Here is a 57,671-nt window from a genome sequence, read left to right as displayed (position 1 = left end):
GGTGCTCCTTGGGCGTGACGTAGCAGAGCATCGCCGTGCCCCACCAGGCGATCATCGCCGCGCCGATGCCGGAGGTGATGTGGTCGTACGCGGGGGCGATGTCGGTGGTCAGCGGCCCGAGTGTGTAGAAGGGGGCTTCCTCGCAGATCTCCTGCTGGAGGTCGATGTTCTCCTTGATCTTGTGCATCGGGACATGGCCCGGGCCCTCGATCATCGTCTGGACGTTGTGGCGCTTGGCGATGGTGTTCAGCTCGCCGAGAGTGCGCAGCTCCGCGAACTGCGCCTCGTCGTTGGCGTCGGCGATCGAGCCGGGGCGCAGGCCGTCGCCGAGGGAGTACGTGACGTCGTAGGCGGCGAGGATCTCGCAGAGCTCCTCGAAGTTCTCGTAGAGGAAGCTCTCCCGGTGGTGGGCGAGGCACCAGGCCGCCATGATCGAGCCGCCGCGGGAGACAATGCCGGTCTTGCGGGCGGCGGTGAGCGGGACGTAGCGCAGCAGGACGCCGGCGTGGACGGTCATGTAGTCGACGCCCTGCTCGGCCTGCTCGATGACGGTGTCCTTGTAGATGTCCCAGGTGAGCTCCTCGGCCTTGCCGTCGACCTTCTCCAGCGCCTGGTAGAGGGGGACGGTGCCGATGGGGACGGGGGAGTTGCGCAGCACCCACTCGCGGGTGGTGTGGATGTTGCGGCCGGTGGAGAGGTCCATGACGGTGTCGGCGCCCCAGCGGGTGGCCCAGGTCATCTTGTCGACCTCCTCCTCGATGGAGGAGGTGACGGCGGAGTTGCCGATGTTGGCGTTGACCTTCACCAGGAACCGCTTGCCGATGATCATCGGCTCGATCTCGGGGTGGTTGACGTTGGCCGGGAGGACGGCCCGGCCGGCCGCGATCTCCTCGCGTACGACCTGCGGCTGGACGTTCTCGCGGATCGCGACGTACTCCATCTCCGGGGTGATCTCACCGCGGCGGGCGTACGCGAGCTGGGTGACGGCCTGTCCGTCCCGGCCGCGCCGGGGGAGCCGGGGGCGGCCGGGGAAGACCGCGTCGAGGTTGCGCAGGCCGCCCCGGGGGGAGGTGTGCTTGAGGCCGTCGTCCTCGGGGCGGACGGGGCGGCCCGGGTACTCCTCGGTGTCGCCGCGGGCGACGATCCAGTTCTCGCGGAGCGGCGGCAGGCCCCGGCGGACGTCGGTGGTGATGCTGGGGTCGGTGTACGGGCCGGAGGTGTCGTACAGCGTCACATCGCGGCCGTTGGTGAGGTGCACCTGTCGCACGGGGACAGCGATGTCCGGGCGTGACCCGGTCACGTACCCCTTGTGCCAGCCGATTTCGCGCGTGCGTGCATCCTGCATGGTCATGAGACCTACTCCCTACGCCGGCATTACCCGGTAACAGGTTCAGCGGTCGGCGCAGCTGTCGTCAGCGCCCTCTCAGCCCGGTGCTCCGAGCTCCCGCGTTTGCAAAGGTGTCATCACGCTAGCGGGTCCCCCGGGACGTACACCAGTGGGTGTTGCGATGATCGGTTCGTGGACACTGGCACCGATCACTCGCATTCGCATTCGCACGCCCATGCGCATGGGCCGGTGCATCCGGTCTCCCGGCATCTGCGCAATGTCATCGCCGCGGTGCTGGTGCCCTTCGCCGTCGCGGTCGTCGCCGGGCTGATCGTGCTGTGGCCGGGCGGGGTGCCGGCGCACCAGCGGACGGGGGTCGGCTTCGACCAGCAGACCCAGTCCGGACAGGTCGTCAAGATCGTGAGCCTGAAGTGCTCGGAGGCCAACGCGGGCAGTGGTGCGAGCGGCGATGCGTCCATCTGCAAGCGGGCGACCATCGAGGTCACCTCGGGCAAGGACAAGGGCCGCACCTTCACCGAGATCGTCCAGCCGACCCAGTCCCGGCAGTACTCGCTCAACCAGAAGGTCGTGCTCGCGTACGCCCCCAAGGCCCCCAAGGAGCTGCAGTACTCGGTGACGGACGTCGACCGGTCCTTCCCGATGTATCTGCTCGCCGGGCTCTTCGCGGTCGCGGTGATCGCCATCGGCCGCATGCGCGGGCTGCTCGCGCTGATCGCGCTGGTCATCAGCTTCGCGATCCTGTCGCTGTTCATCCTCCCGGCGATCCTGCGCGGCGATCCTCCGCTGCTGGTGGCGGTGATCGGCAGCAGCGCCATCATGCTGATCGCGCTCTACATGTGCCACGGCCTCAACGCCCGCACCTCGGTGGCGGTGATCGGCACCCTCTGCTCGCTCTTCCTGATCGGTGTCCTCGGCTCGGTCTTCATCGCCTGGAGCCATCTGACCGGCAACACCTCGGACGAGACCGGCACCATCCACGCCCTCTACCCCAACATCGAGATCCGGGGCCTGCTGCTCGCGGGCGTCATCATCGGCTCGCTCGGTGTGCTCGACGATGTGACGGTGACCCAGACCTCGGCCGTGTGGGAGCTCAAGGAGGCCGATCCCACGGCCGACTGGCGCAAGCTGTACATCGCCGCGATGCGGATCGGCCGGGACCACATCGCCTCGGTGGTCAACACCCTGGTCCTGGCGTACGCGGGCGCCGCGCTGCCGCTGCTGCTGCTCTTCTCGATCGCCAGCCGCAGCGTGCTGGGCGTCGCGGGCAGCGAGCTCGTCGCGGAGGAGATCGTACGGACCCTGGTCGGCAGCATCGGCCTGGTGGCCTCGGTGCCGCTGACGACGGTGATGGCAGCGTTGGTGGTGTCGGCGGACCGCGGCCACAACAATGGCGTCAGCAGCGGGGGACGCCGGCGCCGCGCGAAGTGAGGGGGATCCCCGTGATCGGGCTACAGGGCAGGGTGACGGGGACGGTCGGACCGGGCCTGGTCGGCGAGGTGATCGTCAAGGTGCGGGGTGGCGCGGAGGCCTTTCTGGCGTATCCCGTGACACCGGGGGAGCGGCTGGAGCCGGGCACGCTGATCGTGGTCGTCGAATACCAGGCGCCGCGCACGGTGTACGTCGCCGCCGCATACGGCTGAACCCGCGCTGACCTGCCGGGATCCGACTGCGCGTCAAAATTGTGACAAGGAATCGTAAGCGTCTTCCAGCGCGGCTCGCGCAGGCGCACACTCCCGTACGCGGCCCCAATCCGGGGCCATCGTAAGGGGGCGTATGCCGATGTTCATCGGCGCCGTGGCGGGAGTGGTTCTCGCCGCAATCATCATCTCGGTCGGGATTTTCAAGCTCATGTGGCGGGTCGCCGAACCGAACGAAGCTCTGGTCATCTCAGGCTCCAAGCACCGCACGGAGGGGCTTGAGGAGGGGATGGGCTTCCGTATCGTCACCGGGCGCGGGACGCTGGTCGTTCCGGGCGTGCAGGCGGTGCGCAAGCTGTCGCTGGACCTCAACGAGGCCGAGCTGTCCGTGGACTGCGTGACCAAGCAGGGGATCCCGCTGAAGGTGCGGGGTGTGGTGATCTTCAAGGTGGGCGACGACTTCGTGTCGATCGCGAACGCGGCCCGCCGTTTCCTGGACCAGCAGAAGTTCATGGGGGCCCGGGTGCACAACGTGTTCTCCGGTCATCTGCGGTCCATCGTGGGCGGGCTGACGGTCGAGGAGATGATCCGGGACCGCGACAAGCTCACCGCGCAGACCCGGGCCGCGTCCGGCTCGGAGATGGAGAAGCTCGGCCTGATCATCGACTCGCTGCAGATCCACGAGATCGAGGACCCGACCGGCTACATCCGCAACCTGGCCGCCCCGCACGCCGCCGCCGTCCACCGCGACGCGCGCATCGCGCAGGCCGAGGCCGACCGGCTGGCCACCGAGGCCGAGCAGAAGGCCGCCGCGCGGATGTCGGAGGCCACCCGCGACAGCGAGATCCAGCAGGCGGGCTACCAGGCCGAGCGCGACAAGGCGGCCGCCAAGGCGACGCAGGCAGGCCCTCTCGCGGAGGCCGCGGCCAAGCAGGAAGTCGTGATCCAGGAGACCCGGGTCTGGGAGCTGGAGGCCCAGCGCCGCGAGCAGCAGCTCCAGGTGGACGTACGCAAGCCCGCGGACGCGGCCGCGTACGAGAAGCGGACCTGGGCCGAGGCCGAGCGTGACGCACGGATCTCGGCGGCGGAGGCGAAGGCCAAGGAGACCGAGCTGGCCGCGATCGCCGAGGCGAACCAGGTGAAGATCGCCGCCGCCGCGAAGGCCGAGATGACCAAGGTGAGCGGTCTGGCGGCCGCTGCCGCCACCCGTGCCACCGGTGAGGCCGAAGCCGCGGCCACTCAGGCTCGCGGGCTCGCGGAGGCCGAGGCGGCGAAGGCCAAGGGCCTCGCCGAGGCCGAGTCGATCAAGGCACGGGCCGCCGCGCTCGCCGAGAACCAGGAGGCGGTTGTCGCCCAGCAGCTGGCCGAGCACTGGCCCGAGATCGTCCGCGCCGGGGCCGAGGCCTTCGGCAACGTCGACCACATGGTGCTGCTCAACGGCGCCGACGGGATGTCGGAGATGTTCGCCAAGGCGCTGACCATGGGCGGCACAGGCCTCGGCCTGGCCCGTCAGCTGCTCGCGGCGATGGGCGAGAAGGAGGGCACCCAGCCCCCGGTCAACGGCACCCGGCCCGAGCGGGTCCCGCTGAAGGACTAGCGACCAGCGGCACGGGCGGGGCTGTTTCACGTGAAACAGCCCCGCCCGTGCGTTCCGGTGTCCCGGTCCGGCCGGTCCGGCGCGTCACCACGAGTCGCGGGAGTCCGATGAGGACGAGGTGAACTTCTTCACCACGAACACCAGGCCGCCGACGAGCGCGACGAAGATCACCAGCTTGAAGACAAAAGCGAACAGCGCGCCCAGGAGGCTTCCGAAGACGACAATCGCGATCACCGGGACCGCGACCCACTTGACCCACCAGGGCAGGCCACCGAATAGTTCCTTCACCGTTTCCTCCGTAGTTTTCGAAGCTGCCCCCAGGCTAGGCCCGCCGGACCCCCAAGTGGGGGCCCTCAGCACCCCATCCGTCCCTGACCGACCCCCTAGGGGCCCGCCGGGACCAGGAGCCGCCCGGACCAGGGTCATCCCTCAGGCGGCGAGAAGACCACCAGCACCTTCAGGTCCTCGGTGATGTGGTGGAAGCGGTGCGGGACCCCGGCCGGGACGTAGACCACGCTGCCGTTCGCGACATACGTCGTCTCCTCCCCCACGGTGATCGCGGCCCGGCCGCTCACCACGAGGTAGATCTCGTCCTGCGCATGCGGCTTCTGAGGATCGAGCTCGCCCGCGCGCAGGGCGTACAACCCCGCGGACATATTGCGCTCGCGCAGGAAGCTCAGGTACGCCCCCTCGTTGGCGGCACGCTCCGCCTCCAGGTCGTCCAGTCGGAACACCTTCAACTTTGGCCCCATCCCTTGCCTGTGCGATCACGTCTGGGACGATCTCAGCCATGAAGAACTTCGTCGTCAAGACGCTCGCGAACGCCGTCGCCCTGGGCGTGGCCATCTGGCTGGTGCAGAACATCACACTCACCGGTGACGACACCGGACACAAGGCTCTCACCCTCGTCCTCGTCGCCCTGGTCTTCGGCGTCGTGAACTGGCTCGTCAAGCCGGTCGTGAAGCTGCTGGCCTTCCCGCTGTTCATTCTGACCCTCGGGCTGATCACCCTGGTCGTGAACGCCCTGATGCTGCTGCTCACCTCCTGGCTGTCCGGCAAGCTCAGCCTGGACTTCCATGTGGAGGGCTTTTGGGCTGCCCTGCTCGGCGGTCTGATTATCAGCATCGTCTCCTGGGCGCTGAACATGGTGCTGCCGGACGAGGACTAGGGCCTGTCCGGTGGATCTCAGTGGGAGAAGGAGCGGGGTCTGGTGCCTGTGATCGCAAGGCGCCGGAGCGCCCACAGGGTGGTTTCCTGTGGGCGTTTCGGCAACGCCGCGAGCGCTGGTGCCAGGGCACGCGACGCCACGGAGATCCACCGGAGAGGCCCTGGGCCCTGTGAGCTGCATCATGGAGCCCGACAGCCCCTGTCCGACCCCGTGGAGGCAGCCATGACCGAGTACGACAGCTCGCCCGGCGACAGCACGCGCAGCGTGCACGCCGGGCGGCCTCCGGCGGCCCCGTACGAGCCCTCGCTGCCCGGGCCGGTGTTCGCGGCCCACTACCACCTGCCGGGCGAGCCGGACGGCCCGTACACGTACGGGCGCGACGAGAACCCGACCTGGACGCTGCTGGAGCAGGCGCTGTCCGAGCTGGAGTCCCCGGACACGCCCGCCGAGACGGTGGTCTTCTCGTCCGGCATGGGGGCGGTGTCCTCCGTACTGCTGTCGCAGGTCGGCGCGGGCGACACCGTGGTGCTGCCGGCGGACTGCTACCAGGCGACCCGCTCCCTGCGCTCGCGTCTGGAGTCCTACGGCGTGACCGTACGGCTCGCGCCCACCGCCGGGGACGCGCAGCTGGACGTGCTCGACGGGGCCAAGCTGCTGTGGATCGAGACACCGTCCAACCCCGGCCTCGACGTGTGCGACATCCGCCGCCTCGCGCAGGCCGCGCACGAGGCGGGCGCGCTGGTCGCCGTGGACAACACTCTGGCCACCCCGCTCGGTCAGCGGCCCCTGGAGCTGGGCGCCGACTTCTCCCTCGCCAGCGGCACCAAGGCCCTGTCCGGCCACGGCGACCTGCTGCTGGGCTATGTGACCGCCCGGCGCCCCGAACTGGCCGCGTCGGTGCGCCTGTGGCGCAAGACGGTGGGCGCGATCCCCGGGCCGATGGAGGCCTGGCTCGCGCACCGCTCGCTGTCCACGCTCGCGCTGCGCGTGGACCGCCAGGCGGCCAACGCCCTCGCACTGGCCACGGTGCTGCGCGACCGCACCGAGGTCACCGACCTGCGCCACCCCGGCCTGCTGGACGACCCCGCGCACACGGTGGCGGCGGCGCAGATGAGCCGCTACGGCAGCGTGGTGTCCTTCACCCTCCCGGACAAGGAGTACGCCGACCGGTTCCTCGGCGCGCTGCTGCTCACCACCGAGGCGACCAGCTTCGGAAGCGTGACGAGCACGGCCGAGCGCCGCGCCCGCTGGGGCGGCGACGCGGTCCCCGAGGGCTTCATCCGCTTCTCGGTGGGCGTGGAGGACGCGGCAGACATCGTGCGGGACGTGACGCAGGCGCTGGACACGGCCGCGGCGAAGTAGCCGGTGCGGCAGACCAACACGGAAGGGGTGGCCCGAGCCTCCCCCCTCGTGGCTCGGACCACCCTGGTCACCGGGGCGGATTCCGAGATCCGCTGATCCGCTCGAACAAGGCTAGTTGACTCTGCGTCAGTGTCCAATCACACAACCGATGAAGACTCATCGATATATTGATACCTAAGGACACGACAGGGACGCGACAAGAAGGAGCAGCTCCATGGATCTGGCTCTGCTGCGCACCTTCGTCACCGTGCACCGAGCCGGCTCCTTCACCCGGGCCGCCCAGCTCCTCGGCCTGTCCCAGCCCGCCGTCACCGGCCAGATACGGACCCTGGAACGCCAGGTCGGCCGCCCGCTCTTCCTGCGCCTGCCGCGCGGGGTCGCGCCCACGACCATCGGCGACGAGCTCGCCCACAAGGTGGCCCCGCACCTCGACGCCCTCCTGCAGATCGCCGAACACGAGCTCGACGTCGAATCGGCCAGCCGCACCCTGCACCTCGCCGGTCCCCCCACCTTCACCGCCCTGCGCGCGCTGCCCGCCCTCGCGCCGCTCGCCACCGACGGACTGGACCTGCGCATCAGCATCACCCGGGACGAGGAGGGCCTCAGCGGACTCGCCGCCGGCCACCACGACCTCGCCATCGGCACCGTACGGCCGCGCGACCGGCTGCTGACCGCCACCCCCCTGTGGGACGAGGAGCAGATGCTGGTCGCCTCCCCCGCCTGGCAGGACCACATCGGCGGCCCACAGGCCGTCCCGGCCCAGGGACCCTCCGTCCTCGACGACGTACCGGTCGTCGCCTACGACGAGTCGCTGCCGCTGCTGACCCACTACTGGTCGGCCGTCTTCGACACCCGCACCTCGCATGTGCCCGCCATCGTCGTGCCCGACCTGCGCGCGGTGCTGGAATGCGTCATCGCCGGGGTCGGCATGGCCGTCCTGCCGCGCTACCTGTGCTGCGACGCCCTCGCCGACGGCCAGGTCGTGGCCCTCCTCGACCCGCCCCTGCCACCGCTGCGCACCTACTTCCTGTCGGTGCGCGCCGGTACGCTCGCGCTGCCCAACGTCGCGCGGGCGCACGACCATCTGCTCCAGGCCGCAGCCGCCTGGTAGCCGTCTGGTCACCGCCGGCCGAACCGCGGGTTCCGGATTCGCCGCCCCGGAGGTGTTTGCCGCCACCCGTGCCGCGGCAGATCTCAGGCATGCCCCCGGACATCGAAGCACCGGCCACACCCACCGGGGCCAACACCCGGCCCGTGGTCAAACGCACCGCCCGCGCGATCCTGCTCGACGGCGATTCCCTGGTCCTGATCAAGCGCACCAAGCCCGGCCTCTCCCCGTACTGGATCACGCCCGGCGGCGGCGTCGACCCCGAGGACGCCACCATCGTCGACGCCCTCCACCGCGAGCTGGACGAGGAACTGGGCGCCAAGGCCACCGACGTCGTCCCCGCGTTCGTCGACACCATCGAGCACATCGCGGAGGACGGCTCGCACGGCGTCAAAGTGCAGCACTTCTTCGTCTGCCGGCTGGCGTCCATGGACCCGGGCCGCCGGCACGGCCCCGAGGTGGACGAGCCGAGCGGCGAATACGACGTCGTGCGCGTGCCGTTCAGCCGGGTCGGGCTCGCCTCGGTGGAGATCGTTCCGCTGACCCTGCGGCACTACCTGGACGCGAACATCGAGGGCGTACTGGGCCTGCTCTCCCCCGACCTGGGCTAGGCCCGCAGGAAGGTCCCTAGTCGCCGGCCGCCACGAGTTCCTCGACCAGATCGTGCCGGATCCGCTGCGAGGGGATGCCGCCGCGCACCAGCGTGTCGACACCGCTGCGGATCATCCCCGGCGGGCCGCTCAGATACCCGTCGTAGCCGTGCCACGGCCCGTACTGCCGTACGGCGTCGGTGATCGGTCCGTCCGCCACCGGCCGCACCGACAGCCAGGAGGAGTGCTGCTCCTGCAGCCGCAGCATCGTGTCCAGGTCGTACAGGTCACGGTCGCTGCGCGCGCCGTAGAAGACCTCCACGGTCCGCTTGCGACCGTGCTCGACGACATCCTCGACCAGCGCCTTGATGGGCGCTATGCCGGTGCCGCCGCCCAGGCACAGAAGGCCGTTGTCAGTGCTGTGGTCCACAATCATGGAACCGGCGGGCGGACCGAGCCGGATGACATCACCCGGCCGGGCCCGGCGCACCAGCGCGGTGCTGACCCAGCCGGCCGGGACGGCTCTGATGTGGAAGGACAGCAGGCCGTCGGGACGGGGGGACGACGAGAAGGAGTAGTGCCGCCACACGCGCGGCCACCAGGGGGTCTCCAGGGTCGTGTACTGCCCAGCGAGATAGGGATACGGCTGGTCGGGTCGGACCGTCAGCACCGCTATGTCGGATGTGCGGCACTCATGCGACACGATCTCCGCCTGCCACCAGGGCGGGGAGCGCCGCTCGTCGGCGGCCGCCGCATCGATCATGGTCTGCGAGATCACGGTGTACGCGCGCACCCACGCGGCCTCCGTCTCAGGGCTCCACACCGCCGACGCGTAACGGGTCAGCGCGCCGATCAGACACTCACCGACGGCCGGATAGTGCTCGGGCCGCGTGCCGTACTTGCGGTGTCCCCTGCCCAGGTTGGCCAGATACTCGGTCAGGACAGGGGCGTTGTCGATGTGCTCGGCGGCGGTGAGCAGCGCCTTCACCAACCGGTCCCGCTGGGCGTCCATCGCGGCCGGGAACAGCTCGCGCAGCTCCGGGTGCCGGATGAACAGCAGCGCGTAGAAGTACGACGTCGTCCGGTCCGCGACCGGGGCGACCTCGGCCATCGTGCGGCGGATCAGTACGGCGTCCGGAGAGGGCTGCGGCGGCTGCTGAGGCGGCGGCAACGGCGGCTGCGGGCTGGCCGTCGGCTGTGCGGGTATTCGGGCCGGCGCGGGCACCTCGGCGTGCGGCAGGCCCTCCTCCGCGCCCACGTCCGGCCGTTCATGCCGCTCCTCCTCGTTCACATCCCTGCCGGGAGTGAACCAGCCCGAGCTCTCTCCGGCCGAACCGGCCGAATTCGTGGTCAGAGCGTCCATGGTGAGCGTCGCCTCGCGCTTCTCCTGGTCCTGCCGGGAAAGCCTGCCACGGAGAATTCGCCGCACCGGACAAATAGCCGGAAGCGGGGAAAGAGGGATACCACCGGCGCTAGGCTGTCCCGTCGCCTGTGCGCCGGGTCTCCGCGCAGAACGCAGTCGACCCTACCCGGAACGGGATGCTCCACAAGAGTTCACAGGCTCACGTGACCCTCGCCACGCGCCAATCCGTACGCTTCACGCAAATCATCACCGGTGTACGCAAATGTGGCCATCCCGGTCACATGATGATCGCCGTTGACCGCCACCGAGACCGGCACCGCCTCGAACAGCGCCGTGTCCGACAGCGAATCCCCGTACGCCACGCAGTCCGCCCGCCCCACCCCGTACCGCGCGCACAGCTCGTCAGCCACGGTCACCTTCGTCTCCGGCAGCATGATCCCCGCCAGGTCCAGGACCGCCTCCGCCGAGAACGGCACCTCCGGGAAGCGCGACGCCCGCGCCTCGTGCACACCCCAGCCGCGCAGCCTGCGCACGAAGAAGTCCGGCGACAACGACACCACCGCGCAGTACTCCCCCCGCGCCCTGATGTCCGCCCACACCTCCCGTATCCCCCGCAGCCACGGCGAGCCCTCGAACGCCGCCCTCAACTGCGCCTCGGTCAGCGCCGTCCACCACTCGTAGGCCCGCTCCGCATACCCTGGCGGATCGATGGCCCCCTGCCCAAGCGCCGCCTCCAACTGCCGGAACTCCTCCACGACACCGAGCTCCCGGGCGATCTCCATGCTCGCCGACGACCCCCGCATCAGCGTCCCGTCCATGTCGAATATGTGCAGCCGAGTCACGCCGTACCCTCCCGATAGCCGGATGCCCGCGCATCCCCCACCAGGGCATTCTGCCGGTATGACCATGCCGCCCGTCCCCCGCCTGACCGGTGCAGGTTCACGTTTCAGCCCAAGGCGTCCATCAGGCCGATGACGTAGGCGTCCAGTCGCTGCTCCACCGCCCGCGTCGTCAGCTCCGCTCTTCCCGCCTCCCGCCACGGCCGTGCCACCCACTGTGCCGCCGCCGCGAACGCCAACGCGTCCAGCAACCGCCAGTACAGCCGCTCCTCCGGAGTCGCGGCCAGAACCCCACCGGCCTTCTCGTACTCCTCCGCGAACCGCAGGCCCCACGGGGATCCGTGGAGCAGCGCGAGGTTGCTCGAGCAGTGCGCCACGTCGAGGTCCGCCGGGCCCCAGGACGTCTGCACCCAGTCGACGACCCCGGTGATCCGGAGATCCGCCGGGCTCTCGGGCGACACATCGAACAGAACGTTGCCGGGGTGGAAGTCCCGGTGCAGGAACCGCCCCTCATATCTCGGCGCAGGCTTTCGGATCACGTCGACCGCCGCGGCCCATGCCACCGCGTCGGCCCCGTCCGGCGGAACGACGGCGTCGGCAGTCGTCCACGCCTCGTACTCATGAGGCCGTTCGGCGAACCGCAGCGCGTGGATCGCCACGAGTTCACGGGCCAGCAGAGGGAGGCGCGCCTCCAGTCCCTCGTCATCGAGGACGGTCCGGCCCGGCAGATGCGTCATGAGCAGCGACGGATACTCACAATGCGCGGCGGCCGCGTCCACCGCGACCGGCCCGGGAGCCCGGACACCGGTCCCCGCGAGCAGGGCGAGGGTGGTGGCCTCGCGGTACAGCAGGCCCTCGGCATGCTCGGCGAAGAACGGATCGGCGAAGGTCCGCAGCACCAGATGGCGGGTTCCACGGTTCGGCGCGGCGACGGTCAGCCGCCGCATCTCGGCGGTGATGCCGCCGTGCAGCGCCTCGGTTTCGATGATCCGTTCGCCCGCGTTCAGCTGCCGGCCCGCCCAGGCCAGGGCGCGCGGCCGGACGGACCCGTCCTCGTGGTGATCGGTCACCGCGCCAGCCCACCATCCGGGCGCCCACCCCCGCAATGGACTTTGTCCTACGTCTGGGCCATGTCCACAAAGCGTGAGTAGTGGCCCTGGAAGGCGACCGTGATCGTCGCCGTAGGACCGTTACGGTGCTTGGCCACGATCAGGTCCGCCTCGCCCGCGCGCGGGGACTCCTTCTCGTACGCGTCCTCACGGTGCAGCAGGATGACCATGTCCGCGTCCTGCTCGATCGAGCCCGATTCACGGAGGTCGGAGACCATCGGCTTCTTGTCGGTGCGCTGCTCGGGGCCACGGTTCAGCTGCGACAGCGCGATCACCGGGACTTCGAGCTCCTTGGCCAGCAGCTTGAGGTTTCGGGACATGTCCGAGACCTCCTGCTGACGGCTCTCAGGACGCCGGGAGCCGCCGGACTGCATGAGCTGGAGGTAGTCGATGACGACCAGCCGCAAATCGTTTCGCTGCTTCAGGCGGCGGCACTTGGCGCGGATCTCCATCATCGACAGGTTGGGCGAATCGTCGATGAAGAGCGGCGCCGCCGAGACGTCGGGCATGCGGCGGGCCAGCCGCGTCCAGTCGTCGTCGGTCATCGAGCCGGAGCGCATGTGGTGCAGGGCGACCCGCGCCTCTGCGGACAGCAGTCGCATCGCGATCTCGTTGCGGCCCATTTCGAGGGAGAAGATGACGCTGGGCATGCCGTTGGTGATCGAGCAGGCACGGGCAAAATCCAGTGCCAGCGTCGATTTGCCCATGGCCGGGCGGGCGGCGATGACGATCATCTGGCCGGGGTGGAGGCCGTTCGTCAGCGAGTCGAGGTCGGTGAAGCCGGTGGGGACGCCGGACATCTGGCCGCTGCGGGAGCCGATGGCCTCGATCTCGTCGAGGGCGCCTTCCATGATGTCGCCGAGGGGGAGGTAGTCCTCGCTGGTGCGCTGCTCGGTGACGGCGTAGATCTCGGCCTGGGCGGAGTTGACGATCTCGTCGACGTCGCCGTCGGCGGCGTATCCCATCTGGGTGATCCGGGTGCCGGCCTCGACGAGCCTTCGCAGGACGGCTCGTTCGTGGACGATCTCGGCGTAGTACTCGGCGTTGGCGGCGGTGGGGACCGCGTTGACCAGGGTGTGGAGGTAGGGGGGGCCGCCGACCTTGGTGAGCTCGCCGCGTTTGGTGAGTTCGGCGGCGATGGTGATGGGGTCGGCGGGCTCGCCGCGGGCGTAGAGGTCGAGGATCGCGGAGTAGATGGTCTCGTGGGCGGGGCGGTAGAAGTCGGCGCCTTTGAGGACTTCGACGACGTCGGCGATGGCGTCCTTGGACAGGAGCATGCCGCCGAGGACGGACTGCTCGGCGTCGAGGTCCTGCGGGGGTACGCGTTCGAAGCCGCCGGGGAAACCGTCGTCGCGGGAGCGGTCGTTGTCACGGCCACCGTCACGACCGCCGTCACGGCTGCCGCGGGAGTCGTCCTTCTTGCGGAAGCGGGTGACGGGGAGATGGTCGCTCGGGCCGTTGTCGGGGAGGCCTCCGTCGGGCGGGAAGGGAGGCTCCTCGCCCCAGTGGTCGTCCGCGGGTTCGGGCTGGCTCACCCCCGTCACCTCCCTCCCGTGCGGCGGACCGCTGTGTTGCTTTGCTTGCTCAGGCTTTCTTACGCCACAGCTCTGACATCGAGCCGCCGTACGCCCCATCCGGCGCGTCGGCGACGGTCCACCGTAGGGGTCCCGGGCGCCCTCAGCCAAGATGGTTATCCACAGGCCCGGCGGCAGCCTGGGGATGAAAGCGCCCCCTCCTGTGGGAAACCCCCTCCAGCCTGTGCACAGGGCGGGGGACAGCCACGTGGACAACCACACAATCACCCAATGATCAGCGCCCTGACCTGCACTTTCTCCATCCACCCACTGTGGACAAGAAAAACTTTCACAGTCGGCTCAAGATCGCGACAAACGGCAGGGAGGAGATCACTCTACGCAGTCAGAGGTAATGGACTGATGGCAGTTGCAGTCATTACATGTGGATGATTACCCTGAGCGAATGCCACAGGCTCTCGACACCCGCCACCGCGACGCTCGCCGCGACTCCCGCCGCGATGCCCGCCGTGCCGGAAGACGCCACGACCGGGAGATCATCGGGCTCGCCCTGCCCGCCTTCGCCGCGCTGGTCGCCGAGCCGCTCTTCCTCCTGGCCGACAGCGCCATCGTGGGCCACCTCGGCACCGCGCAGCTCGCCGGACTCGGGATCGCCGGAACCTTCATCGCCACCGCCGTCGGGGTCTTCGTCTTCCTCGCCTACGCCACCACCGCCGCCGTCGCCCGCCGGGTCGGAGCCGGCGACCTGCCCGCCGCGATCCGCCAGGGCATGGACGGAATCTGGCTCGCGCTGATCCTCAGCGCCGTCGTCGTCGCCGCGGTCGTCCCCGCCGCCCCCGCCCTCGTCGGCCTCTCCGGCGCCTCCGGCACCGCCGCGCCCTACGCGGTCACGTATCTACGCATCAGCGCCCTCGGCATCCCCGCGATGCTCGTCGTCTTCGCCGCCACCGGCGTCCTGCGCGGCCTGCAGGACACCCGGACCCCGCTCTACGTCGCCGTGGGCGGCTTCGCCGCGAACGCCGGGCTGAACACCGGGCTCGTCTACGGCGCCGGGCTCGGCATCGCGGGCTCGGCGTGGGGCACCGTCATCGCGCAGAACGCCATGGCGGCGGTCTACGTCGCCGTGGTCGTCCGGGGCGCCCGCCGCCATGGGGCCTCGCTGCGGCCGGACACCGCCGGGATCCGGGCCTGCGCGCGGGCCGGGGGGCCGCTGCTGATCCGGACGGTGTGCCTGCGCGCGATCCTGATGGTGGCGACGGCGGTGGCGGCCCGGCTGGGCGATGTCTCGACAGCCGCCCACCAGATCGCCTTCACGCTGTGGCTGCTGCTGGGCTTCGGCCTCGACGCGATAGCCATAGCGGGGCAGGCCATCATCGGCCGCTACCTGGGCGCCGGGGATCCGGACGGCGCCAGGGCGGCCTGCCGTCGCATGGTGCAGTGGGGGATCGCCTCGGGCGTCGTGCTGGGCCTGCTGCTGGCCGCCGCCCGGCCGCTGGTCGTACCGCTGTTCACCAGCGATCCGGCGGTGCACGACGCACTGATGCCCGTGTTGCTGATCGTCGCGCTGTCCCAGCCCCTCATGGGGGTGGTCGCGGTGCTCGACGGGGTCCTGATGGGCGCCGGCGAGGGCTCGTATCTGGCCTGGTCGATGCTGCTCACCCTCGCCGTCTTCACCCCGGCGGCCGTGGCCGTACCGGCCCTGGGCGGCGGCCTCACCGCGCTGTGGTGGGCGCTGACGCTGATGATGCTGACCCGCACGGCCACCCTGCGATGGCGGGCGCGGTCGGGAAAGTGGCTGGTGACGGGCGCCGTACGGAGCTGAGCCCGACGCACAACGCACGGAGGGCCGGAACCTTGCGGTTCCGGCCCTCCAACGCGTTGACCGCGCAGCGTTACGCCGCGACGACCTCGACGTCCAGGCTGGCCGCGACCTCGGGGTGCAGACGCACCGAGATCTTGTGCGAGCCCAGGGTCTTGATCGGCGAGCCGATCTCGACACGGCGCTTGTCCACGTCCGGACCACCGGCGGCCTTGATGGCCACAGCGATGTCGGACGGGGTCACCGAGCCGAACAGACGGCCGGCGTCACCCGCGCGGGTGGCCAGCTTGACCTTGACGCCTTCGAGCTGGCCCTTGATGGACGTGGCCTGCTCGATGGTCTGGATGTCGCGGATCCGGCGCGCGCGGCGGATCGCCTCGACGTCCTTCTCGCCACCCTTGGTCCACGCGATCGCGAAACCGCGGGGGACCAGGTAGTTGCGGGCGTACCCGCTCTTGACCTCGACGACATCGCCGGCGGCACCGAGGCCACTGACCTCATTGGTGAGGATGATCTTTGCCATGCTGATTCACCCTCCCTTAGCGAGCGGTCGAGGTGTAGGGCAGCAGCGCCATCTCACGGCTGTTCTTCACGGCCGTGGCGACGTCACGCTGGTGCTGGGTGCAGTTGCCGGTGACACGACGGGCACGGATCTTGCCGCGGTCGGAAATGAACTTCCGCAGCAGGTTCGTGTCCTTGTAGTCCACGTAGTTGATCTTGTCCTTGCAGAACACGCAAACCTTCTTCTTAGGCTTGCGAGCAGGCGGCTTCGCCATTGTCTCTCTCCAGTGTGATCAAGAAGTTTGAACGGTGCCGCCCTTAGAAGGGAGGCTCGTCCGAGTAGCCGCCGCCGGAACCGCCGGAGTTGCCGGAGCCGCCGCCCCAGCCACCACCGCCGCCACCGCCGCTGCCCTGGCCGCCACCGGCCGGAGCGCTGGTCGCCCACGGGTCGTCGGCAGGAGCGCCGCCCTGGCCGCCGCCGGAGCCTCCGCCCCAGCTGCCGCCCTGGCCGCCACCGCCGCCGCCGTTGTAACCACCCTGGCCGCCGCGCGCACCGCCGCCGCCGCTGGTCTTGGTGACCTTGGCGGTGGCACTGCGCAGGCTGGCGCCGACCTCGTCGACATCCAGCTCGTAGACCGTCCGCTTCTCACCGGTGTTCGTCTCGTAGGTCCGCTGCTTGAGCCGGCCCTGAACGATGACGCGCATGCCGCGCTGGAGCGACTCGGCCACGTTCTCCGCCGCCTGACGCCAGACCGAGCAGGTCAGGAACAGGCTCTCGCCGTCCTTCCACTCGTTGGTCTGCCGGTCGAAGGTGCGGGGTGTGGACGCGACACGGAACTTCGCGACCGCCGCACCCGACGGGGTGAAGCGCAGCTCGGGATCGTCGACAAGATTGCCGACGACCGTGATGACGGTCTCGCCTGCCATGGTGGGTGACCTCTCGGCGTTCTTTGGCTACTCGGTTTCCCGAATGCCTTGAGCCGTCAGGCTCAGTGGGTTTCGGGGCGGAGGACCTTGGTCCGGAGGACCGACTCGTTCAGGTTGAGCTGACGGTCGAGCTCCTTGACAACCTCAGGAGTGGCGTTGAGGTCGATGACCGAGTAAATGCCCTCGGGCTTCTTCTTGATCTCGTACGAGAGACGACGACGGCCCCAGGTGTCGACCTTCTCGACCTTGCCGCCGCCATTGCGGACGACGCCGAGGAAGTTCTCGATCAGCGGGGAGACAGCGCGCTCCTCAAGATCGGGGTCGAGAATGAGCATCAGCTCGTAGTGACGCATGTGGAACCCACCTCCTTTGGACTCAGCGGCCACGGAACTTCCGTAGCAGGAGGGTTTGCATCGCGTCGCAACGGTATCGCGGGCCACTGACAATCGAGCTTGGCGCTCGTTCGGGCAGCACAGACACCGGTGCAGAGGGTAAAGACTACCCGCACCGTCCCTTCCGGTTGAAATCCGCTGCTCAATGCCCGCAATCTGTACACATCGGCTCCGCTTCGCCCTGCTCCTTACGGAGGTGCCACATGGCACAGGCAGTACGCCAGCAGCAGCACAGGTTCCGGTTCACCCTCAACAGCGACGGACAGCCCCATCCCCTGGAGAACACCCTGGTCGCGGTGACTCTGGCGCTGGGGCTCGTCGCCTTCGTCACGGCGTTCTTCTACAACCTGCACCTGCTGAGCTCCTGGACGGGTCTGGTGGGGATCCTCACCGGGGCGTACGGCCAGTACCGCTCGGCGACCACGGCGGAGCGCTACGGGCTGATCATCGGGCTCGGGCTGGCGGCCGTCGGCTTCTACCTGGGGATGGCCCACGGCGGCCTCTTCGGAGGGGTCTTCTGAGGGGTCCCTCAGGGCAGTCATCCACAGCCCTCGGCTGGGGCGTTGCCCATCCGCAGTAGGCTACGGCGCAGTAATGCCGTAGCCGCAGTAGCGATGGGGAGCGCCCCGCATGAGCTTGACCCTGAGGAACATCAGTCGGGAACAGCACCTGGCGTACATCCAGAGCCTGCCGTCGGCGAGCCACTGCCAGGTCCCGGCGTGGGCGGACGTCAAGAACGAGTGGCGGTCCGAGAATCTGGGCTGGTTCGACGACAAGACCGGTGAGCTGGTCGGCGCCGGGCTGGTGCTGTACCGGCAGCTGCCCAAGGTCAAGCGGTATCTCGCGTACCTGCCCGAGGGCCCGGTGATCAACTGGTACGCCCCGAATCTGGACGAGTGGCTGCGGCCGATGCTGGCCCACCTCAAGGCCCAGGGCGCCTTCACCGTCAAGATGGGCCCCCCGGTCGTCATCCGCCGCTGGGACGCCACCGCGATCAAGGCCGGCATCGCCGACGCCGACGTCAAGCGGCTGCGCGACGTCGAGGCCACGCAGATCGAGCCGCGCGCCTTCGAGGTCGCCGACCGGCTGCGCCGTATGGGCTGGCAGCAGGGCGAGGACGGCGGCGCCGGCTTCGGCGACGTACAGCCCCGCTTCGTCTTCCAGGTGCCGCTGGAGGACCGCAGCCTGGACGACGTCCAGAAGGGCTTCAACCAGCTCTGGCGGCGCAACATCAAGAAGGCCGAGAAGCTCGGCGTCGAGGTCGTTCAGGGCGGCTACGACGACCTTCCGGTCTGGCAGGACCTCTACGAGATCACCGCCGTCCGTGACCACTTCCGGCCGCGCCCCCTGTCGTACTTCCAGCGCATGTGGACCGCGCTGAACGCCGAGGACCCCAACCGCATGCGGCTCTACCTCGCCAAGCACGAGGGCGAGGTGGTCGCCGCCGCGACCATGCTGATCGTCGGCGGCCACGTCTGGTACTCCTACGGCGCCTCCGCCAACCACAAGCGCGAGGTCCGGCCCAGCAACGCCATGCAGTGGCGCATGCTGCGGGACGCGTACGCGCTGGGCGCGAGCGTCTACGACCTGCGCGGCATCTCCGACTCCCTCGACGAGACCGACCATCTGTTCGGACTCATCCAGTTCAAGGTGGGCACTGGCGGCCAGGCTGCCGAATACTTGGGCGAGTGGGATTTCCCGCTCAACAAGCTGCTTCACAAGGCTCTCGACATCTACATGTCCCGCCGCTGAGAAAGGTCCCCGCCTTAGCCATGGCGCTCACCCTGTACGTCGACACCGCGCGCTGGCGTGCACACCAGCAGTCCGTGGCGGAGCAATTCCCCGGCCTCGTCCCCGTCTGCAAGGGCAACGGCTACGGCTTCGGCAACGAACGCCTCGCCGACGAGTCCACCCGCCTCGGCGCCGACACCCTCGCCGTCGGCACGACGTACGAAGCCGCCAGGATCAAGGACTGGTTCAGCGGCGACCTGCTCGTCCTCACCCCCTACCGGCTCGGCGAGGAGCCCGTTCCGCTCCCCGACCGCGCCATACGGTCCGTCTCGTCGGTGGAGGGCGTACGCGGCCTGGTCGGCGCCCGGGTCGTCATCGAGGTCATGAGCAGCATGAAGCGGCACGGCGTCAGCGAGGACGACCTGGTCAAGCTGCATTCCGCCATCGACGACGTCCGCCTCGAGGGCTTCGCCATCCACCTGCCCCTGGACCGCACCGACGGCTCCGACGCCGTCGAGGAGGTCTTCGGCTGGATGGAGCGGCTGCGGGTGGCCGGCCTGCCGCTCGGCACCATGTTCGTCAGCCACCTCAAGGCCACCGAGCTCGCCCAGCTCCAGCAGCAGTTCCCCCGCACCCGCTTCCGGGCCCGCATCGGCACCCGGCTCTGGCTCGGCGACCACGAAGCCACCGAGTACCGCGGCGCGGTCCTGGACGTCACCCGTATCGCCAAGGGCGAGCGCTACGGCTACCGCCAGCAGAAGGCCGCCGACGACGGCCACCTGGTGGTCGTGGCGGGCGGCACGTCCCACGGGGTGGGCCTGGAGGCCCCGAAGGCCATGCACGGCCTGATGCCGCGCGCCAAGGGCGTGGCCCGGGCGGGGCTGGCCACGGTCAACCGGAACCTGTCGCCCTTCGTGTGGGCGGGCAAGCAGCGCTGGTTCGCCGAGCCGCCGCACATGCAGGTGTCCATCCTGTTCCTGCCCAACGATGTGGCTCCGCCGGCGGTGGGCGATGAGCTGGTGGCACATCTGCGGCACACGACGACGACGTTCGACCGGGTCGTCGACCGGTAACCGGAAGCCGCCCACAGACCGGAGGGGACGGCCGCAACTTTGCCTTGCGGCCGCCCCCTCCCCATGGCCGGCCCCTCTTACGAAGGCGGCAGCAGTTCCATCAGCCTCGTCCCGGCCTTCCACTGAGCGAGCAAGGGCCTCGGCATCATGAAGATGCCACTCTGCGCGGCGAGAAAGGCTGCAGGCTGGCTGATCCTGCAGGTGGCGACGAACAGCGCTACGTCGGCCCGGTGCAGGGGCTTCGCCGTACTTGCGAATGCCTGCATCTCAGCCCGCGGAATGGTGCGGTTCGGGGCGTGCCGCTTGCACTGCACGGCCAGTCGCCGCCCATCCGGCAGGACAGCCATGACATCTACGCCGTGGTCGTCCGGACCTCCGGTGACCAGCACATCGGTGCAACCATCTCGGAGACACAGCTCAGCCACATGATGCTCGAACTCCTTCCAGCTCATGGCATCCATGCGCTCCATGAGAGCCAGCAGTTCCGTCTGGCGCTTGACCGCCGACGCGCCGTACATGGTGGTCTTCATCCGGTCCACGTCTTCACGCAACTGTCGAAGCTCTCGGGCATGCTCGCCGACCGTCTCCGTCTGAGCGTTCTGGGTCCTCACCACCGTCCATTGCAGGAGTGAGTAGTACCTGCGCTCGCTGATGCGCACCATGTGGGAGTCCAGGTCCTCCAAATCCCGTCCAAACGGCTGTTTCGCGCAGCGGCAGGCCCGCAGGCTTTCCTCGGAGTCGAGCAGGTACGTGCGCACTCGTACCGCGATGTGGCTGTCGCGGAGCAACATCGCGACGTTGAGAACCGTGCGCCTGGCAAAGAGCGCGAGCGACCGGGTACGCGACTGGATTCCACTGACTCGCTTGAAGCGAGTCAGTGCCTCGCCTGTCACGACCCGGTATCCGTTCCTCTCCAGTTCCTCCCGGTGATCCGAGACCATGTTGTAGATCACCGTCTCGCCGACCTCGAAATACTGAGCGACCATCGCGGTCGTCACATGCAGATCGTCCGGCAGCAGGGTCAGAGTCTTGACCCGATCCAGCACTTCGGTTCGCTCAGACACCCTGTCTCGCAGGGTCCGAGACTCCAGCAGAACCGCTTCCATACTCATCACTCGGCCCGCCCCACGGCGATGCCTTCGTCAGCCGCCACGATGAGCGACTTGATGTGTCCGTCCATACGAACCACCTCCCAGGTGGAACATATGGCAAAGAAAATCGAACATCGTATCGTGGACCAGACGTTCATCACACCGAGTGACTCGTTTCGAACCCCCGATCGACGCCCCTAGCCACTCCGGTCCTGGCAGAACCCCTGTGGAAAACGCATCTCACTGAGTGCCTCAAAGCAACTCAGTCGAGGGCACGGTCCACCTGCACCCCGCCCTCGTAATGCGCAGTCGCATCCCGCCCCTCATGCGCCGCCCGCCCCAGCACGAAAACGTCCTCCGCGCCGTCGAGCACGCCCCCTGAGGGGTCGTCCGACCCGTCCGCGCGCGCCGGGTCGTGCTCCGGGAACCAGATGTCGCGCACGACGACCGCGCACAGGTACAGCGTCCCCAGCAGGTGCACCAGGATGGCGAGGTCATAGCCGTCCTGCGGCAGGCCCTTGTTGTTGCCGCCGGTCGTGTAGGCGAGGTACAGCCAGATGCCGAGGAAGTACATGACCTCGCAGGCCTGCCAGATCAGGAAGTCACGCCAGCGCGGGCGTGCGAGGGCCGCGAGCGGGATGAGCCACAGCACGTACTGCGGCGAGTAGACCTTGTTGGTCAGGATGAAGACCGCAATGACGAGGAACGCGAGCTGCGCGAAGCGGGGCCGCTGCGGCGCGTAGAACGTGAGCGCGGCGATGCCGGCGCAGAGCAGCAGCATCAGGGCGGTCCCGTAGGCGTTCGCCTGTGGGCCGGTGATGGTGAACCCGAAGGTCTGAGTGAGCATGAGCCAGACGGAGCCGTAGTCGACGCCGCGCTCCTGGCTGAAGGTGTAGAACTTCGCCCAGCCGTCCGTCGCGAAGGCCATCACGGGCAGGTTGACCACGAGCCAGGCCCCGACGGCTCCGCCGAAGGCCACGCCCCATGCGCGCATGCGGCCCGCGCGCAGGCAGAGGATGAGCAGGGGGCCGAGCAGCAGCACCGGGTACAGCTTGGCGGCCGTGGCGAGGCCGATGAGGATGCCGGCGGCGAGCGGGCGGCTGCGGGACCAGAGCATCATGCCGGCGGCGGTGAGGGCGACGGCGAACAGGTCCCAGTTGATGGTGGAGGTGAGGGCGAAGGCGGGCGCGAAGGCGACGAGCAGCGCGTCCCAGGGGCGGCGGCGGTTGGTGCGGGCGACGCAGACGGCGATCACGACGGTGCAGACGAGCAGCATGCCCGCGTTGACCATCCAGTAGATCTGCTCGCGGTGCTGGATGGTGCCGCTGTGCGGGGTGAACCAGGACGCGACCTCCATGAAGAGGCCGGTCAGGACCGGGTACTCCAGGTATCCCATGCCGCCGCTGACGGCGTCCGGGATGTGGTTGAAGTACGGCACCAGGTCGTCGGCGAAGCCGCGCCCGTAGTAGAGGTGCGGGATGTCGGAGTAGCAGGCGTGCGCGTACTGCGCGTTCGCGCCGTAGAACCAGCCGCTGTCGTAGCAGGGGATCTTCTGCACCATGCCGAGCGCGAACATCCCGATCGCCACGATCACGATCACTCGCAGCGGGTTCCACCACGGATGGCTCCCGATCGCCGCCCACCGTCCCAGCGGGCCGCCGATCGCCTCGCTGCCGGCCCGCGCGACCGGGTCCTGCGCGGTCGGCGGAACGGTTTCTTCGCGCACACTCGTCATGACCGACATCCTGCCTTACGGACCTGAGCGAGTGCTGTCGTAGTCATGGAACGGCCCTGGAACGGCCGAACGGCCACGGAGAGCTGCTGCTCTCCGCGGCCGCGGAGCCACATGGTCTTCTCTCAGGCGACGCTAAATTTGTCAAGAAATATGGCGTTCTCCGAGTTACTGCGCCGGTATCGGCAGTCCATGGATAATTGCGACCATCGCCCAATCGACGGGAATTACATCATCAGAGTTGTAATCGCGCGCAGCAGCTTTTCTCACTGCATGTCAGTCGATGGTGGGAGATCCGGTAAGATTCCAATCCGGAAGATCGCCCTGACCATCTTCGTCGATGTCATAGACAATTTTCCCATCGGCGGACCAACCACCGTCAAGGCTCGATGTTGCGTAGATACCAGCCCATTGATACTCATTGTGCGAGTCCCCATCCGCATCAAACGAGCCCGTTTCGTGCAGATTGATCGAATTCATCAAGGGGCGGGTCCCGCTACCCTTGACGACGTCATCCCGCTCAACACGCACCACGATGTTGAACTTGTCAAACTTCCTTGTGGTCGCCCCACCATCCCCCCAGGAACCCTTTGCGTATGCCTGGTATGAATTGGTGCCCACCTTTTTGATGCAGAGTTTTATCTTAAAGTCGACATTGTACCCCGTAGTGGGGAATTCCTTTGTCTGGTAGCTAGTGTTGCACGCTTCCGCCGCAGCCGCCGGAGAGGCACTGATAACGGTACCTGTCAGCACGGCCGTGGTTGCGAGCACTGCAATGCTGATCCGCTTTATCGCACGGGTCATATGATCCCCCAAGTAGGACTAAATCATGGTCATATTTTTACGAGCTTATACATGCACCCGTCGACTGGTCAACAGATTTCCTTGACTTGCTACGCGCGTCCGGCAGCGGAGGAAACAGACCACACCACGCTTAAATGAAAATGGAGATGATGTCCCAACGGACGGTGCCACTACTTGGTATGAGGATGTGGCTCGTGAGGTAGCAACGGCAGTCGAAAGCGGCTTGCCGACGAAGTCTTTGGCCGACGATCGGCGACCCGGCGCACGCCGGGTCGCCGAGGGCTGTCCGGACGTGGAACGGCGGCGGAGAGCTGCTGCTCTCCGCCGCCGCCGGGTGTGCGTGTGAGGTGGTGCGGGCGGGCCGGCTAACCGGTGGTGCCTCCGTTGAACAGCCCGCTGTTACTGCCGTTACTGCTCCCGGTACTGGTATCGCTGGTATTGCTCTCGCTCGGGCTGGCCGAGGACGTGGAACCACCGTCGCTGCCGCAGCTGACGTCCCACTTGCTGCAGGTGCTGGTCGCCGTGGCGGTGGGGGTGGCGGACTGCGTCGCCGTCTTCGTCGGCGTCGCACTCGGGGAAGCGGACTGCGTGACCGAGGCCGACGGGCTCGGGGACGGGGCCCCGGACTCGTTCTGGACCTTGCCGATCTTGGTGGCCTCGGGGAAGGACTCCTCGTCCCCGCTGTTGAACACGCTCTGCATGTACTCGGTCCAGATCGCGGTGGGAATGTCACCACCGTGAATGGACTCGACACCTGCCGTGCCGTTCATGGAGAGGAGCTTCGCGTCCTTGGGGTTCTCCCGGAACATCGCAATCGAGGTCGCCAGCTTCGGGGTGTATCCCACGAACCAGGCCGACTTGTTGCTGTCGGTCGTACCGGTCTTGCCCGCGGCCGTGAGACCGAGTGACTTCGCCTTCGTGGCCGTACCGTTCTGGATCACGTTCTCCAGGACGTCGGTGACGTTGTTGGCCACATTTTCGTCGATCTTCTGCGTGGCCTGGCCCTTGGGCTTTTCGAAGCTCGGTACGTCGACGCCGTCGTGCTGGACGGTCTTCACCGAGTACGGATCGGCCTGCTTGCCCGAGGCCGCGAAGGTCGCGTAGGCGTCGGCCATGCGGATCGCGCTCGGGGTGGAGGTGCCGATGGAGAACGAGGCGTTGAGGGACGCGAAGCCGTTGTTGAGGCCGGCGTTCTCGGCCATCTCCTTCACCTTCGCCAGCCCGACGTCCTCGCCGAGCTGGACGAACGGGGTGTTGATGGACTGCTCCATCGCCTTGCGCAGGGTGATGTAGCCCCAGCGGTAGTTGCTCTCGTTCTCCTGGTAGAAGGGTGTGCCGTCCTTGTTCAGGACCCAGTTGCCGTCGGTGCCCTTGATCTTGATGTGGTCGTTGCCGTTGTACTTGCTCAGCGGGTTGACGCCGACGCCGGCATTGTTGGCCGTGCCGTACTGCATGGCGGCCGCGAGGACGATCGGCTTCATGGTCGAGCCGATCGGGACACCCTGGGTGTTGGCGTTGTTGGTGAAGTGGTTGTTCTCGAAGCCCGCGCCGCCGTAGATCGCGACGATCGCTCCGTCGCCCGGCACCACCGAGGCCCCGCCGAACTGGACGTACTTGTCCTCGTCCCGCTTCTTGGCGTTGATGCGGTCCTTCTGGACCTTCTCGACAGCCTTCTTCAGGGCGGCGACCTTCTTCTTGTTGAAGGTCGTGTAGATCTTGTAGCCGCCCTTGTCGAGCTGCGCCTGCGTGAGCTTGGAGTGGGCCAGCACGTACTTCTTGGCGGTGTCGACGAGGTAGCTGGTCTGGCCGGTCATGCCTGCGGTGGCCTTGAGACCGTCGGGCATCGGGTACGTCTTGATGGCCGCGGCGTACTCGGCGGGGGTCAGGTAGTCGTCGTCCCGCATCTGACCGAGTATCCAGCTCCAGCGTTCCTTGGAGCGTGCCAGGTTTGCCTTGGCGGTCGCCGCGGTGTCGAACTCGGGATGGCCTATCGGGTCGTAGTACGTCGGGCCCTTGAGCAAGGCCGCCAGGAAGGCGCACTCGCTGGCGCTGAGGTCCTTGCAGTCCTTGCCGTAGTACGTCTGGGCAGCGGCCTGACAGCCGTAGGAGTCGCGACCGTAGTACGAGGTGTTCAGGTAGCCCGCGAGGATCTCATCCGGCGTCGCCTGCGCACGGAGCTTTATGGCGATGAACAGTTCCTTGAACTTCCGGGTGACCGTCTGCGACTGGTCGCCCAGGAGGGCGTTCTTCACGTACTGCTGGGTGATCGTGGAACCACCCTGCGTCTCGCCGCCCTTGGCCATATTGATCAGTGCACGCGCGATGCCCATGGCGTCGACGCCGGAGTCGGTCCTGAACGTCTTGTTCTCGGCCGAGATCACCGCGTTCTGCATGGCCTTGGGGATCTGGGCGATCGGCACGATCTGCCGGTTGTCACCGGTGCCGGAGGTCACCATCTGGGTGTTGTCGTCCCAGTAGTACACATTCTTCTGCGACTTCGCCGCGTCCTGCTCGCTGGGAACGCTCACGGTCGCGTACCCGTAGGCCGCGATAGCGAGGATGCCGCCGAAGAACGTCAGGAACAGCCCGGTGACGAGCTTCCAGGACGGCATCCAGCGGCGCCAGCCGCCCTTGCCCCAGCGGGGGTAGTCGACGATCCGCCACTTCGGGGGCTTCTTGCCGCCCCCGCGGCCGCCGCTACGGCCACCGCCGGGTCCGACGGTCACCGGGTCGGAGCTGTTGGCCGCGCGGCGTCTGCCGCCCTGCTGCGCGCGGCGGGCGGCGGCGCGGCCACCGTAGGCCGGTCCGGGATCGGAGGAACCGGGGCCGGGGCCGGAACCGGCCGGGCTGGGGCCGGAACCGTAGCCCTCCGATGGGGAACCGTAGGACTGCGATCGGGGCGCGGGCCGCCGCCCGCCTTGCGGCGGGGGCTGCTGCTGCGCGCCGCGCCGGGCGGCTGCGCGGCCGCCGTCGGGCGACTGCGGCTGCTTGCGACGGTGCTCGCTCATGAACAGCTAACTCCTAGGACAGGCGGCAGCGCCTGAAAGCGGCAAGGATTCAAGGATTCCCGGTCCCCCCGGAGTGCGACGGTATCTCCCGAAGGCCGCACTCCACCAAGGAACAGGACGGCATCTTGCGTCACTCGGTTCCCTGTGATCTGCATGGCGAACAGAGTACGCACGGTCAAAAGGCGCGCTAGGCCAACGTTCATCACATAACGGGGCGGTTGACGTCCCACAGGTTTCCCGATGTGACGCCGCTCACCGTGGGTCGTCTTGCCGGACCCCGAAGCTCGTTCTATCGTCGTGATGTATCGAGTCGATACATCAAGGCGAGATAAGTGGCTGAGTAGGGACTGAGTAGCGACGAGGACCCGTGGACGGGGAGGATGCAGACCATGAGCAAGCGCTCCGGCATCCTTGAGTTCGCCATTCTCGGCCTGCTGCGCGAATCCCCGATGCATGGTTACGAGCTGCGCAAGCGGCTCAACACCTCGCTCGGCGTCTTCCGCGCGTTCAGTTACGGCAGCCTCTATCCCTGCCTGAAAACACTGGTCTCCCAGGGCTACCTGGTCGAGGAGACCGGTGGGCCGGAGGTCGATCCCCTCGCCGCGCCGCTGGCCGGCCGGCGGGCGAAGATCGTCTACCGGCTGACAGTCGCGGGCAAGGAGCACTTCGAAGAGCTGCTCGCCCACTCCGGACCCGATGCGTGGGAGGACGAGCACTTCGCCGCTCGGTTCGCCTTCTTCGGCCAGACGTCACGTGACGTACGGATGCGTGTGCTCGAAGGGCGGCGCAGCCGCCTGGAGGAGCGCCTGGAGAAGATGCGCGCGTCCCTCGCGCGTACCCGTGAGCGGCTCGACGACTACACGCTCGAGCTGCAGCGGCACGGCATGGAGTCGGTGGAGCGCGAGGTCCGCTGGCTGAACGAGCTGATCGAGACCGAACGGGCCGGGAGGACCAAGCCGCCGTTCGGTGATCAGGACTGAGCAGGACTGCTCAGTCCTGAGCAGGACAACTAATGACGATTGAACTTAGACGAGGAGCAACCGTGGGTTCGGTTCGCGTAGCCATCGTTGGCGTGGGCAACTGCGCCGCGTCGCTGGTGCAGGGTGTCGAGTACTACAAGGACGCCGACCCGAACGGCCGTGTGCCCGGCCTCATGCACGTGCAGTTCGGTGATTACCACGTACGTGACGTCGAGTTCGTGGCCGCCTTCGATGTCGACGCGAAGAAGGTCGGCCTCGACCTCGCGGACGCCATCGGCGCCAGCGAGAACAACACCATCAAGATCTGCGACGTCCCGCAGAGCGGCGTGACCGTGCAGCGCGGTCACACCTACGACGGCCTGGGCAAGTACTACCGCGAGACCATCGAGGAGTCCGGCGAGGAGCCGGCCGACATCGTGAAGGTCCTCAAGGACAAGCAGGTCGACGTCCTGGTCTGCTACCTGCCGGTGGGTTCCGAGGACGCCGCGAAGTTCTACGCCCAGTGCGCCATCGACGCCAAGGTCGCCTTCGTCAACGCGCTGCCGGTCTTCATCGCCGGCACCAAGGAGTGGGCGGACAAGTTCACCGAGGCAGGTGTGCCGATCGTCGGCGACGACATCAAGTCGCAGGTCGGCGCCACGATCACGCACCGCGTGCTCACCAAGCTCTTCGAGGACCGCGGTGTCCTGGTCGAGCGCACCATGCAGCTGAACGTCGGCGGCAACATGGACTTCAAGAACATGCTGGAGCGCGAGCGCCTGGAGTCCAAGAAGATCTCCAAGACGCAGGCCGTCACCTCGCAGATCCCCGACCGCGAGCTGGGCTCCAAGAACGTCCACATCGGCCCGTCCGACTACGTGCAGTGGCTCGACGACCGCAAGTGGGCGTACGTCCGCCTCGAGGGCCGCGCCTTCGGCGACGTCCCGCTGAACCTGGAGTACAAGCTCGAGGTCTGGGACTCCCCGAACTCCGCCGGTGTCATCATCGACGCGGTGCGCGCCGCGAAGATCGCCAAGGACCGCGGCATCGGCGGCCCGATCCTGTCGGCGTCCTCGTACTTCATGAAGTCCCCGCCGGTGCAGTACTTCGACGACGAGGCCCGCGACAACGTCGAGAAGTTCATCCGTGGCGAGGTCGAGCGCTGAGCCGCTGAGCCGACCCTTGGTACGACGCGTTTCATGAAGGCCCCCGGGTGGAGCACCCGGGGGCCTTCGCGTCATGTGAGGCTGTGCCCCATGGGTTCGGTGCGGGATCTGAGGGTGCTGCTGCGGCTGCGCGACTTCCGACGGCTGCTGCTGGTGCGGTTGCTGTCCCAGCTGTCCGACGGGGTCTACCAGGTGGCGCTGGCCACGTACGTGGTGTTCTCACCGGAGAAGCAGACCTCGCCGGCCGCGATCGCCTCCGCGATGGCGGTGCTGCTGCTTCCGTACTCGCTGCTCGGGCCGTTCACCGGGGTCCTGCTGGACCGCTGGCGGCGGCGTCAGGTGCTGCTGTACTGCAATCTGCTGCGGGCGGTGCTGTCGGCCGGTACGGCGGTGCTGATGCTGCTGCACGTCCCGGACTGGCTGTTCTATCTGTCCGCGCTGTCGGTCACCGCGGTCAACCGGTTCGTGCTGGCCGGGCTCTCGGCGGCGCTGCCGCGCGTCGTGGACGGCGAGCGGCTGGTGATGGCGAACTCGCTCTCGCCGACGGCCGGCACGCTCGCGGCGACCGCGGGCGGCGGCCTGGCCTTCCTGGTCCACCTGGGCCTGGCCAAGGGCACCGGGGCGGACGCCACCGTGGTGCTGCTCGCGGCGCTGGTCTACCTGTGCGCGGGCCTGGCCGCCCTGACCATGCCACCGGATCTGCTGGGGCCCGACCCCTCGCGCGTGCTGCCCGGAGCGCGCGCGGCGCTCGCGCACACAGCGCGGGGGCTGGCCGACGGGCTGCGTCATCTGCGGATGCGGCCGGTGGCCGCGCGGACGATGGCCGCGATGTCGGTGATGCGCTTCTGCTACGGCGGGCTGACGGTCACAGTGCTGATGCTGTGCCGGTACGCCTGGACCGACACGGGACCGGCCGGCGACCCGGACGGCGGCCTCGCACTCCTGGGACTCGCCGTGGCGGTCTCGGGGGCGGGCTTCTTCGCGGCCGCCGTGATCACCCCCTGGGCGACGGGCCGGCTCGGCACCTCCGGCTGGATCGCGGTCTGCGCGGGCTCGGCGGCAGTGCTGCTGCCCGCGCTCGGGCTGCCCTTCGAGCCCACGCCGATACTGGCGGCGGCGTTCCTCATCGGCGCCGCCACCCAGGGCGCGAAGATCGCCACCGACACCGTCGTCCAGTCCAGCGTCGACGACGCCTACCGCGGCCGCGTCTTCTCCCTCTACGACGTCCTGTTCAATGTGGCCTTCGTCGGCGCCGCCGCGGTCTCCGCCCTGATGCTGCCTCCCGACGGCCGGTCGGCGGTGCTGCTGACCGTGCTGGCGGCGCTCTACGCGGCGGTGGCGTTCGGCATCGCCTCGGGAACGGATTCGGTCCGTGACTGGCTGCGCGTCAGCGCCCGCCGATAACGTACGTGACCTCGATCGTGCATCCGATCGCCAACGAGGGGAACTCCGTGTCGTATCCGCCGCCGCCTCAGGGTGGTTACCCGCAACAGCCGCAGCAGCCGCAGTGGGGACCGCCGCAGCAGCAGCCCTACCCGCCGCAGGGCGGCTACGCGTACCCGCCGCAGCAGCCGCAGGCACCGCAGCCCTATCCGCCGCAGCAACAGCAGCAGCCGTGGGGCGCCCCGCAGGGGCCGATACCGCAGGTGCCGACACCACCGCAGAACGGCGACAACGACAGCATCAAGAAGAACCTCATCAAGATCGTCGCCATCCTCGCGGGCGTGGGCATCGTCTGGGGCGCCTTGGAGTACTTCGACTTCGGCGAGGACACCGCCAAGTACGCCGCGGTCGGCGACTGCATGAAGAACGAGGGCTCGGCCATCAGCCCGGACATGACCATCGTGGACTGCACCTCGTCCGAGGCCACGTACAAGGTGGCCGCCGTGCACAAGAACACCCGGGACACCTCGCTCTGCGCCGAGGGCACCATCGGCTACTCCGAGACCAGCACCACCGGCCGGAAGGGCCACCGGAAGACGAGCACGGTCACCCTCTGTCTGACCGCGGTGAAGTAGCCGCGGGTCGTCATGTTTCACGTGAAACATGACGACGGAGATGGAGGGAGGGGCATGTTTCACGTGAAACATGCCCCTCCCTCCATCGCGTCCAGCCGGGCGACCGGCTATCCGCCCTGCGCCGCCCACCAGTCCTTGAGCGCCGCCACCGCCTCATCCCGGCCCATCGGCCCGTTCTCCAGCCTCAGCTCCAGCAGGTGCTGGTACGCCTTGCCGATCACCGGTCCGGGGCCGACACCCAGGATCTCCATGATCTGGTTGCCGTCGAGGTCCGGGCGGATCGCGTCCAGCTCCTCGCGCTCCTTCAGCTCGGCGATGCGCGTCTCCAGCCCGTCATAGGTACGCGACAGGGCCGCCGCCTTGCGCTTGTTGCGGGTGGTGCAGTCCGAGCGCGTCAGCTTGTGCAGCCGGTCCAGCAGCGGGCCGGCGTCGCGGACGTAGCGCCGCACCGCGGAGTCGGTCCACTCGCCGGAGCCGTAGCCGTGGAAGCGCAGATGGAGCTCCACGAGCTGGGCGACATCCTTCGTGACGTCGTTCGGGTACTTGAGCTTGGTCATCCGGGACTTGGTCATCTTCGCGCCGACCACCTCGTGGTGGTGGAAGGAGACCCGCCCGTCGGACTCGAAGCGCCGGGTCCGCGGCTTGCCGATGTCGTGCAGCAGCGCCGCGAGCCGCAGCACCAGGTCCGGGCCGTCCGTCTCCAGGGCGATGGCCTGCTCCAGGACCGTCAGGGTGTGCTCGTAGACGTCCTTGTGGCGGTGGTGCTCGTCACTCTCCAGGCGCAGCGCCGACAGCTCGGGCAGTACCCGGTCGGCGAGACCGGTGTCGACCAGCAGCCGCAGGCCCTTGCGCGGGTGGTCGGAGAGGATCAGCTTGTTGAGCTCGTCCCGCACCCGCTCGGCCGAGACGATCTCGATCCGGTCCGCCATCGCCGTCATCGCGGCGACGACCTCCGGTGCCACCTCGAAGTCCAGCTGCGCGGCGAAACGCGCGGCCCGCATCATCCGCAGCGGGTCGTCGGAGAAGGAGTCCTCCGGGGTCCCCGGGGTGCGCAGCACCCGCTGTGCCAGGTCGTCGAGCCCGCCGTACGGGTCGACGAACCCGACTCCGGGCAGGGCGACGGCCATGGCGTTCACCGTGAAGTCCCGGCGGACCAGGTCCTCCTCGATGGTGTCGCCGTAGGAGACCTCGGGCTTGCGCGAAGTGCGGTCGTACGCCTCCGAGCGGTATGTCGTCACCTCGACCAGGTAGCCGTCCTTGCGGCAGCCGACCGTGCCGAAGGCGATGCCGACCTCCCAGACGGCGTCCGCCCACGGACGGATGATCTTCAGTACCTGCTCGGGCCGGGCGTCCGTCGTGAAGTCGAGGTCGTTGCCGAGCCGGCCGAGGAGGGTGTCGCGGACCGAGCCGCCGACGAGGGCGAGCCGGAAACCGGCGTCCTGGAAGCGGCGACCGAGGTCTTCGGCCACCGGCGCGACCGTATGAGCGGCCGGCAGGGTCTGGGAGGCATTGTTGGCGTTCGGCACAACAGAAAAGGGTACGTGGCCGGGCGCCCCGCGGCTCCCGGGTTTCCGTCGCCGATCTTGTAGAGCGGTCCCCAGCACTTTGGCTCAGCGGGCATCGTTACCATTCCAGGACGCACATCCGATGACGACGAGGGACGGCCAGCGCGTGGGCGAGGCGGTACAGCACCCCGGGAGACCTCAGGCCCGCTCGCGGCGGCTGCGGCACATGGCCGCACTGCTCGCCGGAGCGTCGCTCTTCGCCGGGCTCCTGCAAGCCCGGGTGGCGCCTCCCGCGTACGCCGACACGGCGAGCGACACCCGCAGCGTCAAGGTGTCCCTGGACTCGCTCTCCCCCACCGTGCCCGTCAAGGGGGGCACGATCACCGTGTCCGGCACCGTCACCAACAGCGGCAAGGAAACGGTGACCGCTCCCCATGTGGGCGTCCGTATGGCCGAGGTCGGCCCGCTGACCAGCCGCAGCGCCATCAGCACCGCTGCGTCCCGCACCGGCTACGTCAAGAGCGACGGATACGAGCTCACCGACCACGAGGCGGCGATCAAAGACCTCCCGTCGGGCGTCAGCCGCCCCTTCACCCTCAAGGTGCCGGTGAGCGCCCTCGGACTGGGCAAGGACGGCGTCTACCAGCTCGGTGTCTCCCTCACCGGCCGGCTCCGCAGCGTCGGCTTCAACCAGATCCTCGGCATTCAGCGGACCTTCCTCCCCTGGTACCAGGCCGGTGGCGCGAAGGCCACCCAGTACACCTTCCTCTGGCCGCTGATCGACCGGCCGCACCTGACGGTGCGCAGCGACAGCGACGACCAGCAGAGCCCGATCTTCCTCGACGACGACCTGGCGGAGGCCCTCGCGCCCGGCGGGCGGCTGCGGCAGATGGTTGAGCTCGGCAGGGACCTCCCGGTCACCTGGGTGATCGATCCCGACCTGCTCGCGACCGTCGACGCGATGACGAAGCCGTACCGGGTCGCGGGCGAGGGCGGTGACCTGGGGCACACCACGACCGGCACCGGCACCGAGGACGCCAAGCAGTGGCTGCTGGAGCTCAAGGCCGCCGTGGCCGACCGCGAGGTCGTGGCGCTGCCCTTCGCCGACCCGGACATCGCCTCCATCGCCCACCACGGCCGCAATGTCTCCGGCACCCTCGGCGACCTGAAGAACGCCACCGACCTGTCGACGAAGACCGTCGAGACCGTCCTGGACATCACCCCGGACACCGACGTCTCCTGGCCGGTGGAAGGCGCCGTCGACTCCTCCATCATCGATGTCGCCACCTCGGCCGGCGCCGACGAGATCATCGCGCGCAGCGACAGCCTCGGCGAGAGCGCCGGCCTCAGCTACACGCCCACCGCCGCCCGCCCGCTCGGCGGCGGCACCACGGCGCTGGTCGCCGACTCGGTGCTCTCCAAGGCCTTCCAGGGCGACATGCTCAACGCCGGGAACGAGACCCTCGCGGTCCAGAAGTACATCGCCCAGACCCTCATGATCACCATGCAGGCGCCGGAGAAGAAGCGCAGCATCCTCGTCGCCCCGCAGCGCATGCCCACCGCGTCCCAGGCGCGGGCCATGGCGGACGCGATCACCGCCGTGACGCAGAGCGGCTGGGCCGACTCGGCCACCTTCGCCGCCGCCACCAAGGCCACCCCCGACCCGGCCGCCAGCCGTACGGTGCCCAGCGGCTCCGCCTACCCCGCGGCGCTGCGCAAGCAGGAGCTGGCAACCTCGGCCTTCCAGACCATCCAGTCCACCCAGACCCGGCTCAACGGCTTCGTGGTCATCCTCAGCGTCCAGGGCCGGGTCAGCGTCCCCTTCGGAACCGCGCTGCTGCGTTCGATGTCCACCCAGTGGCGCGGCGACTCCGGCGGCGCCGAGGACTTCCGTGACGCCATCGGCACCTACCTGACCGAGCTCACCGGACTCGTCCACATCCTCGACAAGGGCGGCACGCTCACCCTCTCCGGGCGCAGCGCGACCATCCCGGTGACCGTGAAGAACGAGCTCGGCCAGGCCGTCACCGGTCTCGAACTGCGGCTCACCTCCGGCCAGGACAACAGCCTCGACATCGGCGACCCCCAGCCGGTCACCGTCGATGGCGGTCACACCCGCTCGCTGAAGTTCGACGCCTCCGCCAAGCGCAACGGCCTGACCACGGTCACCGCGCAGCTCTACACCAAGGACGGCGCCCGCTACGGCGACTCCATGACCTTCCAGGTGAATGTCACCTCCATCACCTCCACCGTCATGCTGGTCATCGCCGGCGGCCTCCTGCTCCTGGTTCTCGCCGGGGTCCGCATGTACAGCCAGCGCAAGCGCAGGGCCGCCGCCGGGACCGCCGAGGGCGCCGGCAGCGACGCGGACGGCGACACCGGCGAGGGTGGCGATGCCGGGCCCGAAGAGCCGGCCGGCCCGGCACCTGACGCTTCCGGCAGCGCCCGCACAAGTAATCCCGCGCACATTCAATAAGGTGGGCCAGTGACGAACGCGCCGTACGACGGTGACCGCAGCCGGGAAGCGTGGGATCAGCAGATCCCCCAGCCACCCGCGCAGCGCCCCGCGCCCGACCCGTATCTGCAGGACACCTACGCCCGGGATCCGTACCAGGGGCAGGACCCGACCGCACAGGACCCCGTCGGCGAAGCCCTCTACGACCGCGCCGCGCATCCGCCGCCGGCCCAGCCGTACCCGCCCTACCCGCCGTACGGGCAGCCGCAGCCGCCCCAGCCGCAGTACGTGGGCGTCGACGAGCTGGTCTCCCACGCGGCCTACGACGGCCAGCCGGAGCAGGACCCGTACGACCACCTCTTCCGTGAACAGCCGCAGCCGCCGGAGCCCCCCTCGGAGCCTGCCCCGGCGGCGGCCGAGCCCAAGGCGGCCGGCCGGGCGAGCAGCCTGCTGAAGTCCAGCGCGCTGATGGCGGCCGGCACCCTGGTGTCCCGGGCCACCGGCTTCCTCAAGACACTGGTGATGGCCACCGCGATCGGTGTCAGCACCCTCAACGACAGCTACCAGGTCGCCAACACCCTCCCGACGATGATCTACATCCTCGTCGGCGGCGGCGCCCTCAACGCGGTCTTCATCCCGCAGCTCGTCCGCGCCATGAAGAACGACGAGGACGGTGGCGAGGCGTACGCCAACCGCCTGCTGACCCTCGTCATGGTGGGCCTGGCCGCGGTGACCGCGATCTGTGTCGTCTTCGCCCCGGCGTTCATCCAGATGATGTCCCATGACATCGCGTCAGATCCGGTCCGGATGGAGATCGCGGTCTCCTTCGCCCGCTACTGCATCCCCACCATGTTCTTCATGGGCGTCCATGTGGTGCTGGGTCAGATCCTCAACGCACGCGGCCGGTTCGGCGCGATGATGTGGACCCCGGTCCTCAACAACATCGTCATCATCGCCACCTTCGGCGCCTTCATCTGGGCCTTCGGCTCGTACTCCAGCACCGGCATGGACTCGTCGAAGATCACCCCCGAGGGTGTCCGGCTGCTCGGCATCGGCACCCTGCTCGGCCTGACGGTCCAAGCTCTGGCCATGGCCCCGTATCTGCGCGACGCGGGCTTCCGGATCCGGCTGCGCTTCGACTGGCGCGGGCACGGCCTGGGCAAGGCCGCCAAGCTCGCCAAGTGGACCTTCTTCTTCGTCCTCGCCAACCAGCTCGGCATGATCGTCCTCACCCAGTTCGCCACCGCCGCCGGCTCCCAGGCCGCGGACCAGGGCTTCAAGGGCACGGGCATCACCGCCTTCAACTACGCACTGGCGCTCTGGCAGATGCCGCAGGCCATCATCACGGTCTCCGTCATGACCGCCGTCCTGCCCCGCATCTCCCGGGCGGCCGCCGACGGCGACGCCGCGGCCGTGCGCGACGACCTCTCCTACGGGCTGCGTACCTCCGGCGTCGCGATCGTCCCGTGCGCCTTCGCCTTCCTCGCCCTCGGCGCCCCCATCTCCACCCTGCTGTACGCGGGCGCGGACAGCGGCGCCCTCAACATCGGCTTCGTCCTGATGGCCTTCGGCCTCGGCCTGATCCCGTACTCGGTGCAGTACATCGTCCTGCGCGGCTTCTACGCGTACGAGGACACCCGTACTCCCTTCTACAACACGGTGATCGTCGCCGCCGTCAACGCCGTCGGCTCCGCCGTCTGCTATCTGACACTCCCCGCACGCTGGGCCGTTGTCGGCATGGCCGGGACCTACGGACTCGCCTACATGGTCGGCGTCGGAATCGCCGTCAGGCGGCTGCGCAAGCGCCTGGGCGGCGACCTCGACGGCAAGCGTGTCGTACGGACCTACGCCCGGCTGGTGGGCGCGGGCATTCCGGCTGCCGCCCTCGCGGGCGCCGCCGTCTACGGCATCTCGCACACCCTGGGCCACGGCGCGCCCGCATCGCTGCTTTCGGTGGTCCTCGGCGGCGGAATCCTGCTGGGAGTCTTCTTCGTGGCGGCGAAACGTATGCGAATCGAGGAGATGACGGCGATGGTGGGCATGGTCCGCGGCCGACTGGGACGCTGACCGCGTCCGCACAACTTTCACAGCCCGCCGCGTGTCGTGCATAGCGCCGGACTGTTGGCACAATTGTCCTTGGCGGTGTTGTCAGGATCTTGCAACGGATGGGGAGGCAGGAACGACGGTGGCGGAACGGAGCACGGCTGCCGTCGGAGTGGCCAACGAGAGCGGCGACACCAAGCCGCTCACCGCCCAAGCGGACAGTGCCACGGCCGACGACGCGACGAAAGACCTGAGCGAGATCCCCAAAGAGACAACGGCGCCGCCCAAGTCCCCTGAGGACAAGTCCCCGGAGGACAAGGGCGAGCAGACCGCAGAGACCGCAGAGGCCACAAAGAGCTTGCCGAGTACGCCAAGTTCGCCAACTGCGCAGAACACGCCCGCCGCTGAGCCGCCGGAGCTCCACAGCGGCCACAAACTCGCCAGGCGTTACCGGCTGGAGGAGTGCGTCACCCGGGTCGACGGCTTCAGCAGCTGGAGAGCGGTCGACGAGAAGCTGCGCCGCGCCGTGGGCATCCACATTCTTCCCTCGGACCACAGCCGGGCCCGTCCGGTGCTCGCCGCCGCGCGCTCGGCGGCGCTGCTCGGCGACCCGCGCTTCGTCCAGGTCCTCGACGCCGTCGAGGAGAACGACCTCGTCTACGTCATCCACGAGTGGCTCCCCGACGCCACCGATCTGACGGCGATCCTCGCCTCGGGTCCGCTGGAGCCGCACGACTCCTACCAGATGGCCAGTCAGATCTCTCAGGCCATGGCCGCCGCCCATCGCGAGGGGCTCGCGCATCTGCGGATCAGCCCGGACTGCGTCCTGCGCACCGAGTCCGGTCAGTACCGCATCCGCGGCCTGGCCGTCGCGGCGGCGCTGCACGGGGTGAGTTCCGACCGCCCGCAGCGCGAGGACACCGAGGCGATCGGTGCCCTGCTGTACGCGTCCCTGACCCGGCGCTGGCCCTATCCCGAGGACGAGCACGGGCTGAACGGGCTCCCCAAGGACGTCGGCCTGGTCGCCCCCGACCAGGTGCGGGCGGGGGTGCACCGCGGGCTGTCCGAGCTCGCGATGCGGGCCCTGGTCAACGACGGCGCGACCGCGTTCCGTGAACTGCAGCCCTGCACCACCCCGGAGGAGCTCGCGAAGGCGGTCGCCGCGATCCCCAAGATCCGGCCCCCGGAGACCGTGCCCTCGGCCTCGCCCTACCAGCGCACCACCTACCAGCAGGGCGCCTACCGCCAGCCCCCGGCCCGCCAGGTGCCCCCTGGCGCTCCGCCCACCGCCCCGCTGCCGGTCGGGCCGCCGCCGGCCCTGCCCGGGGGCCGTACGGGCAAGGCCCTGAAGTGGGCCGTCTCCAGCCTCCTCATCGCGGCCCTGGGCCTCGGCAGCTGGCAGCTCGCGGACGCCCTCATGAACGGCGGCGACCAGTCCAGCGGCAACGGCACCACGACCGCCAGCACCTCACCGTCGGCCAGCGGCAGCGGTGGCACGGACCAGACCGGCTCGGGCAAGGCGATCAGCATCGCGGGCGCCAAGGACTTCGACCCCGAGGGCACGGACGGCGGTGTCGAGACCCCCAGCAAGGTGTCGCTGGCCTATGACGGCAAGACGGCCACGTACTGGGAGACCAGCTGGTACTCGCGGGCCGACTTCGGCGGCCTCAAGTCGGGCGTCGGCCTCATCCTCGACCTGGGCAAGACCCAGCAGGTCGGCTCGGTGAAGGTCGACTTCATAGGGGACACCACCTCGGTGGAGCTGCGGGCCGCGTCCTCCGACACCTCGTCCATGCCCGACAGCCTGAGCGACTTCTCCAAGGTCGCCTCCGGCACCGGCAGCAAGGTGACGCTGAAGCCGGGCAAGGCGGTGAAGGCACGGTACGTTCTGGTCTGGCTGACCAGTCTGCCGCTGACCAGTGACGGCACATATCGCGGCAAGGTGTCCGAGATCACCGTCACAAGCTGAGCTGAGAGCGGGGGAGCGTGGCAGAGCCAGGTGCGGGCGGGGAGGTCAGCGACAGCGACCTCCTCGCCCGTCATGTCGCGGGGGACCCGGATGCCTTCGCTGAGATAGTCCGGCGCCACCGCGACCGGCTGTGGGCGGTGGCGCTGCGCACCCTGGGGGACCGCGAGGAGGCCGCTGACGCCGTGCAGGACGCCCTCGTCTCGGCCTTCCGGTCCGCCCACACCTTCCGGGGCCAGTCGGCCGTCACGACCTGGCTGCACCGGATCACCGTCAACGCCTGCCTGGACCGGGCCCGCAAGGCGGCGTCCCGCCGCACCGCCTCCGTCATCGACGAGAGGCAGTTCGAGGATCTCCTCGAACCCCATGAGTCCGCCGCCGCCCCTGCCGAAAGGGGCGAGCTGCACCGTGAACTCATCCTCGCACTCGCCACGCTGCCACCCGAGCAGCGCGCCGCCCTGGTCCTGGTCGACATGCAGGGCTACCCGGTTGCCGAGGCCGCCGCCGTCCTGGCGGTGCCCGCCGGCACCGTGAAGAGCAGATGCGCGAGAGGCCGGGCCAGACTCCTCCCGCTCCTCACTCATCTGCGCGCCGGCACCGGGGGTAGCGGTGAGGCGGGTGGGGGAAGGAACCGGACCGAGGGGTCATCCGTCCCAGAGACGGACACCGGACAAGGGCAGAGCCGACAGCAGGACCATGATCAGGGCCTCACGAAGGGCGGAGGTGGGCACCAGTGACTTCGACCACCGGCACGACCGGCACGGACGAGCATCCGGAGGTCGCTGAGATCTCAGCCCTCGCCGAGGGAATCCTCCCGCCCGACCGCTCCGCCGATGTACGCGGACACCTCGACGACTGCGTGCTCTGCGCCGACGTACGCAGCTCACTGGACGAGATCCGCAGCCTGCTCGGCACCCTCCCCGGCCCGCCCCGGATGCCCGCTGACATCGCAGGCCGGATCGACGCGGCGCTGGCGGCGGAGGCACTGCTCGATTCCGCGCCGCGCGGAGCTGATGTTTCACGTGAAACAGCGGACCCGGTCGCAGCGCCTACGTCTGTTTCACGTGAAACAACGCCCGGCCCCGACCGCCCCAGTGGTCACTCGTCCGCCCCCAGCGGCCCAGGCCGCCCCCACTCCCGTACCCGTCGCCGCGTGGCCAAGGGGCTGCTCGTCACGGCCTCGGTGACCGTCCTGGGTTTCGGCGGCTACCTCTTCACCCACTCCCTCAGCATGGACGGCGGAGCCAGTAGCACCAGCGACGCCGCCGGCTCCGCCGCGGCCAAGGGCCACCAGAGCCTTCAGGATCGCGTGTACGAACTCCTGGGCGCCGCGCCGGCCGCGTCGGGCGAGGGCTCGATGCATGCCTTCGGCTCGGGCAAGGAGCCCGAGCCGTACCTGACCAACTCCACCTCCGCAGCCCTTCCGGACTGTGTGAGGCAGGGCATCGGCCGCTCCGAGGACCCGCTGGCCTACGACCACGGCACCTACGAGAACACCGACTCCTACCTCGTTCTCCTCCCCGACACCGCCGATCCGGCCAAGGTCGACGGCTATGTGGTCGACGCCTCCTGTACGAAGTCCACGCCGGCCTCCGCGGGCAAGGTGCTGAGCAAGGACACGTACGCGCGATAGCGGCGGGGCAGGCGCGGGAATGCCGGGCCCGTAGGATCCGTTAGGCGGGATGGACACAGTCCCCCGGCAGGGTCCAACAGCAGTCGGCAGAGACGAGGAAGAAACCCGTGACGACCGTCCGTAACGTCATCATCATCGGATCCGGGCCTGCGGGCTACACGGCCGCGCTCTACACCGCCCGTGCGTCCCTGAAGCCGCTGGTCTTCGAAGGCGCGGTCACGGCGGGCGGTGCGCTGATGAACACCACCGACGTCGAGAACTTCCCCGGCTTCCGTGACGGCATCATGGGCCCCGACCTCATGGACAACATGCGGGCCCAGGCGGAGCGCTTCGGCGCTGAGCTGATCCCCGACGATGTGGTCGCGGTCGATCTGAGCGGCGACATCAAGACGGTCACCGACTCCGCCGGCACGGTCCACCGGGCGAAGGCCGTCATCGTCACCACCGGCTCGCAGCACCGCAAGCTGGGCCTGCCGCGCGAGGACGAGCTGTCGGGCCGTGGTGTGTCCTGGTGTGCCACCTGTGACGGCTTCTTCTTCAAGGAGCACAACATCGCCGTCATCGGCGGTGGCGACACCGCGCTGGAGGAGGCGACCTTCCTCTCCCGTTTCGCCAGCTCCGTGACCGTGGTGCACCGCCGGGACTCGCTGCGGGCCTCCAAGGCGATGCAGGAGCGCGCGTTCGCCGACCCGAAGATCAAGTTTGTGTGGGACAGCGAGGTCGCCGAGATCCACGGCGACAACAAGCTCTCCGGTCTGACCCTGCGCAGCACCAAGACCGGCGAGACCTCCGAGCTGCCCGTGACCGGACTGTTCATCGCCATCGGCCACGACCCGCGCACCGACCTGTTCGCCGGTGTGCTCGACCTCGACGACGAGGGCTACCTCAAGGTCGACGCCCCCAGCACCCGGACGAACATCCCCGGCGTCTTCGCCGCGGGCGATGTCGTGGACCACACCTACCGCCAGGCGATCAGCGCGGCCGGCACCGGCTGCTCCGCCGCCCTGGACGCCGAGCGCTACCTCGCCGCCCTGAGCGACGCCGAGGCCGGGCAGGCCCGCGAGCCGGAGACCGCCGTCGCGGTCTGACACCTTGAAGTCCGAACGCCTTGAACCCCGAAGCCTGAAGCACCTACCAGAACACTGAGGAGAACGCAGTGGCCGGCAAGACCAAGATCGTGACCGACGCGACCTTCGACGAGGAAGTCCTGAACAGCGACAAGCCCGTCCTCGTCGACTTCTGGGCGGCGTGGTGCGGCCCGTGCCGCCAGATCGCCCCGTCCCTGGAGGCGATCGCCGAAGAGCACGAGGACCAGATCACCATCGTCAAGCTGAACATCGACGAGAACCCGGCCACCGCCGCCAAGTACGGTGTGATGTCCATCCCGACCCTCAACGTCTACAAGGGCGGCGAGGTCGTGAAGACCATCGTCGGCGCCAAGCCGAAGGCCGCGATCGAGCGCGACCTCTCCGACTTCATCGGCTGAGGCTGAGGCTGAGGCTGAGACTGAGGCTGACGTTTCACGTGAAACGGGCCCGCTCCATCCGGAGCGGGCCCGTTCGCGTTCACAGAGGTCTGAGCACGGGTTCCTTCTGGACCGCTCCCAGGAGACGGTCGATGGCCATCTCGACGTCCTCCTTCCAGGAGATCGTCGTACGCAGCTCCAGCCGCAGCCGGGGGAATCGGGGATGCGGACGGATCGTCTTGAAGCCCACCGCCAGCAGATGGTCGGCGGGCAGCACGCATCCGGGCTCCTCCCACCGCGCGTCACCGAAGGCCTCTATCGCCTTGACGTTCCGCCGCACCAGATCCTTGGCGACCGTCTGCACCAGCACCCGGCCCAGCCCCTGGCCCTGATAGCCGGGCATGATCCGGGCCGTCATCAGCTGTACGGCGTCAGCGGCGACCGGGCTCGTCGGGAAAGCCAGGGAGCGCGGCACATACGCCGGAGGCGCGTAGAGCACGAACCCAGCCGGGACGTCATCCACATACACGACCCGTCCGCACGAGCCCCACTCCAGCAGGACGGCGGAGATCCACGCCTCCTTCTCCAGCTCGGGCTTGCCTGCCTGGACCGCGGCCTCGCCGCTTACCGGGTCGAGCTCCCAGAAGACACACGACCGGCAGCGCTTGGGGAGGTCCGGAAGGTTGTCCAGCGTGAGCGGAACGAGCCGACGCCCCATGTGGTCAGACCCTCGTTTCTGTCGTGGACCCAACTGCCGACGAAGCCGCCCACGGCGCCCAGGCCCAGTCCCGCCGCCACCAGCGTCACCGTCTGCCACTCGTGCTCCACCCCGCTGCGCCGCACGGACTGCATGGGCTTCCCTCCCCGGAGGTGCCGCTCCATCTCTTACGCATCGTAGCTGTGAGAGGACAAGTCCGACACCGACGGCAAGCAAAGAGCGGGCCCGATCCCTCCCGGAATCCGGCCCGCTCCCTGCACTCTGCCTGTTTTATTCGTCGTCTTCCGCGAGTTCTCCGGACTCGTCCGTCAGGGTGCTCTCCAGCACCCTGCCCTCGCCGGGCGCCAGGGTGCCGAGGATGCGCTCCAGATCCTCTATCGAGGCGAACTCGACGACGATCTTCCCGCGCTTCTGGCCCAGGTCGACCTTCACCCTGGTGTCGAACCGGTCGGACAGCCGCAGCGCCAGATCGGTCAGCGCCGGCGCCAACCGCCTGCCGGCCCTCGGTCCGGCGGTCTTCTTCGCCGCCTTGGGCTCCGCGTTCATCAGGTGCACGATCTCCTCGACCGCACGTACCGACAGCCCCTCGGCCACGATCCGGCTCGCCAGCCGGTCCTGGTCCTCGACTTCCTCCAGGGACAGCAGGGAGCGGGCATGCCCGGCCGAGAGCACTCCGGCGGCCACCCGGCGCTGCACGGGGGCGGAGAGCTTGAGCAGCCGCAGGGTGTTGGAGACCTGGGAGCGGGAGCGGCCGATACGGTCGGCCAGCTGCTCATGGGTGCAGGAGAAGTCCTGCAGCAACTGGTCGTAGGCGGCCGCCTCTTCCAGCGGGTTGAGCTGGGCGCGGTGCAGGTTCTCCAGGAGGGCGTCCAGGAGAAGCTTCTCGTCGTCCGTGGCCCGCACGATCGCGGGGATCCGCTCCAGGCCGGCCTCACGGCAGGCCCGCCACCGGCGCTCGCCCATGATGAGCTCGTAGCGCTCGGAGCCGGTCTGGCGCACCACGACCGGCTGCAGCAGACCGACCTCCTTGATGGAGGTGACGAGTTCGGCGAGCGCGTCCTCGTCGAAGACCTCACGCGGCTGGCGCGGGTTGGGCGTGATGGAGTCGATCGGCAGCTCGGCGAAGTGCGCGCCCGCGACCTCTGCCGGTGCCGGATACTCCGGGGCGGCCTCGTTCTCCCGGGAGACCGGGATGACGGCCACCGGTGCCTCGGTGTGCTGCCCGTTGCGCTCCGTCAGGCCGGCCACCTTGGCGGCGGCGATTCCCCGCTCCGCGGTCAGAACCTGCGCCCCCGAGGGCGAGGCGGCTGTCGCCACGGCCGTCGCGGCCGCCTTGTCCGCGCTGGTCGGCGCGGCCGGAATCAGCGCGCCGAGACCACGGCCGAGTCCTCTGCGTCGCTCACTCACTGGATCCCCTCCGACATGCTGTGCTCGTTCATTGAGTTGAATTCCGGGGTGCCCGGAATACCGCGCAGCGCCATCTCCCGCGCGGCTTCGAGATAGGACAGCGCTCCGCTGGATCCCGGGTCGTACGTCAGCACGGTCTGACCGTAGCTGGGCGCCTCCGAGATACGGACCGAACGCGGGATGCTGGTGCCCAGCACCTCCCTGCCGAAGTGCGTTCGCACCTCGTCCGCCACCTGCGACGCCAGCCGGGTCCGGCCGTCGTACATGGTCAGCAGGATGGTGGAGACATGGAGCTTGGGGTTGAGGTGGCCGCGGACCAGCTCGACGTTCCTCAGGAGCTGTCCCAGACCCTCCAGGGCGTAGTACTCGCACTGGATCGGGATGAGCACCTCAGCCCCGGCCACCAGGGCGTTGACCGTCAGCAGGCCGAGCGAGGGCGGGCAGTCGATGAGGATGTAGTCGAGCGGCTGCTCATAGGCCGCGATGGCCCGTTCCAGACGGCTCTCCCGGGCCACCAGGGAGACCAGCTCGATCTCCGCGCCGGCCAGGTCGATCGTGGCGGGCGCACAGAACAGCCCTTCCACATCGGGGACGGGCTGGACGACCTCGGAGAGCGGCTTGCTCTCCACCAGGACGTCATAGATCGACGGCACCTCGGCATGGTGATCGATGCCCAGGGCCGTGGAGGCGTTGCCCTGCGGGTCCAGGTCCACGACCAGGACCCGGGCCCCGTGGAGGGCCAGCGAGGCGGCCATGTTGACCGTCGTGGTGGTCTTGCCGACGCCGCCCTTCTGGTTGGCGACGACGATCACCCGTGTCTCGGCTGGGCGGGGGAGTCCTTCTCCGGCCCGTCCCAGCGCCTCGACCGCCAGTTGGGCGGCACGGCCAATGGGGGTGTCGTCCATCGGGGGCGGTGTTTCACGTGAAACATCCTCCCCATACGACTCGGTGCGGGGACCGGGGACCGGATCGGTCATCGGTCCCGCGATGTTGGCGTCGGACCGCAAGGATTCACTCTCCTCGACAACTGCAAGCTCGCGATGAACAGAGCCTGCCATGCTTTCGGGGTTGTGAACCAGTGAGGCCCGATCTCCTGTGGATGAATCCACCGGTTGAGTCGTCTGAGCGGCCCTGAACGAGCGCGATTCGGCCGCCGCGCGGGCCCGGCCGAGAATTCCTGGAAGCAGGGAGCGACGTTTCACGTGAAACACGATGCGCAGCCCCGCGCCCGCTTTCCTACGCGACACTCCGAATTATGTCGTTTTGACCGTTTGTAGGAGCCGTTCGCCTCAGCGGAGCTGCTCGCCTCAGCGCTGACGCCGCCGGCTCGCACGCGCCGCCTTCGCCCGGCGGGTCGCCGCCCGCACACCGCCAGGACTCTCCCCCGCCAGCACCCGCACCACCGTCGACGGCGGGTCCACGATCCCCTCACCGACCTGGACCACGGACGTCTCCACCGCACCGAGCCGGCTGAGCGCGGCCCGTGCCGCCTTCAGCTCCTCCTCAGCGGTGTCCCCCTTGAGTACGGCCATCTCCCCGTGCGGACGCAGCAGAGGCAGCCCCCAGCCCGCCAGGCGGTCCAGTGGCGCCACCGCGCGAGCGGTCACCACGTCCACCGCGGGCAGCTTGCCGACCATCTCCTCGGCACGACCGCGCACCACCGTCACATTGCCCAGGCCGAGCAGCCGCACCACCTCCTCCAGGAAGGTGGTACGCCGCAGCAGCGGCTCAAGGAGGGTGATCGACAGGTCAGGACGGGTCAGCGCCAGCGGGATCCCCGGCAGCCCGGCCCCGGAGCCCACATCGCACACCGAGACACCTTGCGGAATCACCTCGGACAGCACCGCGCAGTTCAGCAGGTGGCGTTCCCACAGCCGGGGCACCTCCCGCGGACCGATCAGCCCACGACGCACTCCGGCGTCGGCAAGCAGCTCCGCATAGCGCACCGCGTCCGCGTAGCGCTCTCCGAAGACCTCCCGCGCCACTTCCGGCGCCGGGGGAAGCTCCGCTGCCGCCTCGTCCGTCACGAGGACCGTCCTTCCGTCGTGCATGGTTCAGTCGTGCATGGTTCGAGTCGTGCATGGTTCGCTACCAGGCTTACAAGCATCGGCCCCGCCTGCGAACAGGCGGGGCCGAATGACCACGTAACGCTGATCACGTACGGGCCGGATCAGACAGCCGGATCAGACAGGGAGAACGACCACACAGCGCTGGGGCTCCTCGCCCTCGGACTCGCTGCGCAGACCCGCCGCCGCGACCGCGTCATGCACGACCTTGCGCTCGAACGGGGTCATCGGCCTCAGCTTCACCGGCTCACCGGAGCCCTTGGCCTCCTCTGCGGCCTTGGTGCCCAGCTCTGCCAGCTCGGTACGCTTGCGCGCCCGGAAGCCGGCGATGTCCAGCATCAGACGGCTGCGGTCGCCGGTCTCGCGGTGCACCGCGAGCCGGGTCAGCTCCTGCAGCGCCTCGAGCACCTCGCCGTCCCGCCCGACCAGCTTGTTCAGGTCACGGCTGGAGCCCTCGCCGACGATCGAGACAGAGGCGCGCTCGCCCTCGACATCCATGTCGATGTCCCCGTCGAGATCGGCGATGTCCAGCAGACCCTCAAGGTAGTCGGCCGCGATCTCGCCCTCCTGCTCCAGGCGGGTCAGAGCGTCGGTGGTGTTGCCGTCCGTCACGGGATGGACTCCTCTACTTCTTCTTCGACAGGTTCGGCTTGGGCTGCGGCTTGCTGGGCTGCGCCTTGGGCTGCGGCTTGCTGGGCTTGGCGTCCTCAGGAGGCGCGGTGCTCGCCTTCTTGGCCGCACCGCCGCTCGCGGCCGACGGCTGGGCGCCGCCCGTCTGACGCTGGGACTTCGTCTGCCGCTTCGGCTGGGCCCGCTTCACCGGCGCCGCGTCCGCGGTCTCCGCCTTGGCAGGCTCTTCCTTCAGCTTGCCCGCAGCCTTCAGCCGCTCCTGCCGCTCCTTGAACGCGAGGCTGCCCGGGGTCGGGTTCCGGCGGATCACGAACATCTGCTGGCCCATGGTCCACACGTTGGTGGTCAGCCAGTAGATGAGGACACCGACCGGGAAGTTGATACCGAAGATGGCGAACATGATCGGGAAGACGTACATCAGCATCTTCTGCTGCTGCATGAACGGCGTCTTGACCGTCATGTCGACGTTCTTCGTCATCAGCTGGCGCTGCGTGTAGAACTGCGAGGCCGACATCAGGACGATCATGATGATCGTGACCACGCGCACATCGGCCAGCGTCGCGCCCAGATCGTGCAGCGTGGCGGCGCTGTCGGTGAACTTCGCGGACAGCGGGGCGCCGAAGATATGGGCGTGCTGGGCGCTGTTCACCTGCTCCTTCGTGAGGACGCCGACTTCCTTGCCCTGCGCGATGTAGCTCAGCACGTGGTACAGCGAGAAGAAGAACGGCGACTGGGCCAGAATCGGCAGACACGAGGAGAGCGGGTTGGTGCCCGTCTCCTTGTACAGCTTCATCATCTCTTCGGACTGACGCTGCTTGTCGCTCTTGTAGCGCTCCTGGATCGCCTTCATCTTCGGCTGGAGCGCCTGCATGTTCCGCGTCGACTTGATCTGCTTCACGAAGAGCGGGATCAGGCAGATACGGATCAGGATCACCAGCGAGATGATCGAGAGACCCCACGCCCAGCCGCTGTCCTTGTCGAAGACGTGGCTGTACAGCGAATGGAACTGGACGATGATCCAGGAAACGGCGTCGTAGAGGGGGTTGAAGATCCCCACGGTCAGGCTCCTTGGGCGTTAGGGGTCTCGGCGGGCTCGGGTGTGACGGACCCGCCTCCGCGGCCCCGCAAGTAGCGCCGCAGCCGATCGTGCCACGGCGGCCGCTTGCGTGGCGGAACATGGTCCACCCCGCCCAGCGACCAGGGGTTGCATCGCAGGATCCGCCATGCGGTCAGGGCCGTGCCCTTGACCGCACCGTGCCGGTCGATCGCCGTGTACCCGTAGTGGGAGCACGAGGGGTAGTACTTGCAGACCGGACCGAGCAGCGGGCTGATCGTCCACTGATAGATCTTGATCAACGCCAGCAGCGGGTACTTCATCGCGCCACCCCCAGGAGCCGTTGCAACGCGGCATCCAGGTCTCGGGCCAGCTCCTCGTATTCGGCGTCGCCCGCGGCGGGCAGCGCTCGTACGACTACCAGGCTACCGGGGGGCAGCAAAGTCAGACGCTCGCGGACCAGGTGCCGAAGCCGGCGCTTGACCACATTGCGCGTGACCGCGTTGCCCACGGCCTTGCTCACGACGAAACCCGCACGCGCCGGGGGAACGGTTCCCCCCGCCGCATGCGGGTCCGTGATGTCATCGGCAAAGCCGTTGTCCGTACGCGTTTGCGTACGCAGATGGACGACCAGCAACGGACGTCCGGCCCTGCGCCCGCGTACCGCGGTCGCGAAGTCCTGGCGCCGCCTCAGCCGATTCCCGGAGGGCAGCACGACATAAGGCCTGTGCGAATCAGGCGGACAGCTTGGCGCGGCCCTTACCGCGGCGGGTCGCGAGAATCGCGCGACCGGCGCGCGTACGCATACGCAGCCGGAAGCCGTGGGTCTTGGCGCGACGACGGTTGTTCGGCTGGAAGGTGCGCTTGCTCACTCGGGGGCTCCAGGATGAATTCGTGTGTTGCGGGGCGTCGCCTGGCTGTCACCGTGCGCCCACGAGGAAGCTCGCGGAACATCTGGGTGCACCGCTTCTTCGCCCATCGGTAGGCAGGCGGCAGCAGCCATCGACAACTCGACCTGGTTACGGTACGCGCGGCCGGGTCATCAGGTCAAACCGGAACCGGCGGCCCCCGGAGCGCGTCCATCCGACGGGCTTTTGCACAGCCTGTGGACAACGACTTGAACCGGGCACCATACGCTGACTACCGTGGCTGAACCCCGATTCCTTCCCGCCCGTCCCTAGAACCACACCTTCGTGGGATTTCGAGAGAGCGTGCACTGTGGCCGACGTGACTGCCGATCTTGCCTCAGTGTGGCCAAGGGTCCTGCAGAAAATCCTGGTGGACAGCGAGGACCTGAAACCGAAGGACGCGGACTGGCTCAAGCGCACCCAGCCGCTCGCGCTGGTCGCGGGCACCGCGGTGCTCTCCGCCCCCAATGAATTCGCCAAGAGCGTCCTCGAAGGACGGCTGCTGCCGCTGATCACCGAGGTGCTCAGCCATGAGTTCGGTCACCCGGTCGGGATCGCCATCGCGGTGGCCTCCGGCGCCGACGCGGAGCCCGGCCCCGCCCCCGCGGCCCCCGAGCCGCCGGCCCCCGCCCCGCCCCAGTACGGGGAGCAGCAGTACGGGCAGCAGCAGCCCTACGGCGCCCCCGAACCCCAGCAGCCGTACGGCGGCCAGCACCGGCGCGAGTACGACGAGGCCTACGACCGGCCCCCCATGGACGACGGCCCCCGGCTGCGCCGCGCCTACCCCGACCACCAGGGCGGCGCCCCCGGCGGCTGGCCGCCCCGCGAGCAGGCCCCCGACTCCTGGCAGCAGCAGCGCCCCGGCCCGCCCGGCGGCGGCTACGGCGAGCGCGACCCCTATCTCCAGGCCCCGCAGCCCCGCTACGAGCCGCACCCCGTGCCCCAGCAGCAGCCACAGCATCAGCATCAGCCACAGGCGCCGGTGCGCCACGAGCCCCCGGCCAAGCCCAGCGGGGGAGGCAGCAGCCCGTCGGGCCCTGCCGAGCCCACCGCCCGCCTGAACCCGAAGTACCTCTTCGACACCTTCGTCATCGGCGCGTCCAACCGCTTCGCGCACGCCGCCGCCGTGGCGGTCGCCGAGGCGCCGGCCAAGGCGTACAACCCGCTGTTCATCTACGGCGAGTCCGGCCTCGGCAAGACGCACCTGCTGCACGCCATCGGGCACTACGCGCGCAGCCTCTACCCGGGCACCCGGGTCCGGTATGTGAGCTCGGAGGAGTTCACCAACGAGTTCATCAACTCCATCCGGGACGGCAAGGCGGATGCTTTCCGCAAGCGCTACCGGGACATGGACATCCTGCTCGTCGACGACATCCAGTTCCTGGCGAGCAAGGAGTCGACGCAGGAGGAGTTCTTCCACACCTTCAACACCCTGCACAACGCCAACAAGCAGATCGTGCTCTCATCCGACCGGCCGCCCAAGCAGCTGGTCACCCTGGAGGACCGGCTCCGCAACCGCTTCGAGTGGGGCCTGATCACCGACGTCCAGCCGCCCGAGCTGGAGACCCGGATCGCGATCCTGCGCAAGAAGGCCGTACAGGAGCAGCTCAACGCCCCGCCGGAGGTGCTGGAGTTCATCGCCAGCCGGATCTCCCGCAACATCCGCGAGCTGGAGGGCGCCCTGATCCGGGTCACCGCCTTCGCGAGCCTCAACCGGCAGCCGGTGGATCTCCAGCTGACCGAGATCGTGCTCAAGGACCTGATCCCGGGCGGTGAGGATTCGCTGCCGGAGATCAGCGGTCCGGCGATCATGGCCGAGACCGCCTCGTACTTCGGCCTGGACGTGGAGGACCTCTCCGGCTCCTCGCGCAGCCGGGTGCTCGTCACGGCCCGGCAGATCGCCATGTACCTGTGCCGCGAGCTCACCGACCTGTCGCTGCCGAAGATCGGCGCGCTGTTCGGGGGCCGCGACCATACGACGGTGATGCACGCGGACCGCAAGATCCGCTCGCTGATGGCCGAGCGGCGCTCCATCTACAACCAGGTCACGGAGCTCACCAACCGCATCAAGAGCTGACGCGAGACCGTCTCTTACGCACCAGAGCGCCCCGGGAGCCCCTCCCGGGGCGCTCTGCGTTGTCCGCGGCAGTCCGCCCCGGACCGTACGTCTGTCCTGCGCCTGTTCGATTCCTTGTCCTACGGGGGCCGACAGGAACGTCTCTCCACAGCTCGGCCCGGAAATCCCCGTCCACAGCCTGGGGATGTCCAAGTTGTCCCAGCCCTGTCCACAGCCGGGCCTCCGGCATACTCGTGACGCCAGGTGGGAGGGCTGGGGATTTGTGAACAACCCTGATCCCCAGGCTGTGGACAGAACCACCGCCCACAGCGGCCCTCCGGAGTTGTCCACCGGCTGCCCACAGCCTGGGGCCGGTTGTCCCCAGCTTCTCCACAGCTCTGTCCACTGTTCGGCAACCAAACACGCCTTCTCGCCGGTAAGAGTGAAAGCCGTCACACCAACGGGGTGGATTCGGCTGGGGAGAACCTGGGTATTCCTGGGGACAGTGCTGGGGAGAACCAGGCCTGTCCTGTGTATCCCGTGTGCACAACTTTTGGCTGTCCACAGAACCAGGTGTTCATCCCCAGGTGCGGTCCACAGGACCGGTGGACAAAAAACGGGGCTTGACCTGCGCAGGAACCACTTATCCACGGTATCCACAGCCCCTACTACTACGACTAACTAGAGATCCCGGGAAGTCCGCTTCGAAGCGGGGCCTGTGCACAACCGCGCCTCGGGCCGCCTGGCATGCTGACGGCAGGCTTGACCCAACCCGCTCCGGTTGTCAGTGACGGCTGTCAGACTGGTCCCCGGGCAAAGACAGCCAGCAACAAGCAGGAGGCGGTTCCGGTGAAGATCCGGGTGGAGCGCGATGTACTCGCGGAGGCAGTGGCCTGGGCGGCCCGCAGTCTCCCGGCCCGTCCCCCGGTGCCCGTTCTCGCGGGCCTGCTGCTGAAGGCGGAGGATGGCTCGCTGAGCCTGTCCGGCTTCGACTACGAGGTCTCGGCCCGGGTCTCGGTGGAGGCCGACGTCGAGGAGGACGGCACCGTCCTCGTCTCCGGCCGGCTGCTCGCCGACATCGCCCGCGCACTTCCCAACAGGCCTGTGGAGATCTCCACCGAGGGCGCCCGGGTCACCGTCGTCTGCGGCAGCTCCCGGTTCACACTCCACACCCTGCCTGTGGAGGAGTACCCGGCACTGCCCGACATGCCCACCGCCACCGGCACCGTCCCCGGCGAGGTCTTCGCCGCGGCCGCCGCCCAGGTGGCCATCGCCGCGGGCCGTGACGACACCCTCCCGGTGCTGACCGGCGTACGGATCGAGATCGAGGGCGACACGGTCACCCTGGCCTCCACCGACCGCTACCGCTTCGCGGTCCGCGAGTTCCTGTGGAAGCCGGAGCAGCCGGACATCTCCGCTGTCGCCCTGGTGCCCGCCAAGACGCTGCTGGACACCGCCAAGTCGCTCACGAACGGCGACACCGTCTCCATCGCGCTGGCGGGCTCCGGCGCCGGTGAGGGCCTGATCGGCTTCGAGGGCGCGGGCCGCCGCACCACCACCCGGCTCCTTGAGGGCGATCTGCCGAAGTACCGCACGCTCTTCCCGACCGAGTTCGCCTCGATCGCGGTGATCGAGACCGCGCCCTTCGTCGAGGCCGTCAAGCGCGTCGCGCTCGTCGCCGAGCGCAACACCCCTGTCCGGCTGAGCTTCGAGCAGGGTGTGCTCACCCTGGAGGCCGGTTCCAGCGACGACGCACAGGCTGTGGAGCGGGTCGACGCCAAGCTGGACGGCGACGACATCTCGATCGCCTTCAACCCGACCTTCCTGCTGGACGGCCTGAGCGCGATCGACTCCCCGGTGGCCCAGCTGTCCTTCACCACCTCGACCAAGCCCGCGCTGCTGAGTGGCCGTCCGGCGGTCGACGCCGAGGCCGATGAGGCGTACAAGTACCTGATCATGCCGGTCCGTCTTTCGGGCTGAGTCCTGCCCGTTGAGCCTGCGGCGCGGGCGGTATCCCGCCGACGTAGGCTCAACGTAGGTCAGGCAAGGCTTCGAACGAAGGATCAACGATGGAGCTCGGTCTCATCGGTCTCGGCAAGATGGGCGGCAACATGCGCCTGCGCATCCGCCAGGCCGGCCACACGGTCATCGGCTACGACCGCAACCCGGATCTCGCCGATGTCCACAGCCTCGGTGAGCTTGTGGACAAACTGGCGGCGCCAAGGGTCGTGTGGGTGATGGTTCCGGCCGGCGCGGCCACCCAGTCGACGATCGACGAGCTCGGCGAACTGCTCTCCCCCGGCGATGTCGTCGTGGACGGCGGCAACTCCCGCTGGACGGACGACGAGAAGCACGCCGCGGAGCTGAAGGCCAAGGGCATCGGCTTCGTCGACTGCGGCGTCTCCGGCGGCGTCTGGGGCCTGGAGAACGGCTACGCGCTGATGTACGGCGGCGAGCCCGAGGACGTCGCGAAGGTGCAGCCGGTCTTCAACGCCCTCAAGCCGGTGGGCCAGTTCGGCTCGGTCCACGCGGGCAAGGTCGGCGCCGGCCACTTCGCGAAGATGGTCCACAACGGCATCGAGTACGCGATGATGCAGGCGTACGCCGAGGGCTGGGAGCTGCTCGAGGCGGTGCACTCGGTCACCGACGTCCGTGAGGTCTTCCGGTCCTGGCAGGAGGGCACGGTCATCCGTTCCTGGCTGCTGGACCTGGCGGTCAACGCACTGGACGAGGACGAGCACCTCGAAAGGCTCAAGGGCTACGCGGCGGACTCCGGTGAGGGCCGCTGGACGGTCGAGGCGGCCATCGACAACGCGGTGCCGCTGCCGGCGATCACGGCCTCGCTGTTCGCGCGGTTCGCCTCGCGTCAGGACGACTCGCCGCAGATGAAGATGATCGCAGCGCTGCGCAACCAGTTCGGCGGCCACGCGGTCGAGAGCAAGTAAGAACACAGAAGCAGAAGGGAGTCGGCGCACAGCCATGCATGTCGCGCATCTGTCACTCGCCGACTTCCGCTCCTACGCCCGGGTCGAAGTTCCGCTCGACCCGGGCGTCACGGCTTTCGTGGGGCCGAACGGCCAGGGCAAGACCAATCTGGTCGAGGCGGTCGGCTATCTCGCGACGCTCGGCAGCCACCGGGTCGCCAATGACGCCCCGCTGGTGCGGATGGGCGCGGACCGGGCGATCGTGCGGGCGGCGGTCGTGCAGGGTGACCGGCAGCAGCTGGTCGAGCTGGAGATCAACCCGGGCAGGTCCAACCGCGCCCGGATCAACCGCTCTTCGCAGGTGCGGCCGCGTGATGTGCTCGGCATAGTCCGGACCGTCCTGTTCGCCCCCGAGGACCTGGCTCTGGTCAAGGGCGATCCGGGCGAGCGCCGCCGGTTCCTGGATGAGCTGCTCACCGCCCGCGCGCCGCGGCTGGCCGGGGTGCGCAGCGATTACGAGCGGGTGCTGAAGCAGCGCAACACCCTCCTGAAGTCCGCTGCGATGGCCCGGCGCCACGGCGGCCGTGGCGGTGACCTGTCGACCCTCGACGTGTGGGACCAGCACCTCGCGAGGGCCGGCGCCGAGCTGCTGGCGTATCGGCTGGATCTGGTGCACGCCCTGCAGCCGCTGGCCGACAAGGCGTACGAGCAGCTGGCGCCGGGCGGCGGGCCGCTCGCGCTGGAGTACCGCGGTTCGATCGGTGAGCGGCTTGCCACGGCGAGCGGGCGCGAGGGGCTGTTCGAGGCGCTGATGGAGGCCCTGACCGAGTCCCGCAAGCAGGAGATCGAGCGCGGGGTGACGCTGGTCGGCCCGCACCGGGACGACCTGGTCCTCAAGCTGGGCCAGCTGCCCGCGAAGGGGTACGCCAGTCATGGCGAGTCCTGGTCGTACGCGCTGGCGCTGCGGCTGGCCTCGTACGACCTGCTGCGCGCGGACGGCAATGAGCCGGTGCTGGTCCTGGACGACGTGTTCGCCGAGCTGGACGAGAAGCGGCGTACGCGGCTCGCGGAGCTGGTGGCGCCGGGCGAGCAGGTGCTGGTGACGGCGGCGGTGGACGACGACGTGCCGGGTGTGCTGGTCGGTGCGCGCTATGTGGTGCAGGACGGGGCGGTGGAGCGGGCGTGAGCGATCAGGAGATCCCGAACCCGGCGCCGGAGCCGTCCGGCGTCGACCTCGCGCGGGTGGCGTTGCGGGCGGCGAAGGAGCAGGCGCGGGCGCGGGGTGCGGCGGCGCAGCAGAAGAAGCAGGCCCGGCGCGGTGGTCTGCGCAGTGGTGCGCGGGCGGACGGGCGTGATCCGCTGCCGCTGGGTGCGGCGATCAACCGGCTGATCACCGAGCGTGGCTGGGAGGCGCCGGCGGCGGTGGGCGGGGTGATGGGGCGCTGGCCGCAGCTGGTGGGTGACGACATCGCGCTGCACTGCGAGCCGCAGAAGTACGACGAGGACGAGCGGGTGCTCATCGTCCAGTGCGATTCCACGGCCTGGGCGACGCAGCTGCGGCTGCTCACTCCCACCATCGTGGCCAGGCTGAATGCCGATCTGGGCCATGGCACGGTGAAGTCGATCAAGGTTCTGGCCCCGGCCGGTCCGCCGCGTCTGTACGGGCGTCTGCGGGCGCCCGGCAGCCGTGGTCCTGGCGATACCTATGGGTAGTGGGGGGTTGACAGCCCGAAGCCCTGAGCGCCCGCGTAGGCCGTTTTTGGCCGGGGGTTGCGTGTAGGGAGTCGGGTGCGGGCGGTTCAGGACGGCACATGGGAACTCAGGTACCGCCAAAGCCCCATCTATGTCGGCGCTACCGGTAGACTGGTGGCGTACGCCGCCCACTCGCGGAACATGTCGAACAACGAAGCCGATCCCGCCGGAGCGGGAGACGGCTCGTGCTGTGCCAGAAAGGGCGCTTCGTGGCCGATTCCGGCAACCCCAACGAGAGCAAAACGTCCACAGCAGCCGGCTCCGGCGCGCCGTCCAGCGGTTCGTCCTACGACGCCAGCGCGATCACGGTCCTTGAGGGCCTTGACGCCGTGCGCAAGCGTCCCGGTATGTACATCGGCTCGACGGGTGAGCGTGGTCTGCATCACCTCGTCCAAGAGGTCGTCGACAACTCGGTCGACGAGGCCCTGGCCGGTCATGCGGACACCATTGATGTGACGATCCTGGCCGACGGCGGCGTGCGCGTGATCGACAACGGCCGCGGCATCCCGGTGGGGATCATCCCCTCCGAGGGGAAGCCGGCGGTCGAGGTCGTGCTGACCGTGCTGCACGCGGGCGGCAAATTCGGCGGCGGCGGTTACGCCGTCTCCGGCGGTCTGCACGGCGTGGGCGTCTCCGTCGTCAACGCGCTGTCGACCAAGGTGGCGGTGGAGGTCCGGACGGAGGGTTTCCGCTGGACGCAGGACTACAAGCTGGGTGTGCCGACGGCCCCGCTGCAGAAGAACGAGCCCATCTCGGAAACCGGCACCACGGTGACCTTCTGGGCCGACGGTGACATCTTCGAGACCACCGACTACTCCTTCGAGACGCTGTCGCGGCGCTTCCAGGAGATGGCGTTCCTGAACAAGGGCCTGACCATCTCGCTGACGGACGAGCGCCCGGAGCACGTCGACGAGGACGGCAAGCCGCTGTCGGTCCGGTACTTCTACGAGGGCGGCATCGTCGACTTCGTGAAGTACCTGAATTCGCGCAAGGGCGAGCTCATCCACCCCACGGTGATCGACATCGAGGCGGAGGACAAGGAGCGACTGCTCTCGGTCGAGGTCGCGATGCAGTGGAACACCCAGTACAGCGAGGGTGTCTACAGCTTCGCCAACACGATCCACACGCATGAGGGCGGCACCCACGAGGAGGGCTTCCGCGCGGCGCTGACCGGTCTGGTCAACCGCTACGCGCGCGAGAAGAAGCTGCTCCGCGAGAAGGACGAGAACCTGGCGGGCGAGGACATCCGCGAGGGTCTCACCGCGATCATCTCGGTCAAGCTCGGCGAGCCGCAGTTCGAGGGCCAGACCAAGACCAAGCTGGGCAACACCGAGGCGAAGACCTTCGTGCAGAAGGTCGTGCACGAGCACCTCACCGACTGGCTGGACCGCAATCCGACCGAGGCCGCGGACATCATCCGCAAGTCGATCCAGGCGGCCACCGCCCGGGTCGCGGCCCGCAAGGCGCGTGACCTGACCCGTCGCAAGGGGCTGCTGGAGACGGCGTCGCTGCCGGGCAAGCTCAGCGACTGCCAGTCCAACGATCCGTCCAAGTGCGAGATCTTCATCGTCGAGGGTGACTCGGCCGGTGGTTCGGCGAAGGCCGGCCGTAATCCGCAGTACCAGGCGATTCTCCCGATCCGCGGCAAGATCCTGAACGTCGAGAAGGCCCGGATCGACAAGATCCTGCAGAACACCGAGATCCAGGCGCTGATCTCGGCCTTCGGTACGGGTGTGCACGAGGACTTCGACATCGCGAAGCTCCGCTATCACAAGATCATTCTGATGGCGGACGCCGACGTCGACGGCCAGCACATCAACACCCTGCTGCTGACCTTCCTCTTCCGCTTCATGCGCCCGCTGGTCGAGGCCGGGCACGTGTATCTGTCCCGCCCGCCGCTGTACAAGATCAAGTGGGGCCGGGACGACTTCGAGTACGCGTACTCCGACTCCGAGCGCGACGCCCTGATCGAGCTGGGCCGCCAGCAGGGCAAGCGCACCCGCGAGGACTCGATCCAGCGGTTCAAGGGCCTCGGTGAGATGAACGCCGAGGAGCTGCGGATCACCACCATGGATGTCGACCACCGCGTCCTCGGCCAGGTCACCCTGGACGACGCCGCGCTCGCCGACGACCTGTTCTCGGTGCTGATGGGTGAGGACGTCGAGGCCCGGCGCTCCTTCATCCAGCGCAACGCCAAGGATGTCCGCTTCCTCGA

The 57,671-nt window shown here is 68.7% G+C and carries 52 protein-coding genes, 1 pseudogene and 1 riboswitch (2 of these 54 only partly in view); of the genes and pseudogenes, 28 read left to right on the top strand and 25 right to left on the bottom strand.

All coding sequences use genetic code 11. The features are described 5' to 3' along the window. Positions 1–1,351, bottom strand: partial view of a phosphomethylpyrimidine synthase ThiC gene (thiC, locus tag OG607_RS22725; RefSeq protein WP_405726372.1) — the 5' portion only. It extends 374 nt beyond the left edge of the window; only the first 1,351 of its 1,725 coding nucleotides appear in the window; it begins with the start codon at positions 1,349–1,351; its stop codon lies beyond the left edge, outside the window. Further along, positions 1,344–1,458: riboswitch (TPP riboswitch) on the bottom strand. (Overlaps the previous gene by 8 nt.) A gap of 61 nt (positions 1,459–1,519) precedes the next feature. On the opposite strand from thiC, the gene OG607_RS22720 reads away from it, so the two are divergent. The 3 genes from OG607_RS22720 (at position 1,520) to OG607_RS22710 (ending at position 4,582) form a co-directional block, all read left to right on the top strand. Continuing rightward, positions 1,520–2,776 carry a YibE/F family protein gene (locus OG607_RS22720; RefSeq protein WP_405726369.1) on the top strand — a complete coding sequence of 419 codons (1,257 nt, stop codon included), beginning with the start codon at positions 1,520–1,522 and terminating at the stop codon, positions 2,774–2,776. Positions 2,777–2,787: 11 nt separating this feature from the next. Next, complete coding sequence (locus tag OG607_RS22715) at positions 2,788–2,988, top strand: hypothetical protein (protein WP_405726366.1); 201 nt, start codon at positions 2,788–2,790, stop codon at positions 2,986–2,988. 133 nt (positions 2,989–3,121) lie between these two features. Continuing rightward, positions 3,122–4,582 carry a flotillin family protein gene (locus tag OG607_RS22710; protein ID WP_405726363.1) on the top strand — a complete coding sequence of 487 codons (1,461 nt, stop codon included), beginning with the start codon at positions 3,122–3,124 and terminating at the stop codon, positions 4,580–4,582. An 84-nt stretch (positions 4,583–4,666) separates the two neighbouring features. On the opposite strand, the gene OG607_RS22705 is transcribed toward OG607_RS22710, so the two are convergent. Both OG607_RS22705 and OG607_RS22700 read right to left on the bottom strand, forming a co-directional pair. Continuing rightward, positions 4,667–4,870 carry a DUF5326 family protein gene (locus OG607_RS22705; RefSeq protein WP_329315565.1) on the bottom strand — a complete coding sequence of 68 codons (204 nt, stop codon included), beginning with the start codon at positions 4,868–4,870 and terminating at the stop codon, positions 4,667–4,669. A 134-nt stretch (positions 4,871–5,004) separates the two neighbouring features. Next, positions 5,005–5,322, bottom strand: a complete 318-nt coding sequence (locus OG607_RS22700) for a cupin domain-containing protein (protein ID WP_405726360.1) — start codon at positions 5,320–5,322, stop codon at positions 5,005–5,007. Positions 5,323–5,372: 50 nt separating this feature from the next. Between OG607_RS22700 and OG607_RS22695 the strand changes: the two genes are divergently transcribed. The 4 genes from OG607_RS22695 to OG607_RS22680 all read left to right on the top strand — a co-directional run bounded on the left by OG607_RS22695 (position 5,373) and on the right by OG607_RS22680 (position 8,831). Further along, the gene (locus tag OG607_RS22695; RefSeq protein ID WP_405726357.1) at positions 5,373–5,750 is read left to right on the top strand and encodes a phage holin family protein; all 378 of its coding nucleotides are present in this window, start codon (positions 5,373–5,375) and stop codon (positions 5,748–5,750) included. A gap of 222 nt (positions 5,751–5,972) precedes the next feature. Continuing rightward, complete coding sequence (locus tag OG607_RS22690) at positions 5,973–7,112, top strand: cystathionine gamma-lyase (protein WP_405726354.1); 1,140 nt, start codon at positions 5,973–5,975, stop codon at positions 7,110–7,112. 214 nt (positions 7,113–7,326) lie between these two features. Further along, positions 7,327–8,223, top strand: a complete 897-nt coding sequence (locus tag OG607_RS22685; RefSeq protein ID WP_405726351.1) for a LysR family transcriptional regulator — start codon at positions 7,327–7,329, stop codon at positions 8,221–8,223. Positions 8,224–8,312: 89 nt separating this feature from the next. Further along, positions 8,313–8,831, top strand: coding sequence for an NUDIX domain-containing protein (locus tag OG607_RS22680; RefSeq protein ID WP_405726348.1), 519 nt, complete (start codon positions 8,313–8,315; stop codon positions 8,829–8,831). Between the two features lie 16 nt (positions 8,832–8,847). Here OG607_RS22680 and OG607_RS22675 read toward each other — a convergent pair whose 3' ends face one another. From OG607_RS22675 to dnaB, 4 genes are all read right to left on the bottom strand, one after another. Beyond that, a complete protein-coding gene (locus OG607_RS22675) occupies positions 8,848–10,173 on the bottom strand; it encodes a globin domain-containing protein (RefSeq protein WP_405726345.1) in 1,326 nt (441 codons plus the stop codon). A gap of 191 nt (positions 10,174–10,364) precedes the next feature. Then, a complete protein-coding gene (locus OG607_RS22670) occupies positions 10,365–11,015 on the bottom strand; it encodes an HAD family hydrolase (RefSeq protein WP_405726342.1) in 651 nt (216 codons plus the stop codon). A 104-nt stretch (positions 11,016–11,119) separates the two neighbouring features. Beyond that, positions 11,120–12,082, bottom strand: a complete 963-nt coding sequence (locus tag OG607_RS22665; protein ID WP_405726339.1) for a phosphotransferase family protein — start codon at positions 12,080–12,082, stop codon at positions 11,120–11,122. A 47-nt stretch (positions 12,083–12,129) separates the two neighbouring features. Then, positions 12,130–13,656 carry a replicative DNA helicase gene (dnaB, locus tag OG607_RS22660; RefSeq protein WP_405726336.1) on the bottom strand — a complete coding sequence of 509 codons (1,527 nt, stop codon included), beginning with the start codon at positions 13,654–13,656 and terminating at the stop codon, positions 12,130–12,132. Between the two features lie 442 nt (positions 13,657–14,098). On the opposite strand from dnaB, the gene OG607_RS22655 reads away from it, so the two are divergent. Continuing rightward, positions 14,099–15,475, top strand: a complete 1,377-nt coding sequence (locus OG607_RS22655) for an MATE family efflux transporter (RefSeq protein ID WP_405726333.1) — start codon at positions 14,099–14,101, stop codon at positions 15,473–15,475. 70 nt (positions 15,476–15,545) lie between these two features. Here OG607_RS22655 and rplI read toward each other — a convergent pair whose 3' ends face one another. From rplI to rpsF, 4 genes are all read right to left on the bottom strand, one after another. Further along, positions 15,546–15,995 (bottom strand): 50S ribosomal protein L9, encoded by a 450-nt coding sequence (gene rplI / locus OG607_RS22650; RefSeq protein WP_405726330.1) that lies wholly within the window; start codon positions 15,993–15,995, stop codon positions 15,546–15,548. A 16-nt stretch (positions 15,996–16,011) separates the two neighbouring features. Next, positions 16,012–16,248: a 30S ribosomal protein S18 gene (rpsR, locus tag OG607_RS22645; RefSeq protein WP_055590023.1), complete on the bottom strand. Its 237-nt coding sequence runs from the start codon at positions 16,246–16,248 to the stop codon at positions 16,012–16,014. Between the two features lie 43 nt (positions 16,249–16,291). After that, positions 16,292–16,900, bottom strand: a complete 609-nt coding sequence (locus OG607_RS22640; protein WP_405726327.1) for a single-stranded DNA-binding protein — start codon at positions 16,898–16,900, stop codon at positions 16,292–16,294. A 62-nt stretch (positions 16,901–16,962) separates the two neighbouring features. Next, positions 16,963–17,253 (bottom strand): 30S ribosomal protein S6, encoded by a 291-nt coding sequence (rpsF, locus tag OG607_RS22635; protein ID WP_405726324.1) that lies wholly within the window; start codon positions 17,251–17,253, stop codon positions 16,963–16,965. A 242-nt stretch (positions 17,254–17,495) separates the two neighbouring features. Between rpsF and OG607_RS22630 the strand changes: the two genes are divergently transcribed. The 3 genes from OG607_RS22630 to OG607_RS22620 all read left to right on the top strand — a co-directional run bounded on the left by OG607_RS22630 (position 17,496) and on the right by OG607_RS22620 (position 20,096). Then, positions 17,496–17,813: a hypothetical protein gene (locus tag OG607_RS22630; protein WP_405726321.1), complete on the top strand. Its 318-nt coding sequence runs from the start codon at positions 17,496–17,498 to the stop codon at positions 17,811–17,813. 109 nt (positions 17,814–17,922) lie between these two features. Further along, positions 17,923–19,044: a lipid II:glycine glycyltransferase FemX gene (locus OG607_RS22625; RefSeq protein ID WP_405726318.1), complete on the top strand. Its 1,122-nt coding sequence runs from the start codon at positions 17,923–17,925 to the stop codon at positions 19,042–19,044. A 20-nt stretch (positions 19,045–19,064) separates the two neighbouring features. Then, complete coding sequence (locus tag OG607_RS22620) at positions 19,065–20,096, top strand: alanine racemase (protein ID WP_405726315.1); 1,032 nt, start codon at positions 19,065–19,067, stop codon at positions 20,094–20,096. Between the two features lie 77 nt (positions 20,097–20,173). Here the strand turns inward: OG607_RS22620 and OG607_RS22615 are convergent, their stop codons facing one another. From OG607_RS22615 to OG607_RS22600, 4 genes are all read right to left on the bottom strand, one after another. Then, complete coding sequence (locus tag OG607_RS22615; RefSeq protein WP_405726312.1) at positions 20,174–21,160, bottom strand: restriction endonuclease; 987 nt, start codon at positions 21,158–21,160, stop codon at positions 20,174–20,176. Between the two features lie 289 nt (positions 21,161–21,449). After that, positions 21,450–22,931, bottom strand: a complete 1,482-nt coding sequence (locus OG607_RS22610; RefSeq protein WP_405726309.1) for a glycosyltransferase family 87 protein — start codon at positions 22,929–22,931, stop codon at positions 21,450–21,452. A 264-nt stretch (positions 22,932–23,195) separates the two neighbouring features. Continuing rightward, positions 23,196–23,723 carry a hypothetical protein gene (locus OG607_RS22605; protein WP_405726306.1) on the bottom strand — a complete coding sequence of 176 codons (528 nt, stop codon included), beginning with the start codon at positions 23,721–23,723 and terminating at the stop codon, positions 23,196–23,198. Positions 23,724–24,088: 365 nt separating this feature from the next. Beyond that, on the bottom strand, positions 24,089–26,731 hold the full coding sequence (locus OG607_RS22600; protein WP_405726303.1) for a transglycosylase domain-containing protein: 2,643 nt from the start codon (positions 26,729–26,731) through the stop codon (positions 24,089–24,091). A 389-nt stretch (positions 26,732–27,120) separates the two neighbouring features. On the opposite strand from OG607_RS22600, the gene OG607_RS22595 reads away from it, so the two are divergent. The 4 genes from OG607_RS22595 to OG607_RS22580 all read left to right on the top strand — a co-directional run bounded on the left by OG607_RS22595 (position 27,121) and on the right by OG607_RS22580 (position 30,874). Next, on the top strand, positions 27,121–27,711 hold the full coding sequence (locus tag OG607_RS22595) for a helix-turn-helix transcriptional regulator (protein WP_405726300.1): 591 nt from the start codon (positions 27,121–27,123) through the stop codon (positions 27,709–27,711). A gap of 62 nt (positions 27,712–27,773) precedes the next feature. Further along, positions 27,774–28,856 (top strand): inositol-3-phosphate synthase, encoded by a 1,083-nt coding sequence (locus OG607_RS22590; RefSeq protein ID WP_405726297.1) that lies wholly within the window; start codon positions 27,774–27,776, stop codon positions 28,854–28,856. A gap of 90 nt (positions 28,857–28,946) precedes the next feature. Beyond that, complete coding sequence (locus OG607_RS22585; RefSeq protein WP_405726294.1) at positions 28,947–30,260, top strand: MFS transporter; 1,314 nt, start codon at positions 28,947–28,949, stop codon at positions 30,258–30,260. A 5-nt stretch (positions 30,261–30,265) separates the two neighbouring features. Continuing rightward, positions 30,266–30,874, top strand: coding sequence for a hypothetical protein (locus OG607_RS22580; protein ID WP_405726291.1), 609 nt, complete (start codon positions 30,266–30,268; stop codon positions 30,872–30,874). Positions 30,875–30,981: 107 nt separating this feature from the next. Here the strand turns inward: OG607_RS22580 and OG607_RS22575 are convergent, their stop codons facing one another. Further along, positions 30,982–32,400: a CCA tRNA nucleotidyltransferase gene (locus OG607_RS22575; protein WP_405726288.1), complete on the bottom strand. Its 1,419-nt coding sequence runs from the start codon at positions 32,398–32,400 to the stop codon at positions 30,982–30,984. A gap of 121 nt (positions 32,401–32,521) precedes the next feature. Between OG607_RS22575 and OG607_RS22570 the strand changes: the two genes are divergently transcribed. The 7 genes from OG607_RS22570 (at position 32,522) to trxA (ending at position 41,962) form a co-directional block, all read left to right on the top strand. Continuing rightward, positions 32,522–34,855, top strand: coding sequence for a DUF6049 family protein (locus OG607_RS22570; protein ID WP_405726285.1), 2,334 nt, complete (start codon positions 32,522–32,524; stop codon positions 34,853–34,855). Positions 34,856–34,864: 9 nt separating this feature from the next. Next, positions 34,865–36,901, top strand: a complete 2,037-nt coding sequence (gene murJ / locus OG607_RS22565) for a murein biosynthesis integral membrane protein MurJ (RefSeq protein WP_405726282.1) — start codon at positions 34,865–34,867, stop codon at positions 36,899–36,901. Positions 36,902–37,019: 118 nt separating this feature from the next. After that, entirely contained in the window at positions 37,020–38,846 is a 1,827-nt protein-coding gene (locus OG607_RS22560; RefSeq protein WP_405726279.1) for a serine/threonine protein kinase, read from the top strand. A gap of 17 nt (positions 38,847–38,863) precedes the next feature. Next, positions 38,864–39,580 (top strand): RNA polymerase sigma factor SigM, encoded by a 717-nt coding sequence (sigM, locus tag OG607_RS22555; protein ID WP_405726276.1) that lies wholly within the window; start codon positions 38,864–38,866, stop codon positions 39,578–39,580. Beyond that, the gene (locus tag OG607_RS22550) at positions 39,577–40,476 is read left to right on the top strand and encodes a hypothetical protein (RefSeq protein ID WP_405726273.1); all 900 of its coding nucleotides are present in this window, start codon (positions 39,577–39,579) and stop codon (positions 40,474–40,476) included. Before sigM ends, OG607_RS22550 begins: the two co-directional genes overlap by 4 nt. Positions 40,477–40,583: 107 nt before the next feature. Beyond that, positions 40,584–41,564, top strand: coding sequence for a thioredoxin-disulfide reductase (trxB, locus tag OG607_RS22545; RefSeq protein WP_405726270.1), 981 nt, complete (start codon positions 40,584–40,586; stop codon positions 41,562–41,564). Positions 41,565–41,632: 68 nt separating this feature from the next. Further along, on the top strand, positions 41,633–41,962 hold the full coding sequence (gene trxA / locus OG607_RS22540) for a thioredoxin (RefSeq protein ID WP_405726267.1): 330 nt from the start codon (positions 41,633–41,635) through the stop codon (positions 41,960–41,962). 79 nt (positions 41,963–42,041) lie between these two features. Here the strand turns inward: trxA and OG607_RS22535 are convergent, their stop codons facing one another. From OG607_RS22535 to rpmH, 9 genes are all read right to left on the bottom strand, one after another. Continuing rightward, positions 42,042–42,659, bottom strand: a complete 618-nt coding sequence (locus OG607_RS22535; RefSeq protein WP_405726264.1) for a GNAT family N-acetyltransferase — start codon at positions 42,657–42,659, stop codon at positions 42,042–42,044. A gap of 270 nt (positions 42,660–42,929) precedes the next feature. After that, positions 42,930–44,066 carry a ParB/RepB/Spo0J family partition protein gene (locus OG607_RS22530; protein ID WP_405726261.1) on the bottom strand — a complete coding sequence of 379 codons (1,137 nt, stop codon included), beginning with the start codon at positions 44,064–44,066 and terminating at the stop codon, positions 42,930–42,932. After that, positions 44,063–45,124 carry a ParA family protein gene (locus tag OG607_RS22525; protein WP_405726258.1) on the bottom strand — a complete coding sequence of 354 codons (1,062 nt, stop codon included), beginning with the start codon at positions 45,122–45,124 and terminating at the stop codon, positions 44,063–44,065. The genes OG607_RS22530 and OG607_RS22525 overlap by 4 nt, the downstream gene beginning before the upstream one ends. A 249-nt stretch (positions 45,125–45,373) precedes the next feature. Further along, a complete protein-coding gene (gene rsmG, locus OG607_RS22520; protein WP_405726255.1) occupies positions 45,374–46,117 on the bottom strand; it encodes a 16S rRNA (guanine(527)-N(7))-methyltransferase RsmG in 744 nt (247 codons plus the stop codon). 132 nt (positions 46,118–46,249) lie between these two features. Next, positions 46,250–46,744: a protein jag gene (locus tag OG607_RS22515; protein ID WP_405726252.1), complete on the bottom strand. Its 495-nt coding sequence runs from the start codon at positions 46,742–46,744 to the stop codon at positions 46,250–46,252. A gap of 13 nt (positions 46,745–46,757) precedes the next feature. Next, positions 46,758–47,819 carry a membrane protein insertase YidC gene (gene yidC / locus OG607_RS22510; protein ID WP_405726249.1) on the bottom strand — a complete coding sequence of 354 codons (1,062 nt, stop codon included), beginning with the start codon at positions 47,817–47,819 and terminating at the stop codon, positions 46,758–46,760. Positions 47,820–47,821: 2 nt separating this feature from the next. Continuing rightward, positions 47,822–48,139, bottom strand: coding sequence for a membrane protein insertion efficiency factor YidD (yidD, locus tag OG607_RS22505; protein ID WP_329315474.1), 318 nt, complete (start codon positions 48,137–48,139; stop codon positions 47,822–47,824). Further along, positions 48,136–48,531, bottom strand: coding sequence for a ribonuclease P protein component (rnpA, locus tag OG607_RS22500; RefSeq protein WP_405726245.1), 396 nt, complete (start codon positions 48,529–48,531; stop codon positions 48,136–48,138). Before rnpA ends, yidD begins: the two co-directional genes overlap by 4 nt. Positions 48,532–48,550: 19 nt before the next feature. Then, on the bottom strand, positions 48,551–48,688 hold the full coding sequence (rpmH, locus tag OG607_RS22495; protein ID WP_329315469.1) for a 50S ribosomal protein L34: 138 nt from the start codon (positions 48,686–48,688) through the stop codon (positions 48,551–48,553). A gap of 346 nt (positions 48,689–49,034) precedes the next feature. On the opposite strand from rpmH, the gene dnaA reads away from it, so the two are divergent. The 6 genes and pseudogenes from dnaA to gyrB form a co-directional block, all read left to right on the top strand. Then, complete coding sequence (dnaA, locus tag OG607_RS22490) at positions 49,035–50,801, top strand: chromosomal replication initiator protein DnaA (RefSeq protein WP_405726241.1); 1,767 nt, start codon at positions 49,035–49,037, stop codon at positions 50,799–50,801. Between the two features lie 828 nt (positions 50,802–51,629). Next, on the top strand, positions 51,630–52,760 hold the full coding sequence (gene dnaN / locus OG607_RS22485; RefSeq protein WP_405726238.1) for a DNA polymerase III subunit beta: 1,131 nt from the start codon (positions 51,630–51,632) through the stop codon (positions 52,758–52,760). A 77-nt stretch (positions 52,761–52,837) separates the two neighbouring features. Beyond that, a pseudogene (gnd, locus tag OG607_RS22480) lies at positions 52,838–53,725 on the top strand (phosphogluconate dehydrogenase (NAD(+)-dependent, decarboxylating)); the annotation flags it as partial. Between the two features lie 34 nt (positions 53,726–53,759). Further along, positions 53,760–54,890 carry a DNA replication/repair protein RecF gene (gene recF, locus OG607_RS22475; protein WP_405726235.1) on the top strand — a complete coding sequence of 377 codons (1,131 nt, stop codon included), beginning with the start codon at positions 53,760–53,762 and terminating at the stop codon, positions 54,888–54,890. Next, positions 54,887–55,417, top strand: a complete 531-nt coding sequence (locus OG607_RS22470) for a DUF721 domain-containing protein (protein WP_405726232.1) — start codon at positions 54,887–54,889, stop codon at positions 55,415–55,417. The genes recF and OG607_RS22470 overlap by 4 nt, the downstream gene beginning before the upstream one ends. 224 nt (positions 55,418–55,641) lie before the next feature. Next, on the top strand, positions 55,642–57,671 hold the 5' portion of the coding sequence (gene gyrB, locus OG607_RS22465) for a DNA topoisomerase (ATP-hydrolyzing) subunit B (RefSeq protein ID WP_405726229.1). It continues 7 nt past the right edge of the window; the window shows 2,030 of its 2,037 coding nt (coding positions 1–2,030); the start codon lies at positions 55,642–55,644; the stop codon falls past the right edge of the window.

The sequence above is a fragment of the Streptomyces sp. NBC_01537 genome (assembly GCF_045040445.1).
Lineage (GTDB): Bacteria > Actinomycetota > Actinomycetes > Streptomycetales > Streptomycetaceae > Actinacidiphila.
The sequence above is the reverse complement of the archived record's forward strand: the minus strand, read 5'-3'. Positions and strand labels throughout refer to the sequence as shown.

Excerpts from the sequence above, each read along its gene's own strand:
- OG607_RS22625 (WP_405726318.1), top strand. The coding sequence starts at position 17,923 with ATGAGCTTGACCCTGAGGAACATCAGTCGGGAACAGCACCTGGCGTAC.
- yidD (WP_329315474.1), bottom strand. The coding sequence starts at position 48,139 with ATGAAGTACCCGCTGCTGGCGTTGATCAAGATCTATCAGTGGACGATC.
- OG607_RS22605 (WP_405726306.1), bottom strand. The coding sequence starts at position 23,723 with ATGACCCGTGCGATAAAGCGGATCAGCATTGCAGTGCTCGCAACCACG.
- recF (WP_405726235.1), top strand. The coding sequence starts at position 53,760 with ATGCATGTCGCGCATCTGTCACTCGCCGACTTCCGCTCCTACGCCCGG.
- OG607_RS22680 (WP_405726348.1), top strand. The coding sequence starts at position 8,313 with ATGCCCCCGGACATCGAAGCACCGGCCACACCCACCGGGGCCAACACC.
- OG607_RS22535 (WP_405726264.1), bottom strand. The coding sequence starts at position 42,659 with ATGGGGCGTCGGCTCGTTCCGCTCACGCTGGACAACCTTCCGGACCTC.
- OG607_RS22620 (WP_405726315.1), top strand. The coding sequence starts at position 19,065 with ATGGCGCTCACCCTGTACGTCGACACCGCGCGCTGGCGTGCACACCAG.
- rsmG (WP_405726255.1), bottom strand. The coding sequence starts at position 46,117 with ATGCACGACGGAAGGACGGTCCTCGTGACGGACGAGGCGGCAGCGGAG.
- OG607_RS22570 (WP_405726285.1), top strand. The coding sequence starts at position 32,522 with ATGACGACGAGGGACGGCCAGCGCGTGGGCGAGGCGGTACAGCACCCC.
- OG607_RS22695 (WP_405726357.1), top strand. The coding sequence starts at position 5,373 with ATGAAGAACTTCGTCGTCAAGACGCTCGCGAACGCCGTCGCCCTGGGC.
- OG607_RS22595 (WP_405726300.1), top strand. The coding sequence starts at position 27,121 with ATGAGCAAGCGCTCCGGCATCCTTGAGTTCGCCATTCTCGGCCTGCTG.
- OG607_RS22585 (WP_405726294.1), top strand. The coding sequence starts at position 28,947 with ATGGGTTCGGTGCGGGATCTGAGGGTGCTGCTGCGGCTGCGCGACTTC.
- OG607_RS22610 (WP_405726309.1), bottom strand. The coding sequence starts at position 22,931 with ATGTCGGTCATGACGAGTGTGCGCGAAGAAACCGTTCCGCCGACCGCG.
- OG607_RS22655 (WP_405726333.1), top strand. The coding sequence starts at position 14,099 with ATGCCACAGGCTCTCGACACCCGCCACCGCGACGCTCGCCGCGACTCC.
- OG607_RS22640 (WP_405726327.1), bottom strand. The coding sequence starts at position 16,900 with ATGGCAGGCGAGACCGTCATCACGGTCGTCGGCAATCTTGTCGACGAT.
- OG607_RS22600 (WP_405726303.1), bottom strand. The coding sequence starts at position 26,731 with ATGAGCGAGCACCGTCGCAAGCAGCCGCAGTCGCCCGACGGCGGCCGC.
- OG607_RS22685 (WP_405726351.1), top strand. The coding sequence starts at position 7,327 with ATGGATCTGGCTCTGCTGCGCACCTTCGTCACCGTGCACCGAGCCGGC.
- rpsR (WP_055590023.1), bottom strand. The coding sequence starts at position 16,248 with ATGGCGAAGCCGCCTGCTCGCAAGCCTAAGAAGAAGGTTTGCGTGTTC.
- rpsF (WP_405726324.1), bottom strand. The coding sequence starts at position 17,253 with ATGCGTCACTACGAGCTGATGCTCATTCTCGACCCCGATCTTGAGGAG.
- OG607_RS22630 (WP_405726321.1), top strand. The coding sequence starts at position 17,496 with ATGGCACAGGCAGTACGCCAGCAGCAGCACAGGTTCCGGTTCACCCTC.
- OG607_RS22525 (WP_405726258.1), bottom strand. The coding sequence starts at position 45,124 with ATGGCAGGCTCTGTTCATCGCGAGCTTGCAGTTGTCGAGGAGAGTGAA.
- OG607_RS22690 (WP_405726354.1), top strand. The coding sequence starts at position 5,973 with ATGACCGAGTACGACAGCTCGCCCGGCGACAGCACGCGCAGCGTGCAC.
- OG607_RS22710 (WP_405726363.1), top strand. The coding sequence starts at position 3,122 with ATGCCGATGTTCATCGGCGCCGTGGCGGGAGTGGTTCTCGCCGCAATC.
- rplI (WP_405726330.1), bottom strand. The coding sequence starts at position 15,995 with ATGGCAAAGATCATCCTCACCAATGAGGTCAGTGGCCTCGGTGCCGCC.
- OG607_RS22675 (WP_405726345.1), bottom strand. The coding sequence starts at position 10,173 with ATGGACGCTCTGACCACGAATTCGGCCGGTTCGGCCGGAGAGAGCTCG.